The sequence below is a fragment of the Burkholderia sp. USMB20 genome, from assembly GCF_000949135.2.
GTDB lineage: Bacteria > Pseudomonadota > Gammaproteobacteria > Burkholderiales > Burkholderiaceae > Burkholderia.
In genome coordinates this window covers 1,152,278-1,208,194 of sequence record NZ_JTAN02000021.1, presented here as the reverse complement: position 1 = coordinate 1,208,194, position 55,917 = coordinate 1,152,278, and the positions used below count along the sequence as shown (strand labels likewise).

55 protein-coding genes, 1 tRNA gene, 3 pseudogenes and 1 riboswitch (2 of these 60 only partly in view) are annotated in these 55,917 nt (G+C 66.2%); of the genes and pseudogenes, 53 read left to right on the top strand and 6 right to left on the bottom strand.

Annotated features, from left to right (window positions below; translation table 11 throughout):
• The 9 genes from PL79_RS35840 to ugpQ all read left to right on the top strand — a co-directional run.
• Positions 1-779: the end of a type IV pilus secretin PilQ gene (locus tag PL79_RS35840; protein ID WP_044845983.1), read on the top strand. It extends 883 nt beyond the left edge of the window; only the last 779 of its 1,662 coding nucleotides appear in the window; its start codon lies beyond the left edge, outside the window; it ends in the stop codon at positions 777-779.
• A gap of 40 nt (positions 780-819) precedes the next feature.
• A complete protein-coding gene (locus tag PL79_RS35835; RefSeq protein ID WP_082088580.1) occupies positions 820-1,374 on the top strand; it encodes a shikimate kinase in 555 nt (184 codons plus the stop codon).
• Positions 1,371-2,450, top strand: coding sequence for a 3-dehydroquinate synthase (gene aroB / locus PL79_RS35830; RefSeq protein WP_044845981.1), 1,080 nt, complete (start codon positions 1,371-1,373; stop codon positions 2,448-2,450). Before PL79_RS35835 ends, aroB begins: the two co-directional genes overlap by 4 nt.
• A gap of 41 nt (positions 2,451-2,491) precedes the next feature.
• Positions 2,492-3,700 carry a deoxyguanosinetriphosphate triphosphohydrolase gene (locus PL79_RS35825; RefSeq protein WP_044845980.1) on the top strand — a complete coding sequence of 403 codons (1,209 nt, stop codon included), beginning with the start codon at positions 2,492-2,494 and terminating at the stop codon, positions 3,698-3,700.
• 90 nt (positions 3,701-3,790) lie between these two features.
• Complete coding sequence (ugpB, locus tag PL79_RS35820) at positions 3,791-5,125, top strand: sn-glycerol-3-phosphate ABC transporter substrate-binding protein UgpB (protein ID WP_044845979.1); 1,335 nt, start codon at positions 3,791-3,793, stop codon at positions 5,123-5,125.
• A 98-nt stretch (positions 5,126-5,223) separates the two neighbouring features.
• A complete protein-coding gene (gene ugpA, locus PL79_RS35815; RefSeq protein WP_044845978.1) occupies positions 5,224-6,108 on the top strand; it encodes a sn-glycerol-3-phosphate ABC transporter permease UgpA in 885 nt (294 codons plus the stop codon).
• On the top strand, positions 6,105-6,950 hold the full coding sequence (gene ugpE, locus PL79_RS35810) for a sn-glycerol-3-phosphate ABC transporter permease UgpE (RefSeq protein WP_044845977.1): 846 nt from the start codon (positions 6,105-6,107) through the stop codon (positions 6,948-6,950). The genes ugpA and ugpE overlap by 4 nt, the downstream gene beginning before the upstream one ends.
• A gap of 27 nt (positions 6,951-6,977) precedes the next feature.
• Positions 6,978-8,063 carry a sn-glycerol-3-phosphate import ATP-binding protein UgpC gene (locus PL79_RS35805; protein ID WP_044845976.1) on the top strand — a complete coding sequence of 362 codons (1,086 nt, stop codon included), beginning with the start codon at positions 6,978-6,980 and terminating at the stop codon, positions 8,061-8,063.
• 28 nt (positions 8,064-8,091) lie between these two features.
• A complete protein-coding gene (gene ugpQ / locus PL79_RS35800) occupies positions 8,092-8,856 on the top strand; it encodes a glycerophosphodiester phosphodiesterase (RefSeq protein WP_044846002.1) in 765 nt (254 codons plus the stop codon).
• Between the two features lie 163 nt (positions 8,857-9,019).
• Here ugpQ and PL79_RS35795 read toward each other — a convergent pair whose 3' ends face one another.
• Positions 9,020-9,745: an OmpW/AlkL family protein gene (locus tag PL79_RS35795; RefSeq protein WP_044845975.1), complete on the bottom strand. Its 726-nt coding sequence runs from the start codon at positions 9,743-9,745 to the stop codon at positions 9,020-9,022.
• A gap of 193 nt (positions 9,746-9,938) precedes the next feature.
• Here PL79_RS35795 and PL79_RS35790 point away from each other — a divergent pair, with 193 nt between their 5' ends.
• The 6 genes and pseudogenes from PL79_RS35790 to thpR all read left to right on the top strand — a co-directional run bounded on the left by PL79_RS35790 (position 9,939) and on the right by thpR (position 19,341).
• The gene (locus PL79_RS35790; RefSeq protein WP_006752972.1) at positions 9,939-10,652 is read left to right on the top strand and encodes a transposase; all 714 of its coding nucleotides are present in this window, start codon (positions 9,939-9,941) and stop codon (positions 10,650-10,652) included.
• A 288-nt stretch (positions 10,653-10,940) separates the two neighbouring features.
• Positions 10,941-15,644 carry a glutamate synthase-related protein gene (locus PL79_RS35780; RefSeq protein WP_044845974.1) on the top strand — a complete coding sequence of 1,568 codons (4,704 nt, stop codon included), beginning with the start codon at positions 10,941-10,943 and terminating at the stop codon, positions 15,642-15,644.
• A gap of 85 nt (positions 15,645-15,729) precedes the next feature.
• Positions 15,730-17,196, top strand: a complete 1,467-nt coding sequence (locus tag PL79_RS35775; RefSeq protein WP_044845973.1) for a glutamate synthase subunit beta — start codon at positions 15,730-15,732, stop codon at positions 17,194-17,196.
• A gap of 209 nt (positions 17,197-17,405) precedes the next feature.
• Positions 17,406-17,939, top strand: a complete 534-nt coding sequence (locus tag PL79_RS35770) for an RICIN domain-containing protein (protein ID WP_052664703.1) — start codon at positions 17,406-17,408, stop codon at positions 17,937-17,939.
• A gap of 554 nt (positions 17,940-18,493) precedes the next feature.
• Positions 18,494-18,679 (top strand): annotated as a pseudogene (locus PL79_RS35765) (alanine:cation symporter family protein); the annotation flags it as partial.
• 113 nt (positions 18,680-18,792) lie between these two features.
• Positions 18,793-19,341: an RNA 2',3'-cyclic phosphodiesterase gene (gene thpR / locus PL79_RS35760; RefSeq protein WP_044845971.1), complete on the top strand. Its 549-nt coding sequence runs from the start codon at positions 18,793-18,795 to the stop codon at positions 19,339-19,341.
• Between the two features lie 169 nt (positions 19,342-19,510).
• Here thpR and PL79_RS35755 read toward each other — a convergent pair whose 3' ends face one another.
• Entirely contained in the window at positions 19,511-21,280 is a 1,770-nt protein-coding gene (locus tag PL79_RS35755; protein WP_044845970.1) for an ABC transporter ATP-binding protein/permease, read from the bottom strand.
• A gap of 268 nt (positions 21,281-21,548) precedes the next feature.
• Positions 21,549-21,672, top strand: a riboswitch (TPP riboswitch).
• 234 nt (positions 21,673-21,906) lie between these two features.
• Between PL79_RS35755 and PL79_RS35750 the strand changes: the two genes are divergently transcribed.
• From PL79_RS35750 to tatC, 29 genes and pseudogenes are all read left to right on the top strand, one after another.
• Positions 21,907-23,043, top strand: a complete 1,137-nt coding sequence (locus tag PL79_RS35750) for an FAD-dependent oxidoreductase (protein ID WP_044845969.1) — start codon at positions 21,907-21,909, stop codon at positions 23,041-23,043.
• Between the two features lie 32 nt (positions 23,044-23,075).
• A complete protein-coding gene (thiS, locus tag PL79_RS35745; protein ID WP_014898319.1) occupies positions 23,076-23,273 on the top strand; it encodes a sulfur carrier protein ThiS in 198 nt (65 codons plus the stop codon).
• Between the two features lie 38 nt (positions 23,274-23,311).
• A complete protein-coding gene (locus tag PL79_RS35740) occupies positions 23,312-24,127 on the top strand; it encodes a thiazole synthase (RefSeq protein WP_044845968.1) in 816 nt (271 codons plus the stop codon).
• The gene (thiE, locus tag PL79_RS35735) at positions 24,124-25,248 is read left to right on the top strand and encodes a thiamine phosphate synthase (protein WP_044845967.1); all 1,125 of its coding nucleotides are present in this window, start codon (positions 24,124-24,126) and stop codon (positions 25,246-25,248) included. The genes PL79_RS35740 and thiE overlap by 4 nt, the downstream gene beginning before the upstream one ends.
• A gap of 84 nt (positions 25,249-25,332) precedes the next feature.
• Complete coding sequence (locus tag PL79_RS35730) at positions 25,333-26,154, top strand: ABC transporter ATP-binding protein (RefSeq protein WP_044845966.1); 822 nt, start codon at positions 25,333-25,335, stop codon at positions 26,152-26,154.
• Entirely contained in the window at positions 26,151-26,918 is a 768-nt protein-coding gene (gene mlaE, locus PL79_RS35725; protein WP_044845965.1) for a lipid asymmetry maintenance ABC transporter permease subunit MlaE, read from the top strand. Before PL79_RS35730 ends, mlaE begins: the two co-directional genes overlap by 4 nt.
• 24 nt (positions 26,919-26,942) lie before the next feature.
• Entirely contained in the window at positions 26,943-27,503 is a 561-nt protein-coding gene (gene mlaD, locus PL79_RS35720) for an outer membrane lipid asymmetry maintenance protein MlaD (RefSeq protein WP_044845964.1), read from the top strand.
• A 32-nt stretch (positions 27,504-27,535) separates the two neighbouring features.
• A pseudogene (locus PL79_RS35715) lies at positions 27,536-28,501 on the top strand (MlaA family lipoprotein).
• A gap of 110 nt (positions 28,502-28,611) precedes the next feature.
• Positions 28,612-29,241, top strand: a complete 630-nt coding sequence (locus PL79_RS35710; RefSeq protein ID WP_044846000.1) for an MlaC/ttg2D family ABC transporter substrate-binding protein — start codon at positions 28,612-28,614, stop codon at positions 29,239-29,241.
• A complete protein-coding gene (locus tag PL79_RS35705) occupies positions 29,238-29,513 on the top strand; it encodes an STAS domain-containing protein (RefSeq protein WP_044845962.1) in 276 nt (91 codons plus the stop codon). Before PL79_RS35710 ends, PL79_RS35705 begins: the two co-directional genes overlap by 4 nt.
• Before the next feature lie 192 nt (positions 29,514-29,705).
• On the top strand, positions 29,706-30,632 hold the full coding sequence (locus PL79_RS35700) for an ABC transporter ATP-binding protein (RefSeq protein WP_044845961.1): 927 nt from the start codon (positions 29,706-29,708) through the stop codon (positions 30,630-30,632).
• Positions 30,629-31,384, top strand: a complete 756-nt coding sequence (locus tag PL79_RS35695) for an ABC transporter permease (protein WP_044845960.1) — start codon at positions 30,629-30,631, stop codon at positions 31,382-31,384. Before PL79_RS35700 ends, PL79_RS35695 begins: the two co-directional genes overlap by 4 nt.
• A gap of 50 nt (positions 31,385-31,434) precedes the next feature.
• Positions 31,435-31,674, top strand: a complete 240-nt coding sequence (locus tag PL79_RS35690; RefSeq protein ID WP_006477131.1) for a BolA family protein — start codon at positions 31,435-31,437, stop codon at positions 31,672-31,674.
• A 14-nt stretch (positions 31,675-31,688) separates the two neighbouring features.
• Positions 31,689-33,038: a UDP-N-acetylglucosamine 1-carboxyvinyltransferase gene (murA, locus tag PL79_RS35685; RefSeq protein ID WP_044845959.1), complete on the top strand. Its 1,350-nt coding sequence runs from the start codon at positions 31,689-31,691 to the stop codon at positions 33,036-33,038.
• Complete coding sequence (hisG, locus tag PL79_RS35680) at positions 33,035-33,688, top strand: ATP phosphoribosyltransferase (RefSeq protein WP_006751807.1); 654 nt, start codon at positions 33,035-33,037, stop codon at positions 33,686-33,688. The genes murA and hisG overlap by 4 nt, the downstream gene beginning before the upstream one ends.
• Before the next feature lie 24 nt (positions 33,689-33,712).
• Entirely contained in the window at positions 33,713-35,029 is a 1,317-nt protein-coding gene (gene hisD, locus PL79_RS35675; protein ID WP_044845958.1) for a histidinol dehydrogenase, read from the top strand.
• A 122-nt stretch (positions 35,030-35,151) separates the two neighbouring features.
• A complete protein-coding gene (gene hisC, locus PL79_RS35670) occupies positions 35,152-36,225 on the top strand; it encodes a histidinol-phosphate transaminase (RefSeq protein WP_044845957.1) in 1,074 nt (357 codons plus the stop codon).
• 65 nt (positions 36,226-36,290) lie between these two features.
• Complete coding sequence (hisB, locus tag PL79_RS35665) at positions 36,291-36,878, top strand: imidazoleglycerol-phosphate dehydratase HisB (RefSeq protein ID WP_006751804.1); 588 nt, start codon at positions 36,291-36,293, stop codon at positions 36,876-36,878.
• Between the two features lie 62 nt (positions 36,879-36,940).
• Positions 36,941-37,557: pseudogene (locus tag PL79_RS35660) on the top strand (MarC family protein).
• Positions 37,554-38,195, top strand: coding sequence for an imidazole glycerol phosphate synthase subunit HisH (hisH, locus tag PL79_RS35655; RefSeq protein WP_044845955.1), 642 nt, complete (start codon positions 37,554-37,556; stop codon positions 38,193-38,195). Before PL79_RS35660 ends, hisH begins: the two are co-directional and overlap by 4 nt.
• 163 nt (positions 38,196-38,358) lie before the next feature.
• Entirely contained in the window at positions 38,359-39,114 is a 756-nt protein-coding gene (hisA, locus tag PL79_RS35650) for a 1-(5-phosphoribosyl)-5-[(5-phosphoribosylamino)methylideneamino]imidazole-4-carboxamide isomerase (RefSeq protein ID WP_034183653.1), read from the top strand.
• 104 nt (positions 39,115-39,218) lie between these two features.
• Positions 39,219-39,992, top strand: a complete 774-nt coding sequence (gene hisF / locus PL79_RS35645; protein WP_044845999.1) for an imidazole glycerol phosphate synthase subunit HisF — start codon at positions 39,219-39,221, stop codon at positions 39,990-39,992.
• The gene (gene hisI / locus PL79_RS35640; protein WP_044845954.1) at positions 39,992-40,408 is read left to right on the top strand and encodes a phosphoribosyl-AMP cyclohydrolase; all 417 of its coding nucleotides are present in this window, start codon (positions 39,992-39,994) and stop codon (positions 40,406-40,408) included. The genes hisF and hisI overlap by 1 nt, the downstream gene beginning before the upstream one ends.
• Positions 40,405-40,770 (top strand): phosphoribosyl-ATP diphosphatase, encoded by a 366-nt coding sequence (locus PL79_RS35635; RefSeq protein ID WP_044845953.1) that lies wholly within the window; start codon positions 40,405-40,407, stop codon positions 40,768-40,770. The genes hisI and PL79_RS35635 overlap by 4 nt, the downstream gene beginning before the upstream one ends.
• A gap of 71 nt (positions 40,771-40,841) precedes the next feature.
• Entirely contained in the window at positions 40,842-41,234 is a 393-nt protein-coding gene (locus tag PL79_RS35630; RefSeq protein ID WP_044845952.1) for a DUF4870 family protein, read from the top strand.
• A 29-nt stretch (positions 41,235-41,263) separates the two neighbouring features.
• Positions 41,264-41,629 carry a histidine triad nucleotide-binding protein gene (locus tag PL79_RS35625; protein WP_044845951.1) on the top strand — a complete coding sequence of 122 codons (366 nt, stop codon included), beginning with the start codon at positions 41,264-41,266 and terminating at the stop codon, positions 41,627-41,629.
• Positions 41,630-41,722: 93 nt separating this feature from the next.
• On the top strand, positions 41,723-41,953 hold the full coding sequence (tatA, locus tag PL79_RS35620; RefSeq protein ID WP_044845950.1) for a Sec-independent protein translocase subunit TatA: 231 nt from the start codon (positions 41,723-41,725) through the stop codon (positions 41,951-41,953).
• A gap of 26 nt (positions 41,954-41,979) precedes the next feature.
• Positions 41,980-42,510: a Sec-independent protein translocase protein TatB gene (tatB, locus tag PL79_RS35615; protein ID WP_044845949.1), complete on the top strand. Its 531-nt coding sequence runs from the start codon at positions 41,980-41,982 to the stop codon at positions 42,508-42,510.
• Between the two features lie 41 nt (positions 42,511-42,551).
• Positions 42,552-43,334, top strand: a complete 783-nt coding sequence (gene tatC, locus PL79_RS35610; RefSeq protein ID WP_044845948.1) for a twin-arginine translocase subunit TatC — start codon at positions 42,552-42,554, stop codon at positions 43,332-43,334.
• Positions 43,335-43,576: 242 nt separating this feature from the next.
• Here the strand turns inward: tatC and PL79_RS35605 are convergent, their stop codons facing one another.
• Positions 43,577-44,782 carry a Do family serine endopeptidase gene (locus PL79_RS35605; protein ID WP_044845947.1) on the bottom strand — a complete coding sequence of 402 codons (1,206 nt, stop codon included), beginning with the start codon at positions 44,780-44,782 and terminating at the stop codon, positions 43,577-43,579.
• Between the two features lie 21 nt (positions 44,783-44,803).
• Here PL79_RS35605 and PL79_RS35600 point away from each other — a divergent pair, with 21 nt between their 5' ends.
• From PL79_RS35600 to PL79_RS35570, 7 genes are all read left to right on the top strand, one after another.
• The gene (locus PL79_RS35600) at positions 44,804-45,550 is read left to right on the top strand and encodes a Nif3-like dinuclear metal center hexameric protein (protein ID WP_044845946.1); all 747 of its coding nucleotides are present in this window, start codon (positions 44,804-44,806) and stop codon (positions 45,548-45,550) included.
• 218 nt (positions 45,551-45,768) lie between these two features.
• Positions 45,769-46,389 carry a ubiquinol-cytochrome c reductase iron-sulfur subunit gene (petA, locus tag PL79_RS35595; protein ID WP_044845945.1) on the top strand — a complete coding sequence of 207 codons (621 nt, stop codon included), beginning with the start codon at positions 45,769-45,771 and terminating at the stop codon, positions 46,387-46,389.
• Positions 46,386-47,768 carry a cytochrome b gene (locus tag PL79_RS35590; protein WP_124487862.1) on the top strand — a complete coding sequence of 461 codons (1,383 nt, stop codon included), beginning with the start codon at positions 46,386-46,388 and terminating at the stop codon, positions 47,766-47,768. Before petA ends, PL79_RS35590 begins: the two co-directional genes overlap by 4 nt.
• 21 nt (positions 47,769-47,789) lie before the next feature.
• Positions 47,790-48,548 carry a cytochrome c1 gene (locus PL79_RS35585; protein ID WP_044845943.1) on the top strand — a complete coding sequence of 253 codons (759 nt, stop codon included), beginning with the start codon at positions 47,790-47,792 and terminating at the stop codon, positions 48,546-48,548.
• 94 nt (positions 48,549-48,642) lie between these two features.
• Entirely contained in the window at positions 48,643-49,254 is a 612-nt protein-coding gene (locus tag PL79_RS35580) for a glutathione S-transferase N-terminal domain-containing protein (protein WP_006400565.1), read from the top strand.
• A gap of 71 nt (positions 49,255-49,325) precedes the next feature.
• Positions 49,326-49,847: a ClpXP protease specificity-enhancing factor gene (locus PL79_RS35575; protein ID WP_044845942.1), complete on the top strand. Its 522-nt coding sequence runs from the start codon at positions 49,326-49,328 to the stop codon at positions 49,845-49,847.
• Positions 49,848-49,866: 19 nt separating this feature from the next.
• A tRNA-Thr gene (locus PL79_RS35570) sits at positions 49,867-49,942 on the top strand.
• A gap of 185 nt (positions 49,943-50,127) precedes the next feature.
• Here PL79_RS35570 and PL79_RS35565 read toward each other — a convergent pair.
• A complete protein-coding gene (locus PL79_RS35565) occupies positions 50,128-50,409 on the bottom strand; it encodes a helix-turn-helix domain-containing protein (protein WP_044845941.1) in 282 nt (93 codons plus the stop codon).
• A complete protein-coding gene (locus PL79_RS35560; protein ID WP_044845940.1) occupies positions 50,406-50,729 on the bottom strand; it encodes a type II toxin-antitoxin system RelE/ParE family toxin in 324 nt (107 codons plus the stop codon). Before PL79_RS35560 ends, PL79_RS35565 begins: the two co-directional genes overlap by 4 nt.
• A gap of 826 nt (positions 50,730-51,555) precedes the next feature.
• On the opposite strand from PL79_RS35560, the gene PL79_RS35555 reads away from it, so the two are divergent.
• Positions 51,556-51,759 carry a hypothetical protein gene (locus PL79_RS35555; protein WP_044845939.1) on the top strand — a complete coding sequence of 68 codons (204 nt, stop codon included), beginning with the start codon at positions 51,556-51,558 and terminating at the stop codon, positions 51,757-51,759.
• A gap of 79 nt (positions 51,760-51,838) precedes the next feature.
• Here the strand turns inward: PL79_RS35555 and PL79_RS35550 are convergent, their stop codons facing one another.
• Positions 51,839-52,639: a cystine ABC transporter substrate-binding protein gene (locus tag PL79_RS35550; protein ID WP_044845938.1), complete on the bottom strand. Its 801-nt coding sequence runs from the start codon at positions 52,637-52,639 to the stop codon at positions 51,839-51,841.
• Between the two features lie 361 nt (positions 52,640-53,000).
• On the opposite strand from PL79_RS35550, the gene PL79_RS35545 reads away from it, so the two are divergent.
• Positions 53,001-55,917: the 5' portion of a type VI secretion system Vgr family protein gene (locus PL79_RS35545; RefSeq protein ID WP_044845937.1), read on the top strand. It continues 263 nt past the right edge of the window; the window shows 2,917 of its 3,180 coding nt (coding positions 1-2,917); the start codon lies at positions 53,001-53,003; the stop codon falls past the right edge of the window.

The window sequence follows — 55,917 nt, the reverse complement described above, 5'->3', positions numbered from 1 at the left end:
AAGGCGAGCAGGGCTTCTCGCGCAACCTCGGCGCACGCGTCGCGCTGCGCGCGCAGGGACGGGCGCCCGCGGCCGACGGCGCGGCATTCGCGACGGACACGCGCAACGCGCTCGACCTGGCCGCACGACCGCTCGGCGGCTACGAGGCGGCGACGGCCGGCTTCACGTTGTTCGCCGCGCCGCTCAGCCGCGTGCTCGACGTTGAATTGAGCGCGCTCGAGGCGCAGGGGCGGGGCCAGATCGTTTCCAGCCCCCGCGTGGTGACGGCCGACCGCGTGAAGGCGATCGTCGAACAGGGCTCGGAGCTGCCGTACCAGGCCAAGGTCGGCAACGGCGTGAGCGGCGTGCAGTTCCGCCGCGCGACGCTGAAGCTCGAGGTCGAGCCGCAGATCACCCCCGACGGGCGCGTCGTGCTGGACCTGGACGTGACGAAGGACAGCATCGGCGAGCCGACGGCGGCCGGCCCGGCGATTCATACGAAGCACGTCCAGACACGCGTCGAGGTCGAGGACGGCGGAACGGTCGCGATCGGCGGGATTTACGAGCAGTTGAACCGGGACGATGTGACGCGGGTGCCGCTCTTGGGCAAAATACCGGTACTGGGCGCGCTTTTCCGGCACCGCGCACGGCGCGACCAGCGCAGCGAATTGGTCGTCTTCATCACGCCGACGGTCGTCGGCGCGCGTTGCGAAACGGCCGGCGCGGGCGACGCGGATGCGGGAAAAACGGGGCCTGAAGCCGGCGGCGCAGGCTCGACAAGGCAGCCGCTTTGCCAGTAAGCTGCGCCACACACCAGCAAGATTCAAGCAGAGGAAGCCGTTGCAAGCGCGGGACCCACATGCAAACGTATTTTTCGTCGGCCTTATGGGAGCGGGTAAGACCACCGTGGGCCGTGCGGTCGCGCGCCGGCTCGACAGGACGTTCTTCGACTCCGACCACGAAATCGAGGCCCGCACGGGTGCGCGCATTCCGGTGATCTTCGAGATGGAGGGCGAGGCCGGGTTTCGCGACCGCGAATCGCAGGTGATCGCCGATCTCACGCAGCGCGAGAACATCGTGCTCGCGACGGGCGGCGGCGCGGTGCTGCGGCCCGAGAATCGCGACTGCCTGAAAAGCAGCGGCATCGTCATCTATCTGCGCGCCAATCCGCACGATCTGTGGCTGCGCACCCGCAAGGACAAGAACCGCCCGCTGTTGCAGACCGACGATCCGAAGGCGCGTCTCGAAGCGCTCTACGAAGTGCGCGACCCGCTGTATCGCGAATGCGCGGACTTCATCATCGAGACCGGCCGCCCGTCGGTCAACGGCCTCGTCAACATGGTGCTGATGCAACTCGAACTGGCAGGCGTCATCGCCAAGCCGCTACAAGCATGATTACCGTCAACGTCGATCTGGGCGAGCGCGCCTACCCGATTCACATTGGTGCCGGCCTGATCGGCCGCACCGAGCTGTTCGCCCCTCACATCACCGGTTCGTCGGTCACGATCGTCACGAACACGACGGTCGATCCGCTCTACGGCGACGTGCTGCGCGCGGCGCTCGCGCCGCTCGGCAAGCGCGTGTCGACGGTCGTGCTGCCGGACGGCGAGGCCTACAAGAACTGGGAAACGCTGAACCTGATCTTCGACGGCCTGCTGACCGAGCGCGCCGACCGCAAGACGACGCTTGTCGCACTCGGCGGCGGCGTGATCGGCGACATGACCGGCTTCGCCGCCGCGTGCTACATGCGCGGCGTGCCGTTCATCCAGGTGCCGACGACGCTCCTGTCGCAAGTCGATTCGTCGGTCGGCGGCAAGACGGGCATCAACCACCCGCTCGGCAAGAACATGATCGGAGCGTTCTACCAGCCGCAGGCCGTGATCGCCGATATCGGCGCGCTGACCACGTTGCCCGATCGCGAGCTGGCGGCCGGCGTGGCCGAGGTCATCAAGACGGGCGCGATCGCCGATGCGGCATTCTTCGACTGGATCGAGGCGAACGTCGAGGCGCTGAACCGCCGCGAGCCGGCCGCGCTCGCGCATGCGGTGAAGCGCTCGTGCGAGATCAAGGCGAGCGTGGTCGCAGCCGACGAACGCGAAGGCGGGCTGCGTGCGATCCTGAATTTCGGCCATACGTTCGGCCATGCGATCGAGGCCGGGCTCGGTTATGGCGAGTGGCTGCACGGCGAAGCGGTCGGCTGCGGGATGGTGATGGCGGGCGACCTGTCGGTGCGGCTCGGCCTGCTCGACGAAGCGTCGCGGCAGCGGCTCGACGCGGTGATCGCCGCCGCACATCTGCCGGTGCGCGGGCCGGCACTCGGCGATGCGCGCTACATGGACCTGATGCGCGTCGACAAGAAGGCTGAAGCCGGAGCGATTAAGTTCATCCTGCTGAAGCGATTCGGCGATACGCTGATCACCCAGGCGCCCGACGAAGCCGTGTTCGCTACGCTGGCGCAGACGACCCGGTAACGGCGCCCCGGATGCCCCGGCGCCCCTGACATGGAGGAGACGTGAGCGAGACATCCAGCAGCAAACCGACCCGAGCCGGCCGCGCATCCGCTGCGGCGCTGGCCGAGCCGCCGACGCTGGCGGCGCTGGAAGCCCATCTCGCTCCGTATGCCGCCCACGCGTCGCAGTCGCGCGGCCGCCGCCATCAGGAAACCCCGCCGGCGGCGCGCACCGAATTCCAGCGCGACCGCGACCGCATCGTTCATTCGACCGCGTTCCGCCGGCTCGAATACAAGACGCAGGTCTTCGTCAATCACGAAGGCGACCTGTTTCGCACCCGCCTCACGCACAGCCTCGAAGTCGCGCAGATCGCGCGTTCGGTCGCGCGCAACCTGCGCCTGAACGAGGATCTCGTCGAAGCGATCTCGCTCGCGCACGATCTCGGCCATACGCCGTTCGGCCATGCCGGGCAGGATGCGCTGAATGCGTGCATGCGCGAGCACGGCGGCTTCGAGCACAACCTGCAGAGCCTGGCGGTGGTCGACGAGCTCGAGGAGCACTACGGCGCGTTCAACGGCCTGAACCTGTGCTTCGAGACGCGCGAAGGCATCCTCAAGCACTGTTCGCGCGAGAACGCCCGCAAGCTCGGCGCGCTCGGCGAGCGTTTCCTGCAAGGCCGCCAGCCGTCGCTGGAAGCGCAGCTCGCGAACATCGCGGACGAAATCGCGTACAACAACCACGACGTCGACGACGGCCTGCGCTCCGGCCTGATCACGATCGAGCAGCTCGCCGAAGTCGAGCTGTGGCAGCGCCACTACGACGCGGCGCTCGCCGAATTCCCGCATCTCGAAGGCCGCCGCCTCGTGCACGAGACGGTGCGCCGCATCATCAACACGCTGATCGTCGACCTGATCGACGAGACCACGCGCAATCTCGCGCGTGTCGCGCCCGCGTCGCTCGACGACGTGCGCGCCGCGCCGCCGCTCGTCGCGCACAGCGAGCCGATCGCCGCGCAGGCGGCGGCCCTCAAGCGTTTCCTGTTCAAGAACCTGTATCGCCACTACAAGGTGATGCGCATGGCGAACAAGGCGCAGCGCGTCGTCACCGGGCTGTTCGACGCGTTCATCGACGATCCGCGCCTGCTGCCGCCGCCGTACCAGTCGGACGACGAAGCGCAGCAGCCGCGCCTCGTCGCGCACTACATCGCCGGCATGACCGACCGCTTCGCGCTGAAGGAATACCAGCGCCTGTTCGTCATCAACGACAACTGACTGTCACAAACGATCACTAGACTTCGCCGGTTCAATGGCGACGGGAATGTTGCACACGCTGTTGGTAACGTTTTCACAGGAGAGAGATCGATGAAGAAGAAGCCCGCGGGGACAATGGTTCGCTCGATCGCGCTGGGCGGCGCGCTCATGTTCGGTGTGCAGCATGCGGCGTTCGCCGCGACGGAGATCCAGTTCTGGCATGCGATGGAGTCGGCGCTCGGTGAGCGCGTCAACGAGCTCGCCACGCAGTTCAACGCATCGCAGAGCGACTACAAGATCGTGCCGGTCTTCAAGGGCACGTACGACCAGGCACTCGCGGCGGGCATCGCCGCCTATCGCAGCGGCAACGCGCCGGCGATCCTCCAGGTCTATGAAGTCGGCACCGCGACGATGATGCAGGCGAAGAAGGCCGTCGTGCCGGTCTACGACGTGTTCAAGCAGGCCGGCGTGCCGCTCGACGAAAAGGCGTTCGTACCGACCATCGCGAGCTACTACAGCGACGCGAAGACGGGCCATCTCGTGTCGATGCCGTTCAACAGCTCGACGCCGGTGCTGTACTACAACAAGGACGCGTTCAAGAAGGCCGGGCTCGACCCGAACCAGCCGCCGAAGACGTGGGCCGACGTGCAGGCCGCCGCGGAGAAGCTGCGCAAATCCGGGATGACGTGCGGCTTCACGACCGGCTGGCAGGGCTGGATCCAGCTCGAGAACTACAGCGCGTGGCATGCGCTGCCGTTCGCGAGCCGCAACAACGGCTTCGACGGCGCCGACGCGGCGCTCGAATTCAACAAGCCGCAGCAGGTCGCGCACATCGCGTTCCTGCAACAGATGCAGAAGGACGGCACGTTCACGTACGCGGGCCGCAAGGACGAGGCATCGGCGAAGTTCTACAGCGGCGACTGCGGGATCCTGACGACGTCGTCGGGCGCGCTCGCGAACGTGCAGAAGTTCGCGAAGTTCAGCTACGGCACCGGCATGATGCCGTACGACGCGAACGTGAAGGGCGCGCCGCAGAACGCGATCATCGGCGGCGCGAGCCTGTGGGTGCTGGCCGGCAAGGATCCGGCGACCTACAAGGGCGTCGCGAAGTTCCTCGCATTCCTGGCCTCGCCGCCGATCGCCGCGAAGTGGCACCAGGAAACCGGCTACCTGCCGGTCACGACGGCCGCGTACGAACTCACGCGCCAGCAGGGCTTCTATGCGAAGAACCCGAGCGCGGAAACCGCGATCAAGCAGATGATGAACAAGCCGCCGCTGCCGTATACGAAGGGGCTGCGCCTCGGCAACATGCCGCAGATCCGCACGGTCGTCGACGAAGAGCTGGAGCAGGTCTGGGCGGAGAAGAAGTCGCCGAAGGAGGCGCTCGATTCGGCGGCGTCGCGCGGCGACGAGCTGCTGCGCCGCTTCGAGAAGTCGGGCGGCTGAGCCTGCATCGCGTTCGTGCCGCCGGCCGCCGCATCGCGTATGCGCGCGTGCGGGCCGGCGGCACGGTTCCCTTCCCGTTTCGCCTCCGGACACCCGCGATGCAATCCCGTTCCCGTTTCGGCGCGAGCCTGCTGCCGTACCTGCTGATCGCGCCGCAGCTCGCGATCACCGCCGTGTTCTTCCTGTGGCCGGCCGGCGTCGCGCTGTGGCAGTCGACGCAGATGCAGGACGCGTTCGGCACGTCGAGTGAATTCGTCGGTTTCGCGAACTTCACGCACCTGTTCGCCGACCCGCTGTACCTCGACTCGTTCCGCACGACGCTGGTGTTCAGCTCGCTCGTCACGGTCAGCGGGCTCGTCGTGTCGCTGCTGCTCGCCGCCTGCGCCGACCGCGTGATCCGCGGCGCGCGCGTATACCGCACGCTGCTGATCTGGCCGTATGCGGTCGCGCCGACGATCGCGGCCGTGCTGTGGGCGTTCCTGTTCAACCCGAGCATCGGCCTCGTCACCTATGCGCTCGCGAAGGGCGGCATCGTGTGGAATCACGCGCTGAACGGCGGCCAGGCGATGTTCCTCGTCGTGCTCGCGTCGGTATGGAAGCAGGTGAGCTACAACTTCCTGTTCTTCTACGCAGGACTGCAGGCGATTCCGCGCTCGCTGATCGAGGCGGCGGCGATCGACGGTGCCGGGCCGGTTCGGCGCTTCTTCCACATCGTGCTGCCGCTGCTGTCGCCGACGAGCTTCTTCCTGCTGGTCGTGAACCTCGTCTACGCGTTCTTCGACACCTTCCCGGTGATCGACGCGGCCACCGCCGGCGGCCCCGCGCAGAGCACGAAGACGCTGATCTACAAGATCTTCACGGAAGGCTTCCAGGGGCTCGACATCGGCAGCTCGGGTGCGCAGTCGGTCGTGCTGATGATCATCGTCGTCGGCCTGACGGTGATCCAGTTCCGCTTCGTCGAACGCAGGGTGCAATACGCATGATCGAAAATCGCAAGGGCTTCGACCTGTTCTGCCACGCGGTGCTGATCGCGGGCGTCGTGCTGATCGTGTTCCCCGTGTACGTCGCGTTCTGCGCGGCGACCATGAACGCGCAGGAAGTGTTCACGATCCCGCTGTCGCTGGTGCCGAGCACGCACCTGCTGGAGAACGTCGCCTATATCTGGGGGCACGGCAGCGGCGGCACGACGGCGCCGTTCGGCCGGCTGCTCGTCAACAGCTTCGTGATGGCGCTCGCGATCGCGGTCGGCAAGATCGCGGTGTCGATCCTGTCCGCGTACGCGATCGTCTACTTCCGCTTCCCGTTCCGCAACACGGCGTTCTGGCTGATCTTCATCACGCTGATGCTGCCGGTCGAGGTGCGGATCTTCCCGACCGTGCAGGTCGTGTCGACGCTCCACATGACGAACACCTACGCGGGGCTCTCGCTGCCGCTGATCGCATCGGCGACCGCGACGTTCCTGTTCCGCCAGTTCTTCATGACGTTGCCCGACGAGCTGATGGACGCCGCGCGCATCGACGGCGCGGGGCCGCTGCGCTTCTTCCGGGACGTCGTGCTGCCGCTGTCGAAGACGAGCATCGCGGCGCTGTTCGTGATCACGTTCATCTACGGCTGGAACCAGTATCTGTGGCCGATCCTGATCACGACGGAGGCGTCGCTGTCGACGGCGGTGGTGGGCATCAAGACGATGATCGCGAGCGGCGACGCCGCGACCGAATGGCAATACGTAATGGCGGCGACGCTGCTGGCGATGATCCCGCCGCTCGTCGTCGTGCTGGCGATGCAGCGCTGGTTCGTGCGCGGCCTCGTCGATTCCGAGAAATAACTGACGTAACCGGGAGAAGGACAAGGTATGGCTGCGCTGAGCTTGAAGGGCGTCAGGAAATCCTACGACGGCAAGCAGCACGTGCTGCATGGCATCGACGTGGAGATCGCCGACGGCGAATTCATCGTGCTGGTCGGCCCGTCGGGCTGCGGCAAGTCGACGCTGCTGCGGATGATCGCGGGGCTCGAGACGGTGACGGACGGCGAGATCGCGATCGGCGAGCGCGTGGTCAACGCGCTGGAGCCGAAGGATCGCGACATCGCGATGGTGTTCCAGAACTACGCGCTGTATCCGCACATGACGGTCGCGCAGAACATGGGCTACGGGCTGAAGATCCGCGGCATCGAGCGCGCGACGATCGACGCGCGGGTGGCTGCCGCCGCGAAGATCCTCGAGCTCGAGCCGCTGCTCGCGCGGCGGCCGCGCGAACTGTCGGGCGGCCAGCGGCAGCGCGTCGCGATGGGGCGCGCGATCGTGCGCGAGCCGTCGGTATTCCTGTTCGACGAGCCGCTGTCGAACCTCGACGCGAAGCTGCGCGTGCAGATGCGGCTCGAGATCCAGCGGCTGCATGCGCGGCTCGCGACCACGAGCGTGTACGTGACGCACGACCAGATCGAGGCGATGACGCTCGCGCAGCGCGTGATCGTGATGAACCGCGGTTATGCGGAGCAGATCGGCGCGCCGGTCGACGTGTACGAGAAGCCGGCGACGGTGTTCGTCGCGGGCTTCATCGGCTCGCCGGCGATGAACCTGATGCACGGCCGGCTGTCGGAGGATGGCGCGACGTTTACGGTCGCGGGCGGCGGCCCGGCGCTGCCGGTCGCCGGCGCGCCCGGCATCGGCACTGCGATCGCCACCGGGCGTGACTGGGTGCTCGGCGTGCGGCCGGAGTACATGACGCCGCAGCCGGGCGTCGCGCAGGCGACGCTGCCGGTCGACTCGTGCGAGCTGCTCGGCGCGGACAACCTCGCGCACGGCCGCTGGGGCAACCACGACGTCGCGGTGCGGCTGCCGCACGCGGATCGTCCCGCGCGCGGCACGGCGCTGGGTGCCGCGCTGCCCGCGCACCGGCTGCATTTCTTCGATCCCGAGACCGGCAAGCGGGCCGGCTGACCCTGACGAACCCGTTGCGAGGCGCATGATGACTTCCCGAACCGACTGGCCCTATCCGCGCGTCGTCGCCCATCGCGGCGGCGGCACGCTCGCACCGGAGAACACGCTCGCCGCGTTCGACGAGGGCGCGCGGCGCGGTCACCGGATGGTCGAGTTCGACGCGAAGCTGTCCGCCGACGACGTGACGTTCCTCCTGCACGACGACACGGTCGACCGCACGTCGAACGGCCGCGGCCCGGCGGCGGGCATGCGTTATGCGGCGCTGGCCGCGCTCGACGCCGGTGCCTGGTTCGACGCGCGTTTCGCGGGCGAGCGGATGCCGACGCTCGAGGCGGCGGCGGCGCGCTGCGTCGCGCACGGGCTGGCGGCGAACGTCGAGATCAAGCCGTGCCCGGGCCGCGAGCGCGACACGGGGCAGCGGGTCGCGGCCGATGCGGCCGCGTACTGGCATGGCGCGGCGGTGCCGCCGCTCTTGTCGTCGTTCTCGTTCGAGGCGTTGCAACAGGCGCGCGCGAGCGCACCGGCGCTGCCGCGCGGGATGCTGTACGAGGCGGTACCGGACGACTGGCACGCGCAGGTCGTCGATGCGCTCGGCTGCGTATCGTTGCACGCAAGCCACAAGGAGCTCGACGAACCGCTCGTGCGCGCGATCAAGACGGCGGGCCTGCGGATCCTGGTGTACACGGTCAACGACCTCGCCCGGGCGCGCGAACTCGCGCGCTGGGGCGTCGATGCGGTCTGCACGGACCGGATCGACCTGATCGCCGCCGATGCGCTGGACGACATCGCGTAGCGACCGGTCCCGCGCGATGCTGGTCGCGGGAAAACCCTGAGGCAAAAAAACGACGCCCCGGCGGGTTTCCGCCGGGGCGTTTTCCATCGTGGAGACGTTACGTCACGAAAAATCGGCTACAAATTGCAGCAGGATTAACCATTCCCCAAATATTCGACTACGCTTAGAAGCGGTAGCCGATGTTCAGGTACGTGACGATCGGGTTGAGCGAGATCTTCGCTTTCGACGTTTCGGTCAGGGTGCCGACCGGGGTCCGGCGGGCCGTCGTGAAGGTCGCGGTGACGCTGATCGGGATGTACGAGATCGACAGGCCGCCGAACCAGTGTTTCGTGAAGTTGTACGTGAAGCCGGCGTTGAACACAGGCGCCCACTGGTTGCTGGTCGTCGCGCTGGTCGGGCCGCCGAGCACGCCGTTCTCGAAGCTGCTGTTCGTGATCTTTGCGCCGGTGAACCACGTATATGTCGCGCCGACGCCGACATACGGACGGAACTTCGCGTTGGCGTCGTTGAAGTGGTAGCGCAGCAATACGGCGGGGCTCCACTGGTACGCACGGCCGAGTACGCCGAAGTTTTCGAACCGACCCTTGCCGGTAATGTCGAACTTCGGCGGTATCCCCATCACGAGCTCGGTGGAGATATGGTCGGTGACGAAGTAGCCCGCTGCGAGACCGAGCGTATCGGCGTCGTTGATGCCGGCGCCGGTGTTGGGAATCGATTGGTTGATGGGCGTGCCGCCGACGCCGTAGACGAACAGCGGGTCGCTGCTGTCCTGCGGCGAAAAGTGCAGCCAGCCGGTGCTGACGTAGAAATCACCTGCGGATTGTGCGTGTGCCGTACCGCCCGCAAATGCGAGCGCCACGGCCCCCGTAATGGCCAGTTTTCGTTTCATTGTGTCTCCTCCGATCAAAGGCGTGCTCATTATGACGACTGCGTTTAAAACCAAACAAGCTCGCAAGTTAGAGCTTTCTCCCTAGGATTCGCACGACCGTACGCTTCCGCGCCCCGCCAGGACAGGCATTCTACGCAGGTGCGCATTTTCGGACCTTCGGGTATTTCCTAACGCGTTCAAACGGACATTCAGCATGGCACGGTTAGCACGACTCTACGTTCCCGACCAGCCGCAGCACGTGATACTGCGCGGCCTGGATCAGCAACCCGCGTTTGTCGACGACCAGGACTACGAACTCTTCATCGATTGTCTGAAGGCCGCGGCACGCGATCACCATCTTTCGGTGCATGCCTACGTGCTGCTGCCGCGTCAGGTGCAGCTCCTCGTGACGCCGAGCGACGAGGCGAGCCTGCCGAAGGCGATGCAGGCGGTCGGCCGCCGCTACGTCGCGCATTTCAACCGGCGCTATTCGCGGCGCGGCACCCTGTGGGAAGGCCGCTATCGCGCGACCGTGATCGAAGGCGAGCGCTATTTCCTGCTCGCGAGCCGCGTGGTCGAGATGAGCCCGGTGCGCGCGCAGCTGGTCGCGACGCCCGACGCCTATCGCTGGTCGAGCTACCGGCACCACGTCGGGCTCACCGTCGACAGCCTGATCACCGACCATCCGCTCTACTGGGCGCTCGGCAACACGCCGTTCGACCGTCAGCGCGCGTACAAGGAGCTGTGCGAGCAGCCGCTCGACGAGCGGCAGGCCGATCAGCTCCAGCAGGCGACGCTGAAGGGCTGGGTGCTCGGCGGCGAGAACTACCGCGAGTGGGCGGCGCGCACGGCGAACCGCCGCGTGTCGCCGCTGCCGCGCGGACGCCCCAGAAAGGTGCGTGAAAACACGCCGCCGATCCAGCAGTAACGCGGGAAAGGCGGATCACGAGGCGGCGCTGCGGGCGCCGCTTCTTTTTGCACCAAAACGATACGGCCCCAATAAAACGGCACCAGATCCGAGCATTGGTTTAAATGGGGTTCGATCAAGCGGTTTTTGTTGCTATTCCTTTGATTCGTCGCGTATATTCCGAATTCCGGTGGCCCGGGTGAAGCTCGCCCAACCACTGTCGGCCGTGCCGTCTCCCGTCGGGAGCGGGATCGACGGCAACAAAAAATGGTTCAACGGCCCTCGAGGCCCCTTTACGACGGTGTCCCCATGAACGACCACCAGCAGCCGCTCGCCGCGGTGCCCGCCGCACAAGGTCTGTACGACCCGCAAAACGAACACGACGCCTGCGGCGTCGGCTTCGTCGCTCACATCAAGGGCAAGAAGAGCCACGAGATCATCCAGCAGGGTCTGAAGATCCTCGAGAACCTCGATCACCGCGGTGCGGTCGGTGCCGACCCGCTGATGGGCGACGGCGCCGGCATCCTGATCCAGATTCCGGACGCGTTCTATCGCGAGGAAATGTCGAAGCAGGGCGTGACGCTGCCGCCGGCCGGCGAATATGGGGTCGGCATGATCTTCCTGCCGAAGGAAAACGCATCGCGTCTCGCGTGCGAGCAGGAGCTCGAGCGGACGGTGCGGGCAGAAGGGCAGGTCGTGCTCGGCTGGCGCGACGTGCCGGTCGACCATACGATGCCGATCTCGCCGACGGTCAAGGCGAGCGAGCCGCTGATCCGCCAGATCTTCATCGGCCGCGGCAAGGACATCATGGTGACGGACGCGCTCGAGCGGAAGCTGTACGTGATCCGCAAGACCGCGAGCCACCGCATCCAGGCGCTGAAGCTCAAGCACGGCAAGGAATACTTCGTGCCGTCGATGTCGGCGCGCACGATCGTCTACAAGGGGCTGCTGCTCGCGGGCCAGGTCGGCGTGTACTACCGCGACCTGCAGGACGCGCGCGTCGTGTCGGCGCTCGCACTCGTGCACCAGCGCTTCTCGACCAACACGTTCCCGGCCTGGGAGCTGGCGCACCCGTACCGGATGATCGCGCACAACGGCGAGATCAACACCGTGAAGGGCAACGTGAACTGGCTGAACGCGCGTACCGGCGCGATCGCGTCGCACGTGCTCGGCGACGACCTGCCGAAGCTGTGGCCGCTGATCTACCCGGGCCAGTCGGACACCGCATCGTTCGACAACTGTCTCGAACTGCTGGTGATGGCCGGCTACCCGCTCGTGCACGCGGTGATGATGATGATCCCGGAAGCCTGGGAACAGCACACGCTGATGGACGAGAACCGCCGCGCGTTCTACGAATACCACGCCGCGATGATGGAGCCGTGGGACGGCCCCGCCGCGATCGCGTTCACGGACGGCCGCCAGATCGGCGCGACGCTCGACCGTAACGGCCTGCGCCCGGCGCGCTACATCGTGACCGACGACGACCTCGTCATCATGGCGTCGGAAGCCGGCACGCTGCAGATCCCCGAATCGAAGATCGTCAAGAAGTGGCGCCTGCAGCCGGGCAAGATGTTCCTGATCGACATGGAACACGGCCGCATCATCGACGACAAGGAGCTCAAGGACAACCTCGCGAACGCGAAGCCGTACAAGAGCTGGATCGACGCCGTGCGCATCAAGCTCGACGAGATCGAGCCGAAGGCCGAGGACGTCGCGGCCGGCCGCACGCAGGGTGCCGCGCTGCTCGACCGCCAGCAGGCGTTCGGCTATACGCAGGAAGACCTGAAGTTCCTGATGGCACCGATGGCGCAGCAGGGCGAAGAGGCCGTCGGTTCGATGGGCAACGACTCGCCGCTCGCGGTGATGTCGAACAAGAACAAGACGCTCTATCACTACTTCAAGCAGCTGTTCGCGCAGGTCACGAACCCGCCGATCGACCCGATCCGCGAGAACATGGTGATGTCGCTCGTGTCGTTCATCGGCCCGAAGCCGAACCTGCTCGACACGAACAACATCAACCCGCCGATGCGTCTCGAAGTGTCGCAGCCGGTGCTCGACTTCAAGGACATCGCGAAGATCCGCGCGATCGACCAGTACACGGGCGGCAAGTTCAGCGCGTACGAACTGAACATCTGCTACCCGGTCGCATGGGGCAAGGAAGGCATCGAGGCGCGCCTCGCGTCGCTGTGCGCTGAAGCCGTCGACGCGGTGAAGTCGGGCTACAACATGCTGATCGTGTCGGACCGCAAGACGGACGCCGAGCACGTCGCGATTCCGGCGCTGCTCGCCACGTCGGCGATCCACTCGCACCTCGTCCAGCAAGGGCTGCGCACGAGCACGGGCCTCGTCGTCGAGACGGGCTCCGCACGCGAGACGCACCACTTCGCGCTGCTCGCGGGCTACGGCGCGGAAGCCGTGCACCCGTACCTCGCGATGGAAACGCTCGCGAAGATGGCCGAAGGCCTGTCGGGCGACCTGTCGCCGGAGAAGGCCGTCTACAACTTCACGAAGGCGGTCGGCAAGGGCCTGCAGAAGGTGATGTCGAAGATGGGCATCTCGACGTACATGTCGTACACGGGCGCGCAGATCTTCGAAGCGCTCGGCCTGTCGAGCGACCTCGTCGAGAAGTACTTCAAGGGCACGGCCTCGAAGGTCGGCGGCATCGGCCTGTTCGAAGTCGCGGAAGAAGCGATCCGCCTGCACCGCGATGCGTTCGGCGACAACCCGGTCCTGCGCGACATGCTCGACGCGGGCGGCGAGTACGCGTATCGCGTGCGCGGCGAAGACCACATGTGGACGCCGGACTCGATCGCGAAGCTCCAGCACGCGACGCGCAGCAACTCGTACCAGACCTACAAGGAGTACGCGCACCTGATCAACGACCAGACCAAGCGTCACATGACGTTCCGCGGCCTGTTCGAGTTCAAGGTCGAGCCGACCAAGGCGATCCCGATCGAAAACGTCGAACCGGCGAAGGACATCGTGAAGCGCTTCGCGACGGGCGCGATGTCGCTCGGTTCGATCAGCACGGAAGCGCACGCGACGCTCGCGATCGCGATGAACCGGATCGGCGGCAAGTCGAACACCGGCGAAGGCGGCGAGGACGAGAAGCGCTACCGCAACGAACTGCGCGGCATTCCGATCAAGTCGGGCGAGACGCTGAAGTCGGTGATCGGCGACGAGATCGTCAGCGACATTCCGCTGAAGGATGGCGATTCGCTGCGCTCGAAGATCAAGCAGGTCGCGTCGGGCCGCTTCGGCGTCACCGCCGAGTACCTGGCATCGGCCGACCAGATCCAGATCAAGATGGCGCAGGGCGCGAAGCCGGGCGAAGGCGGCCAGCTGCCGGGCCACAAGGTGTCCGAATACATCGGCAAGCTGCGCTACTCGGTGCCGGGCGTCGGCCTGATCTCGCCGCCGCCGCACCATGACATCTACTCGATCGAGGATCTGGCGCAGCTGATCCACGACCTGAAGAACGTGAACCCGAGCTCGAGCATCTCGGTGAAGCTGGTGTCGGAAGTCGGCGTCGGCACGGTCGCGGCCGGTGTCGCGAAGGCGAAGGCCGACCACGTCGTGATCGCCGGCCATGACGGCGGCACGGGCGCGTCGCCGCTGTCGTCGGTCAAGCATGCGGGCACGCCGTGGGAACTCGGCCTCGCCGAAACGCAGCAGACGCTGGTGCTGAACCGCCTGCGCGGCCGCATCCGCGTGCAGGCCGACGGCCAGATGAAGACGGGCCGCGACGTCGTGATCGGCGCGCTGCTCGGCGCGGACGAATTCGGCTTCGCGACGGCACCGCTCGTCGTCGAAGGCTGCATCATGATGCGCAAGTGCCACCTGAACACGTGCCCGGTCGGCGTCGCGACGCAGGATCCGGTGCTGCGTGCGAAGTTCAAGGGCCAGCCCGAGCACGTCGTGAACTACTTCTTCTTCGTCGCCGAGGAAGTGCGCGAGATCATGGCGCAGCTCGGCGTCGCGAAGTTCGACGACCTGATCGGCCGTGCCGACCTGCTCGATACGCGCAAGGGCATCGAGCACTGGAAGGCGAAGGGCCTCGACTTCTCGCGCGTGTTCTACCAGCCGGAAGAGTGCGAGGACGTCGCGCCGCGTCACGTCGACGTGCAGGATCACGGCCTCGAGCGCGCGCTCGACCACGTGCTGATCGAGAAAGCGAAGGCCGCGATCGAGAACGGCGAGCATGTGTCGTTCATCCAGCCGGTGCGCAACGTGAACCGCACGGTCGGCGCGATGCTGTCGGGCGTGATCGCGAAGAAGCACGGCCACGAAGGCCTGGCCGACGACGCGGTGCACATCCAGCTGAAGGGCACGGCCGGCCAGAGCTTCGGCGCGTTCCTCGCGAAGGGCGTGACGCTCGACCTCGTCGGCGACGGCAACGACTACGTCGGCAAGGGCCTGTCGGGCGGCCGGATCATCATCCGTCCGACCAACGACTTCCGCGGCAAGTCCGAGGAAAACATCATCTGCGGCAACACGGTGATGTACGGCGCGATCGAAGGCGAATCGTTCTTCCGCGGCGTCGCGGGCGAACGCTTCTGCGTCCGTAACTCGGGCGCGACGGCGGTCGTCGAAGGCACGGGCGACCACGGTTGCGAATACATGACGGGCGGCACGGTCGTCGTGCTCGGCGAAACCGGGCGCAACTTCGCGGCCGGCATGTCGGGCGGTCTCGCGTACATCTACGATCCGGAAGGCACGTTCGCGGCGAAGTGCAACAAGTCGATGGTCGCGCTCGAGCCGGTGCTGCAGCAGGCCGAGCAGGAGCGCACGGTCGACCGCGCGCTCTGGCATGCGGGCACGACGGACGAAGCGCTGCTCAAGGGGCTCGTCGAGCGTCATTTCCAGTTCACGGGTTCGCCGCGCGCGAAGTCGCTGCTGGAAAACTGGGACGCGGCGCGCCGCCAGTTCGTGAAGGTGTTCCCGCACGAATACAAGCGCGCGCTGGGCGAGATCGGTGCGAAGAAGGCGGCGAAGGAAGTGCTGGCCGCCTGAGCGACGAACGACATAGCGAATGCCGCGCGCGCCTGACGGCCGCGCGCGGCTCCCCCACCCGATACACCGAACAGAAGAGCACCTTATGGGCAAGGCAACCGGTTTTCTGGAGTTCGAACGCCGCCACGAGGCGTACGAAGCACCGCTCACGCGCGTGAAGCACTACAAGGAATTCGTCGCGGCGCTGACCGACGCGGACGCGAAGGTCCAGGGCGCACGCTGCATGGACTGCGGCATCCCGTTCTGCAACAACGGCTGCCCGGTCAACAACATCATTCCGGACTTCAACGATCTCGTTTACCGCCAGGACTGGCAGCAGGCGATCGAAGTCCTGCATTCGACCAACAACTTCCCCGAGTTCACGGGCCGCATCTGCCCGGCGCCGTGCGAGGCAGCCTGCACGCTCGGGATCAACAACGATCCGGTCGGCATCAAGTCGATCGAGCACGCGATCATCGACAAGGCCTGGGCCGAAGGCTGGGTGAAGCCGCTGCCGGCCGAACACAAGACCGGCAAGAAAGTCGCGGTCGTCGGTTCGGGCCCCGCGGGCCTCGCCGCCGCGCAGCAGCTCGCGCGTGCCGGCCACGACGTGACGGTGTTCGAGAAGAACGATCGCGTCGGCGGCCTGCTGCGTTACGGGATCCCCGACTTCAAGCTCGAGAAGTGGCTGATCGATCGCCGCATGCGCCAGATGGAAGCGGAAGGCGTGACGTTCCGCACCAGCGTGTTCATCGGCAAGGATCCGCTGCCCGAGTCGATCGGCAGCCTCGCGAAGGAAACCATTTCGCCGGACACGCTGAAGGAAGAATTCGACGCGGTCGTGATCGCGGGCGGTTCGGAAACGCCGCGCGACCTGCCGGTGCCGGGCCGCGAACTCGCGGGCGTGCATTTCGCGATGGACTTCCTGCCGCAGCAGAACCGCGTGAACGCGGGCGACAAGCTCGCCGACCAGCTGCTCGCGAAGGGCAAGCACGTGATCGTGATCGGCGGTGGCGATACGGGTTCGGACTGCGTCGGCACGTCGAACCGTCACGGCGCGAAGCAGGTCACGCAGTTCGAGCTGCTGCCGCAGCCGCCGGAAGAGGAAAACAAGCCGCTCGTGTGGCCGTACTGGCCGATCAAGCTGCGCACGTCGTCGTCGCACGAGGAAGGCTGCGAGCGTGACTGGGCGGTCGCGACCAAGCGTCTCGAAGGCAAGAACGGCAAGGTCGAGAAGCTGATCGCGGTGCGCGTCGAGTGGAAGGACGGCAAGATGCAGGAAGTGCCGGGCTCCGAGTTCGAGATGAAGGCCGACCTGGTGCTGCTCGCGATGGGCTTCACGCAGCCGGCAGCCACCGTGCTCGAGGCATTCGGCGTCGCGAAGGATGCACGCGGCAACGCGCGCGCGGCGACCGAAGGCGATCGCTCGTACTACACGTCGGTCGACAAGGTGTTCGCGGCAGGCGACATGCGTCGCGGCCAGTCGCTCGTCGTCTGGGCGATCCGCGAAGGCCGCCAGTGCGCGCGCTCGGTCGACGCGTACCTGATGGGGCATTCGGAACTGCCGCGCTGAGCTGAAGCGCGCGAGCGGGTTTCGAGGAAAACCGGGCGTCCGAAAGGGCGCCCGGTTTTTTTATTGGGCCGAGCGCTGCCGGCAATCAATAAAGCAGCAATTAAATCGACAATTTATAAAAACAAAAATATCAAACGATATATTGAGGTAGAGATTGAATCGCGGTCTATCGCCGCCTATAGTGATTTTCGCCTGATTAATTCAGGTGCATGAAAAAGGTCTGGTTTTCATACTTTTTGGAGAAAATCATGGCGTATATATCGATGTCGTTTCAGTTTACGCAAGACCCCACGCGCGTCCTCGGTGTTGCCCAGAACAATACCAACGGCAGCGTGATCGGCCCCAATGCCCCGGTACAACTGCGCTACTTCACCGACCCGAATGTGCAGACCCTGTGGGACTACGATCCCACCCACGGTTGCATCATTCTGGATTTCAGCGATTCGAACGGCGGCGGCAAGCTGGCGGTCGACTTCGCAGACGGGAAGGTCGCGCCCGAGACGCCGCTGGTCCTGCGTCCGTTCACGGGGGCGCCGTCGCAGCGCTGGAGCATTTCGATTCGCCCGGGATATATTACGTCCCTCGCCAACACCGGCCTCGTGATCGACGACCATTACGATAGCCTGCAAGCGAACAACCTCGTCTGGGCATTCCCCTACAACGGGACCCACGCACAGCAATGGACGCCGGTTCATGCCTTCCAGGCAGTGGCCGAAAGAGCGCCGCAATCGCTACGAGCATAAGAACGGTTCGTTGTCGCCACGGGAAGGTGGTGCCCGTGGCGGCAAGGGGGGCGGCCCATTCCGTGCGCGAATGCCGTGACCTGGAAAACCGCTTCGGTTCGCCGCATTAATTTCTGCTTTGGCATGCTCGCGTTTTGAGAAATTTTCCATGGCTAATCGGATGGCATGAAAAGCCGGTTCAATGGCGGGTTCTGTTTTTCGTCGTGATTTCTATTTGGCGCTCCGCTATTGCGAACGTTTTCCGGTGCGAAAAGCCGCGAATCGCCCACCGCGCTATTTTCGGACTGGATCGCTACTTGGCGCCGCGCCAACCACTCCGCGTGACGAAGTGCGTGGCTTCGCGGCACACACGAGTTCCAGGCATGCATGCGCCGCTCGCTCCCCCCGTTGCGCGTCCCGCATCTTCCCGAAGCGTCGCCTAACCTGATCACATCGGGCGTTGATGTTTCGTTTCGCGATTTCGAAGCCTTTCGTTTTGTAATACCCATTGAGAACTGTCTTCGCCGCGTTCGCACGGCCGCCGCGTATGACGACCCCATTTACAACGACTCTGGATGGAGGCATTCGTGCATGGGTTGATCGACGCCGCCAACGGCGTGTTGTGGAATGACGTGCTGATCGCACTGCTGCCCGGCGCCGGCAACATGGCCGGCGTCGCGGTCGCGCTGACGGTCGGCGGGGCGGGCGCGATCTTCCGGATGTGGATGACGGCGCTCGTCGGGATGTCGTCGGCGTTCGTTCCCGAACTCGCTCACGTGCTGCCGGCCGACGTGTGGGGCGAGCACGGCCCGCTGCCGCAGCGAGCGGCGCCTGTCGAAGTGGTGGCCGAAGCACGCGTGGCGGTGCGCGAGTCATGAACGGCGACCGGCTCCGTGTGTTCGTCGCACTGATGCCCGATACGGCGTCGCGCGATGCGTTGCACGCGCTGCCGGTCACCCGCGGCGCGCGGCGCACGCTGCCCGCGCAACTGCACGTGACGCTCGCGTTCATCGGCGCGATCGAACGCGCGCGTTGCGACGCGCTGGCCGCACGCCTGCCGGCGCTCGCGGCCGCGCATGCTTTGCCGTTGCAGCCGGTCGAGCGGATTGCATGGTGGCCGAGCCTGCCGCGCGCGAGGCTGATCGTCGCGGAACTCGCGCCCGATCCCGCCTGTGCGGCGCTGAATGCCGAGTTGTCCTCGCTGCTGCGCGAGCTGGGCGTGCCGGCCGACCGCCGGCCGTTCCGGCCGCACGTCACGCTCGCGCGGCTGCCGCGCGACGCGGACGGGCAGCCCGCGCACGGCGGCGCGACCGGGCGGCCGGTTGCGCTGCGTTTCGTCGCGCTGACGCTATTTGAAAGCCGGTTGTCGCACGACGGCGTGTCGCATGTGCCGATCGTGTCGGTGCCGATCGTGCCGGCGTAGCGGGAAGGCGGGAAGACGGGAAGACGGGAAGACGGGAAGACGGGAAGACGGGAAGGCGGGAAGGCGGGAAGGCGGGAAGGCGGGAAGACGGGAAGACGGGAAGACGGGAAGACGGGAAGGACGCGGAAGAGAAGGCCGGCGCGGCATGCGCCGGCCTTCTGTTGTGCGGTTACGCGGCGACCTTGTCGCTGTCGTTCACGCGTTCGACGTTGATCGTGCCGACGTGGAACGCGGCCAGCGACTCGCGGTGCGCGATGCTGACGATCGCTGCCTTCGGCAGCCGTTCGGCGAACAGGTGGTAGAGCCGCGCTTCGTTGTCGGCGTCGAGCGCGCTCGTCGCTTCGTCGAGGAACAGGAAGTCCGGCTTGTGCAGCAGCACGCGCGCGCCGGCGAGACGCTGCTGTTCGCCCGGCGACAGCACGCGCGTCCAGTGGCCGGTCTCGCCGAGGCGCTCGACGTAGTCTTCGAGGCGGCACGCGCGCAGCGCGTCGCGGCACGCGTCGTCGGTGAACGTGTCGGGCGCGGCCGGATACGTGAGCGCTGCTTTCAGCGTGCCGATCGGCAGGTAACTCGTCTGCGGCACGAACATCATCCGCGCGCCGACCGGCGCGTCGATCGCGCCGTCGCCGAACGGCCAGAGGCCCGCGAGCGCGCGCATGAACGTGCTCTTGCCGGAACCCGACTTGCCGATCACGAGCCAGCGCGAGCCGGGTTCGATCGTCACGTTGCCGATGTTCGCGAGCGCGTTGCCGTTCGGCAGCGCGAGCTTCAGCGACGACGTCGACAGCTTCGCGGCATCGACGTAGTGCAGGTTGATGCCGCCGTGCTCGGTCGCGGGCGACAGGCTTTCCTTCAGGTGAGACGTGCCCATCACGCGCTTGAATTCACGCAGACGGTTGACGGTGGCGCGCCATTCGACGAGGGTCGAGTAACTGTTGATGAACCACGAAAACGAATCGCTGACGGTGCCGAACGCGGACGAGATCTGCATCAGCACGCCGAACGAGAACGCGCCGGCGAAATAGCGCGGCGCCGCGACGACGAGCGGGAAGATGATCGCGATCTGCCCGTAGAAGCTCAGCACGAACGTGAGGCGCTTCGTGTACTTCATCACGCGCCACCAGTTGTCGCGAATGCGCGTGAACAGGCTCTGCGCGTTGGCGGTCTCGGTTTTCTCGCCGTCGTAGAACGCGATCTGCTCGGCGTTCTCGCGCACGCGGATCAGCCCGAAGCGGAAGTCGGCCTCGACGCGCTGCTGCTGGTAGTTGATCGACACGAGCGGGTGACCGACCTTCTGGATGATCAGCGAGCCGACCACCGCGTACAGCGCGGCCGCCCACACCATGTAGCCGGGGATCGTGATCGGCGTTGCGCCGAGCGAGAGCGTCAGCGCGCCGGCGAGCGACCACAGGATCGTGATGAACGACACGAGCGTGACGACCGTCGACAGCAGGTCGAGCGACAGCGCGAGCGTCGTCGTCGCGAACGACTGGAGGTCGTCGGTGATCCGCTGGTCGGGGTTGTCGGCGAGGCGGTCGCGTTCGATCCGGTAGAACGCGCGATCGCCGAGCCACTGGCCGAGAAAGCGGTCGGTCAGCCACTGGCGCCAGCGGAACCCGAGCATCTGGCGCAGGTAGCGGCCGTACACCGCGAGGATGATGAAGCCGAACGCGAGCGCGGAGAACTGCATCAGCAGGTTCGGGAAGTCGTGGACGTCCTTCGACTGCAGCGCGTTGTAGAACTGCGCGTTCCACTTGTTCAGCTTGACGTTGATCCAGACCACGCAGAGGTTGATCGCGATGATCGTGACCAGCAGCCCCCACGCGACTTTCCATTCGGACGACACCCAGTAGGGCTTGATGAGGCTCCATGCGGATACCGGGCGCTCGTCCTGCGGCGCGTCGGAGGCGGAGCGGACGGGATCGATCGATTGGGTCATGTGCTTCCTGATGAGTAGCCGGCGCGCGGGCCGGGCGGAGCCGGACGCGCGCCGCGATACGGCATGCCGGGACGAGGTGCCGACTGACGGCGGGCGTCCGGATGGTGGCCCGCGCGTCTTAAACGGCACTTAAGGCCGGCGGTGACGCGGCAACCGGCCGCTCGCGCGGCCGGCCTGCGGGCATTGTGCCAGAGCGGCGCGGCGCGACGGCGAATTTGCCGCAAGGGGACAGTTTGCGGCGCTTTCCGCTTTTATGGTCTAATGGCCGACGACGAAACAGGGGTGCTTCGAGCGCGGCCGACGGACAGTTCCGGGCAACGCGGCGAGGCTGAGAAAGACCCTTCGCACCCGATCCGGGTAATACCGGCGAGGGAAGTTTCTGATCCCGCCGGGCCGCGCTGGCCGCCATCCCACATGGTCAGCGCCCGAGTCCCGCCCGGCCGGCCTTTGCTGCCGGTTTCGTCCTTTTGGGTACGCGCGTCGCGCGTTACGGAAGGAATGATGACCGCTCAATCTTCAGTCTTTTGCGCTGTTCCCGATCCGCTGTCGCGTGCGTCTGCACGGGACCGTGTGCGCGCGTCGACGTCCGTCGCATGCGCCCGCCTGGTTCGCGGGGAGGGGGCGCGATGAATCTCCATGCTTCCCGGCCGGATTTCGCGGTACTCGGCGGCGGCCTCGTCGGCCGCCTGATCGCGTGGCGGCTCGCGGGCGACGGGCATCGCGTCGCGCTGTACGAACGCGGCGGGCCGGACGGCGAGCAGTCGGCCGCGTGGGTCGCGGCCGCGATGCTCGCGCCGCTCGCCGAGGCGGCGAGTGCCGAGCTGCTGATCACCGAGCTCGGCGCCGCATCGCTCGCGCGCTGGCCGCAATGGCTCGCGGAACTGCCCGAACCGGTGTTCTTCCAGCAGCACGGCACGCTCGTCGTCTGGCATCACGCGGATCGTGCCGAGGCGCCGTTGTTCGAGCGGCGCGTGCGCGCGAACGCGCCGGCCGAGCTGTTCGACGGCGGCTTCGTCGCGCTGGCCGGTGCGCAGGTCGACGCGGCCGAGCCCGCGCTCGCGGGGCGCTTCGCGCGCGGCCTGATGCTGCCGCGCGAAGGGCAGCTCGACAACCGGCAGGCGCTGCGCGCGCTCGCGGCGGGCCTCGCGCAACGCGGCGTCGAGCTGCACTGGCACGCGACGATCGACGACGCGAACCGGCCCGACGCGCATTTCACGATCGATTGCCGCGGGCTCGGCGCGAAATCCGCGCTGCCCGCGCTGCGCGGCATCCGCGGCGAGGTCGCGCGCGTGCATGCGCCCGGCATCGGGCTCACGCGGCCCGTGCGGTTGCTGCATCCGCGCTATCCGCTGTACATCGCGCCGAAACAGGACGACCTGTACGTGATCGGCGCAACCGAGGTGGAGGGCGAGGACATGTCGCCCGTCAGCGTGCGCTCGGCGCTCGAACTGCTGAGCGCGGCGTTCTCCGTGCACCCGGCATTCGGCGAGGCACGCATCCTCGAACTCAACGCGCAGTGCCGCCCGACGCTGCCCGACCATCGCCCGGCGGTGATCTGGGACGGCGCGACGACGCTTGCCGTCAACGGCCTGTACCGGCACGGCTTCATGATCGCGCCGGAAGTCGCGCATGCGGCGGTCGCGTTCGCGCAGGCCGCGCTCGGCGGCACGTTCGCCGATGCCGACGCGTTCGCCGCGTGGCGCGATGCCGCGCGCTGGCCGACGCTCCTTCATCACCGCGACGACGCGCGCCAGCCGGCCTGACGCGCGCCGCCGACCGAATTCGATCAAGCCTCATGGATATCCAGATCAACCAACAGACGCTGACGCTGCCCGACGGCGCGACGGTGGCCGACGCACTCGCCGCGTACGGCGCGCGTCCGCCGTACGCGGTCGCGCTGAACGGAAATTTCGTCGCGCGCACGCAGCATGCGGCGCGCGCGCTCGCGACGGGCGACAAGCTCGACGTGGTGCACCCCGTCGCGGGCGGCTGAGCGCCGCCGGTTCGCCCCCGCTCTTCCAGGAAAACGACATGACGTCCCTCACTTCCGCCGACGCGCTGACGCTGTACGGCGAAACCTTCGCAAGCCGCGTGCTGCTCGGCACGTCGCGCTATCCGTCGCTGCAGTCGCTGTCCGACTCGATCGCCGCGTCGCGCCCCGGGATGGTGACGGTCGCGCTGCGCCGCCAGATGACCGGCGGCACCGCCGAGGCCGGTTTCTTCGACCTGCTCAAGCGTCACGCGGTGCCGTTGCTGCCGAACACGGCCGGCTGCCAGACCGTCGCCGAGGCGGTGACGACCGCGCACATGGCGCGCGAGGTGTTCGACACCGAATGGATCAAGCTCGAGCTGATCGGCGACGACTATACGCTGCAGCCCGACCCGGTCGGGCTGATCGAGGCGGCCGCGCAACTGGTCAAGGACGGCTTCAAGGTGCTGCCTTACTGCACCGAGGATCTCGTGATCGGCCGGCGCCTGCTCGACGTCGGTTGCGAGGCGCTGATGCCGTGGGGCGCGCCGATCGGCACCGGCAAGGGCGTCGTGAACCCGTACGGGCTGCGCGTGTTGCGCGAGCGGCTGCCGGACGTGCCGCTGATCGTCGACGCGGGGCTCGGGGTGCCGTCGCACGCGTGCCAGGTGATGGAGTGGGGTTTCGACGGCGTGCTGCTGAACACGGCCGTGTCGCAGGCCACGCACCCGGAGATCATGGCGCGCGCGTTCGCGCAGGGCGTCGAGGCCGGCCGTGCGGCCTACCTCGCCGGGCCGATGGATGCGCGCGAGACCGCGCATGCGAGCACGCCGGTCGTCGGGATGCCGTTCTGGCATCAGGACGGGGGCGGCGCATGAGCGCGCGCTTCGTCGATGCCTTCTGGCCGCCGGCCGACGAGCTGGCCGAAGCGGCCGAGCGGATTCGCGCGCGCCTCGGCGACTGGCCGGCCGGCACGACGCCGTGGCGGCTCTGCGTCGTGGCGCCCGACGTGCCGGCCGACGGCGACGTGCTGATCGTGTCGGCCGGTGACCGTGCCGCGCAGGCGCGCGCGTCGGCCGCATCGCGCCCCGCATCGCCGGATGCGGTCGCGATCGAATTCGACGAGCGCGGCGCCGTGCTGCATGCCGCGGGCGTGCGCCACGCGCTGGAAGCCGCGCATCCGCTCGCCGACGACTGGATCGCGGCGCTCGCCGCGTTCCTCGACTGCGGTTTCGCGCCGATCGACGCGCTGGTGCTCGCGCTGGCGTGGCGCGACGGCGACGAAACGCGCGATGCCGATGCGTGGCCGGTCGACGCGGCACGGTTTCCGCGTGTCGCCGGCCTGGCCGCCGCGCCGGAGCCGGCATTCCCGCCGTGCCCCGCGCAACTGGGCCTGTATCCGGTCGTCCCGGATGCCGAATGGGTCGAGCGCGTGCTGGATTGCGGCGCGCGGACCGTGCAGCTGCGCGTGAAAGGCGCGGAGCCGGACGCATTGCGCCGGGAAATCGCGCGCGCGGTCGCGGCAGGGCGCCGCTATCCCGATGCGCGCGTGTTCATCAACGATCACTGGCAGATCGCAGTAGAAGAGGGTGCGTACGGCGTACATCTGGGCCAGGAGGATCTGGAAACGGCCGATCTGGCCGCGATCGCGCGCGCCGGCCTGCGGCTCGGGCTGTCGAGCCACGGTTATTACGAGATGTTGCGGGCCTTGCACGAGCGCCCGAGCTATCTGGCGCTCGGTCCCGTCTACGCGACCGCGACCAAGGCAGTCGCGGCGCCGCCGCAGGGCCTGGCGAGGATTGCCCGCTATGCGCGCTTCGCGGGGGCGCGGGCGCCGCTCGTCGCGATCGGCGGCGTGGGGCTCAACGCGTTGCCGGACGTGCTGGCGACGGGCGTCGGCAGCGTCGCGGTCGTCAGTGCGGTAACGGGCGCGATCGATTATCGGGCGGCGATTGTTGCGTTGCAGCAATGCTTTGCCCGACAATTTGACAATCATTGACCGCAGGGCCCGGAACGGCGTCACGACATCATTCCAATGCAGGCCCTATAATTCGGCGTTCTGCGTAAAAGGACTGTCAGCTCCGTGAGCCCCACTCCTACCGAGACCCTGCTGGAACTTCGCGACGTCGACTTTGGCTACGGCGACCGCCTCGTCCTGTCGAACCTGAACATGCGCTTCGGGCGCGGCCAGGTCGTCGCCGTCATGGGCGGGTCGGGTTGCGGCAAGACGACCGTGCTGCGCCTGATCGGCGGGCTGGTGCGCGCACGCCGCGGCCAGGTGCTGTTCGACGGCGCCGACGTCGGCGCGCAGACGCGCGACGGCCTGTACGCGCTGCGCCGCAAGATGGGCATGCTGTTCCAGTTCGGCGCGCTGTTTACCGACATGTCCGTGTTCGAGAACGTCGCGTTCGCGCTGCGCGAACACACCGACCTGCCCGACGACCTGATCCGCGATCTGGTGCTGATGAAGCTCAACGCGGTCGGCCTGCGCGGCGCGCGCGACCTGATGCCGTCCGAGGTGTCGGGCGGGATGGCGCGCCGCATCGCGCTGGCGCGCGCGATCGCGCTCGACCCGCAGCTCATCATGTACGACGAACCGTTCGCGGGCCTCGATCCGATCTCGCTCGGCATCACCGCGAACCTGATCCGCACGCTGAACGAGGCGCTCGGCGCGACGTCGATCCTCGTCACGCACGACGTGCCGGAATCGTTCGCGATCGCCGACTACGTGTATTTTCTGGCCAACGGCGGCGTGCTCGCGCAGGGTACGCCCGACGAGCTGCGCGCATCGACCGACCCGAGCGTGCGCCAGTTCATCGACGGCGCGCCGGACGGCCCGTTCAAATTTCATTACACGAGCCCGCCGCTGGCAGCGGATTTCGGGCTCGGCGGAGGGCGCGCATGATCAGCGCGATCGGACGTTACGTCATCGGCGGCCTCGTGCGCGCGGGCTACGGCACGCGGCTGTTCGTGCGCCTCGTGCTGGAATTCTTCCCGCTGTTGCGCCGGCCGCGACTGGTCACGAAGCAGATCCACTTCCTCGGCAACTATTCGTTCGTGATCATCGCCGTGTCGGGCCTGTTCGTCGGCTTCGTGCTCGGCCTGCAGGGCTACTACACGCTGAATCGCTACGGGTCCGAGCAGGCGCTCGGCCTGCTGGTCGCGCTGTCGCTCGTGCGCGAGCTCGGCCCGGTCGTGACCGCGCTGCTGTTCGCGGGCCGCGCGGGCACGTCGCTGACGGCCGAGATCGGCCTGATGAAGGCCGGCGAGCAGCTCACCGCGCTCGAGATGATGGCCGTCGACCCGGTCAAGACGGTGATCGCGCCGCGCTTGTGGGCCGGCATCATCGCGATGCCGCTGCTCGCCGCGATCTTCAACGCGGTCGGCGTGCTCGGCGGCTATTTCGTCGGGGTCGTGCTGATCGGCGTCGATCCGGGCGCGTTCTGGTCGCAGATGCAGGGCGGGGTCCAGGTGTGGGCCGACGTCGGCAACGGCGTGATCAAGAGCATCGTGTTCGGGTTCGCCGTGACCTTCATTGCGCTGTTTCAAGGGTATGAAGCGAAGCCCACGCCCGAGGGCGTGTCGCGCGCGACGACCAAGACGGTCGTGTTCGCGTCGCTCGCCGTACTCGGCCTCGATTTCCTGCTGACCGCGCTGATGTTCAGCTAAGCCTCAGCCAAGCCAAATTTTGGGATGACGATGAAAAAGACTGCTCTCGACTTCTGGGTCGGCCTGTTCGTGGTGGTGGGCTTCCTTGCGGTGCTGTTCCTGGCGCTCAAGGTCGGCAACATGAGCTCGCTGTCGTTTCAGCCGACCTACTCGGTGCGGATGAAATTCGACAACATCGGCGGGCTGAAGCCGCGCGCGGCCGTGAAAAGCGCGGGCGTCGTGGTCGGCCGCGTGAAGGCGATCGGCTTCGATCCCAACACCTACCAGGCGCTGGTGACGATCGATATCGACGGCCAGTATCCGTTCCCGAAGGATTCGTCCGCGAAGATCCTGACGTCGGGCCTGCTCGGCGAGCAGTACATCGGCCTCGATCCGGGCGGCGACACCGAAATGCTGAAGGCGGGCGATACGATCACGATGACGCAGTCGGCGATCGTGCTCGAGAACCTGATCGGCCAGTTCCTGTACAGCAAGGCAGCCGACGCGGGTGGCGCGAAGCCGGCATCCGGCGCCTCGGCCGCACCGGCGGCGCCCGCACCGGTCGCGGTGCCGGCCTCCGCGGTGTCCGGTTCGGCCGCCCAATAACCACACGAGAGAAAGACCAGAGGGTAATGACCATGCAGACGATCCGCATCAGGCACGCCGCGCTCGCGGTGGCGGCAGTCGCCGCGTTGAGCGGTTGCGCGACCGTGCAGACGCCGACCAAGGGCGATCCGCTCGAAGGCTTCAACCGGTCGATGTACAAGTTCAACGACACGGTCGACACGTACGCGCTGAAACCGGTCGCGAAGGGCTACCAGTATGTGGTGCCGCAGCCGGTGCGCGACAGCGTGACGAACTTCTTCTCGAACATCGGCGACGTCTACATCGCGGCGAACAACATCGTGCAGCTGCGGATCGCGGACGGTGTCGGCGACATCATGCGCGTCGTGATCAACACGGTGTTCGGCGTCGGCGGCCTGTTCGACGTCGCGACGATCGCGAAACTGCCGAAGCACACGGCCGACTTCGGGATCACGATGGGTCGCTACGGCATGCCGTCGGGTCCGTATCTCGTGCTGCCGCTGCTCGGCCCGAGCACGCTGCGCGACACGGCCGGCCTCGGCGTCGACTACGTCGGCAACCCGCTCACCTACGTGAAGCCGGACGGCCTGAGCTGGGGCCTGTTCGGCGTGAACCTCGTCAATACGCGTGCGAACCTGCTCGGCGCGGGCGACGTGCTGGATGCCGCGGCGCTCGACAAGTATTCGTTCGTGCGCAACGCGTACCTGCAACGCCGCCAGATGCTGATCGACAACGCGCGCGGCGAGGCCTCGACGACCTCGGAGCAACGATGCGCTGCCGAAGTACGACCTGCCGGACGACGGCGCGGCGCCGGCGGCAGCCGGTGCGGCCGGGACGGCGGCGCCGCGGCAGTCGGTGGCGCGACGGCGCCGGCCGGCGCATCGGGCGCGGCCGTTGCCGCACCGGCGTCGGGCGCCGCCCAGGCGCCGAACCCGGCCAGCGCGACGACCGTGCCGCCGATGCAGGTGGCGCCGCCGTCGCCGGGCGGATTCCGCTTCCCGAGCATCCGGCTGCACTGACGCGCTTACATTCGTTACAGCCGGAAACGATTCAGTCGGTAGCGCACGCGAACCTTCGCGTAATCTACCGGCTCCAACCTTCGCATCGACTCTTCATGCAGGTCTCCATGATGAAAAAACTGTTCCTGATTCCCGTTTTCGCGGCGCTGTTCTCGTTCGGCAGCGCAGCTCACGCGCAAGTCGACCAGTCGAACCCGCAGGCGCTGATCAAGACGGCGACGCAGCAGGTGCTCGACGAGGTCAAGCAGCAGACGATCAAGCAGGGCGACACCAACCGCATCATTACGATCGTCAACAAGGACATCCTGCCGTACACCGATTTCCGCCGCACCACGCAGCTCGCGATGGGCCGCAACTGGCGCACGGCGTCGGCCGAGCAGCAGCAACAGGTTCAGGAGCAGTTCAAGCTGCTGCTGATCCGCACGTATTCGGGCGCGCTTGCGCAGCTGAAGCCGGACCAGCAGATCCAGTACCCGCCGTTCCGTGCCGATCCGGCCGACACCGACGTCGTCGTGAAGACGGTCGCGATGAACAACGGCCAGCCGGTCCAGATCGATTACCGCCTGTACAAGACGGCCAACGGCTGGAAGGTGTATGACCTGAACGTGCTGGGCGCATGGCTGATCCAGACGTACCAGCAGCAGTTCAACGAGAAGATCCAGCAAAGCGGCGTGGACGGCCTGATCAAGTTCCTGACGCAGCGCAACCAGGAACTTGCCGCCGGCAAGCAGGCGTCGTGAGCGGCTTCGCGGCCGGCTCCTCGCTGACCGTCGCGAGCGCGAAGTCCGCGCTCGCGGACGGTCTCGCGCGCATCGACGCGGGCGAAACCGCCGTCGATTGCGCTGCGCTGACGCAATTCGACTCGTCCGCGCTCGCCGTGCTGCTCGCATGGCAACGTGCCGCCAAAGCGCGCGGCGCGACCCTCGACATCCTCAATCTCCCTTCGAAGCTCGCCAGCCTCGCGCGCGCCTACGGCGTCGACGCGCTCATCGACGGCACCGGGCGACATTGACCCTGTCCGACCGAAGCCTGCCGCGCCAGCCGGCGCGCGCACGCTTCAGGCCGCGCGCCTTAGGCGCCGGCTCCACCAGCCGGTTTGCCCTATAATCAAGCGTTTTGCGGGGCAGCCAATCGGCGTCCGGCCCCCATTTTCTTTCGCAGCAAGCACAGAATAGGCGTCGCGGCCCCTGCGCCGCGCACAGTCATGTCAGCCATAGAAATCCGTCACGTCAAGAAGCGCTACAAATCGCTTCAGGCGCTCAAGGGCGTCAGCCTGTCGGTCGAGGAGGGCGAGTTTTTCGGTCTGCTCGGCCCGAACGGCGCAGGCAAGACCACGCTCATCAGTATCCTCGCCGGGCTCGCCCGGGCCGATGAAGGCAGTATCTCGGTGCGCGGCCACGACGTCGTCAAGGACTTCCGCGGTGCACGCCGCGCGCTCGGCGTCGTGCCGCAGGAACTCGTGTTCGACCCGTTCTTCACCGTCCGCGAGACGCTGCGGATCCAGTCCGGCTATTTCGGGCTGCGCCGCAACGACGACTGGATCGACGAAGTGATGGCCAATCTCGACCTCACCGAGAAGGCCGACGCGAACATGCGCGCGCTGTCGGGCGGCATGAAGCGCCGCGTGCTGGTCGCACAGGCGCTCGTGCACCGGCCGCCCGTGATCGTGCTCGACGAGCCGACGGCCGGCGTCGACGTCGAGCTGCGCCAGACGCTGTGGAAATTCATCTCGCGGCTGAACCGCGAAGGCCACACGATCGTCCTGACCACGCATTACCTCGAGGAAGCCGAGTCGCTGTGCGACCGCATCGCGATGCTGCGTCGCGGGGAAGTCGTCGCGCTCGACCGCACCGACGCGCTGCTGCGCCGCTTCGCGGGCTTGCAGCTGTACCTGCGGCTGGCAACGGGCGCGCTGCCCGCCGAGCTGCGCGGGCTGGAGACCGATCCGGCCGCACGCGCGCCGGGCGAGCATTTGCTGCGTCTCGCGAGCTACGACGATGTCGAGCGGATTCTCGCGCAGTGTCGCGCGGCGGGCTGCACGTTCGACGAGATCGAGGTCCGCAAGGCCGACCTCGAGGATGTGTTCGTCCAGGTGATGAACGGAGCAGAAGTCGTCGAGGGATTGGCATGAGCGGTTTTCAAACGCTGTTCTACAAGGAACTCCTGCGTTTCTGGAAGGTGTCGTTCCAGACGGTGTGCGCACCGATCGTGACGGCGCTGCTGTACCTGACGATCTTCGGCCACGCGCTGTCGGGCCGCGTCGAGGTGTATCCGGGCGTCGAGTACGTGAGCTTCCTGGTCCCCGGCCTCGTGATGATGAGCGTGCTGCAGAACGCATTCGCGAACAGCTCGTCGTCGCTGATCCAGTCGAAGATCACCGGCAACCTCGTGTTCGTGCTGCTGCCGCCGCTGTCCTACAAGGACATCTTCGGCGCGTACGTGCTCGCGTCCGTCGTGCGCGGGCTCTCGGTCGGCGCGGGCGTGTTCGTCGTGACGATCTGGTTTATCCCGATGCATTTCGCGGCGCCGCTGTTCATCATCGCGTTCGCGCTGCTGGGCTCGGCGATCCTCGGCACGCTCGGGCTGATCGCCGGGATCTGGGCCGAGAAGTTCGACCAGCTCGCCGCGTTCCAGAACTTCCTGATCATGCCGCTGACGTTCCTGTCCGGCGTGTTCTATTCGACGCATTCGCTGCCGCCCGTGTGGCGCGAGATCTCGCGTCTCAACCCGTTTTTCTACATGATCGACGGCTTCCGTTTCGGGTTTTTCGGCGCGTCCGACATCAACCCGCTCGCGAGCCTCGCGATCGTCACCGGTTTCTTCGTGCTGCTCGCGATGTTCGCGATGCGGCTGCTCGCGACCGGCTACAAACTGCGCCATTGATATCGACGGCGGCGGCCGCCACGGGCGGCGCGCGCCGACAGGAGCCCCTCATGTTGCCGACTCCCGAACAGGTCAAGCAATACATCGCCGGCGGTCTCGCCTGCACTCATCTGGAAGTCGAAGGCGACGGCCAGCATTTCTTCGCGACGATCGTGTCGGCGGCCTTCGAAGGCAAGCGGCCGATCCAGCGGCACCAGCTCGTCTATGCGGCGCTCGGCGATCGCATGAAGCAGGAAATCCACGCGCTCAGCATGAAGACGCTGACGCCCGCCGAATGGCAGAACGCATAAACCGGAACCACTGAGTGCAAGTCACCGTCAACGAGCGCGACGCCGTCCAGAGCGTCGCCACGGCACACCCGGCCGCCAACGGGGAATCGCAGGGACATGGGATGGACAAGCTGGTGATCGAAGGCGGTCGCCGGTTGTCGGGCGAGATCGTCGTGTCGGGCGCGAAGAACGCCGCGCTGCCGATCCTGTGCGCGGGGCTGCTCAGCGCCGAGCCGGTCGAACTCGACAACGTGCCGAACCTGAAGGACGTGCGCACCACGCTGAAGGTGCTGAACCAGATGGGCGTGAAGAGCGCAACGGACGGCTGCCGCGTGCAGCTCGACGCATCGCGCGTCGACAACCTCGTCGCGCCGTACGAGCTCGTCAAGACGATGCGCGCGTCGATCCTCGTGCTCGGGCCGCTGCTCGCGCGCTTCGGCGAGGCCAAGGTGTCGCTGCCGGGCGGCTGCGCGATCGGCGCGCGGCCGGTCGACCAGCACATCAAGGGCCTGCAGGCGATGGGCGCCGAGATCAGCATCGAGCACGGCTTCATCGAGGCACGCGCGAAGCGCCTGAAGGGCGCGCGCATCGTGACCGACATGATCACGGTGACGGGGACGGAAAACCTGCTGATGGCCGCGACGCTGGCCGACGGCGAGACGGTGATCGAGAACGCGGCGCGCGAGCCGGAAGTGAGCGATCTCGCACACTTGCTGGTCGCGATGGGCGCGAAAATCGACGGCATCGGCACCGACCGCCTCGTGATCCAGGGCGTCGAGCGGCTGCACGGCGCACGCCATTCGGTGATTCCCGACCGCATCGAGGCCGGCACGTTCCTGTGCGCGGTCGCGGCGGCGGGCGGCGACGTGATGCTGACGGGCGTGCGCCCGCACATCCTCGACGCGGTGATCGACAAGCTGCGCGAGGCCGGCGTGTCGATCGAGGAAGGCGACAGCTGGCTGCGCGTGAAGATGGACCGCCGCCCGCAGGCGGTGACGATCCGCACGTCGGAATACCCGGCGTTCCCGACCGACATGCAGGCGCAGTTCATGGCCCTCAATTCGGTCGCGACGGGTACCGCGCAGGTCGTCGAGACCATCTTCGAGAACCGCTTCATGCACGTGCAGGAGCTGAACCGGCTCGGCGCGAACATCACGATCGACGGCAACACGGCGCTCGTGACGGGCGTCGACAAGCTGTCCGGCGCGAACGTGATGGCGACCGACCTGCGCGCGTCGGCGAGCCTCGTGATCGCCGGGCTGCGCGCCGAAGGCGAAACGCTCGTTGACCGCATCTATCACCTGGACCGCGGCTACGACCGCATGGAAACCAAACTGACCGCCGTCGGCGCGAACGTGCGCCGCCTCTCCGGGAGCCAAGCATGACCGCGCCGCTGACCCTCGCCCTGTCGAAGGGCCGGATTTTCGAGGAAACCCTGCCGCTGCTGGCGGCCGCCGGCGTGCAGGTGGCCGAGGATCCGGAAACGTCGCGCAAGCTGATCCTGCCGACGACCGATCCGAACCTGCGCGTGATCATCGTGCGCGCGAGCGACGTGCCGACCTATGTCGAATACGGCGCGGCCGACTTCGGCGTGGCCGGCAAGGACGTGCTGGTCGAGCACGGCGGCTCGGGCCTCTACCAGCCGATCGATCTGAACATTGCACGCTGCCGGATGTCGGTGGCCGTGCCGGCCGGTTTCGACTACGCGAACGCGGTGCGCCAGGGCGCGCGCCTGCGGGTCGCGACCAAGTACGTCGAAACGGCACGCGAACACTTCGCCGCGAAGGGCGTGCACGTCGACCTGATCAAGCTGTACGGCTCGATGGAGCTGGCGCCGCTGGTCGGGCTGGCCGACGCGATCGTCGACCTCGTCAGCTCGGGCGGCACGCTGAAGGCGAACAATCTGGTCGAGGTCGAGGAGATCATGGCGATCTCGTCGCGCCTCGTCGTGAACCAGGCTGCGCTGAAGTTGAAGCGCGCGGCGCTCAAGCCGATTCTCGACGCGTTCGAACGCGCGTCGCAGAATGGCAATTGAGCGCATCACCGTAACGGAACTTCCATGGCTATCACCATCCGCAAACTCGATTCGACCAGCGACGGCTTCGACGCCGCGCTGCGTGCGGTGCTCGCGTTCGAGGCGAGCGAGGACGAAGCGATCGAGCAGTCGGTCGCGCAGATTCTCGCCGACGTGAAGTCGCGCGGCGACGCCGCGGTGCTCGAGTACACGAACCGCTTCGACCGGCTGGACGCCAGCAGCGTCGCCGCGCTCGAACTGCCGCAGGACGCGCTGCAGACGGCGCTCGACGGCCTCGCGCCGAAGGCGCGCGCGGCGCTGGAAGCCGCCGCCGCACGCGTGCGGGCGTACCACGAGAAACAGAAGATCGAGTGCGGCACCCATAGCTGGCAGTACACGGAAAGCGACGGCACGGTGCTCGGCCAGAAGGTCACGCCGCTCGACCGCGTCGGCCTGTACGTGCCGGGCGGCAAGGCCGCCTATCCGTCGTCGGTGCTGATGAACGCGATTCCCGCGCGGGTCGCGGGCGTCGGCGAGATCGTGATGGTCGTGCCGACCCCGGACGGCGTGAAGAACGACCTCGTGCTCGCCGCGGCGCTGCTCGGCGGCGTCGATCGCGTGTTCACGATCGGCGGCGCGCAGGCGGTCGGCGCGCTCGCGTACGGCACGGCCACGGTGCCGGCGGTCGACAAGATCTGCGGGCCGGGCAACGCGTACGTCGCGTCGGCCAAGCGCCGCGTGTTCGGCACGGTCGGCATCGACATGATCGCCGGACCGTCGGAAATCCTCGTGCTGTGCGACGGCACGACCGATCCGAGCTGGGTCGCGATGGACCTGTTCTCGCAGGCCGAACACGACGAACTCGCGCAGTCGATCCTGCTGTGCCCGGACGCCGCGTTCCTCGAGCGCGTCGAGAAGGCGATCGACGAGCTGCTGCCGACGATGCCGCGCCAGGACGTGATCCGCGCGTCGCTCGAAGGCCGCGGCGCGCTGATCAAGGTGCGCGACATGGCCGAAGCGTGCCGGATCGCGAACGACATCGCGCCCGAGCACCTCGAGATTTCCGCGCTGGAGCCGCAGCAATGGGGCCAGCAGATCCGCCACGCCGGCGCGATCTTCCTCGGCCGCTACACGAGCGAAAGCCTCGGCGACTACTGCGCCGGCCCGAACCACGTGCTGCCGACCTCGCGCACCGCGCGCTTCTCGTCGCCGCTCGGCGTGTACGACTTCATCAAGCGCTCGAGCCTGATCGAAGTCAGCGCCGAAGGTGCGCAGACGCTGGGCGAGATTGCTTCCGAACTCGCATACGGCGAAGGGCTGCAGGCGCACGCGCGCAGCGCCGAGCTCCGGATGAAGGGGTGACCCGCGCGCCGGAGCCGATGCCGACGCATCGACTCCGGACGACGAGGAGACCGAGCGCAGGGCGGCAGCCGCCGCCCTGCCGACCAATTTGACGCCGGCGCGACGCACGCCGGCTTGAGACCATGACGACGCCACAAGACATCATCCGCCGCGACGTGCTCGCAATGACGAGCTACCCGGTGCCCGACGCGAGCGGGTTCGTGAAGCTGGATGCGATGGAGAACCCGTATTCGCTGCCGGCGCCGCTCGCGGCGGCGCTCGGCGAGCGCCTCGCGCAGGTCGCGCTGAACCGCTACCCGGCGCCGCGCCCGGGCGCGCTGCTCGACAAGCTGCGCCGTGCGATGGGCGTGCCGGCCGCGTGCGACGTGCTGCTCGGCAACGGTTCGGACGAAATCATCAGCATGATGTCGGTGGCATGCGCGAAGCCGGGCGCGAAGGTGCTCGCGCCGGTGCCGGGCTTCGTGATGTACGAACTGTCCGCGAAGTTCGCGCAGCTCGAATTCGTCGGCGTGCCGCTCAAGGCCGATCTGACGCTCGACGCCGACGCGATGATCGCGGCGATCGCCGAGCACCGGCCCGCGATCGTCTATCTCGCGTACCCGAACAACCCGACCGGCACGCTGTACGACGAAGCCGACGTCGAGCGGATCATCGCGGCCGCGCGGCACAGCCTGATCGTGATCGACGAGGCGTACCAGCCGTTCGCGGAGCGCTCGTGGCTGCCGCGCGCCGCCGAGTTCGACAACGTCGTCGTGATGCGCACGGTGTCGAAGCTCGGCCTCGCGGGAATCCGCCTCGGCTATCTCGCCGGGCTGCCGACCTGGCTGACCGAGTTCGACAAGGTGCGCCCGCCGTACAACATCAACGTGCTGACCCAGGCGACCGCCGATTTCCTGCTCGACCACCTCGACGTGCTCGACGCGCAGGCGGCCGAACTGCGTGCGGAACGCACGCGCCTCGCGCAGGCCGTGGCCGCGCTGCCGGGCGCGACGGTGTTCCCGAGCGCCGGCAATTTCCTGCTGGTGCGCGTGCCGGACGCGGCGGCCGTGTTCGATGCGTTGCTCACCGAGCGGGTGCTGGTCAAAAACGTGAGTAAAATGCATCCGTTGCTGGCCGAATGCGTGCGGCTGACCGTCGGTTCTCCCGACGAAAACGCGCGCCTGCTGGCTGCCTTGAAACTCGCGCTGCCCGGTTGACCCCAGGGCGCGGCGGCGCGCGACGATCAATCCCCATTTACATCAGACTCAATCAAGGAATTGCCATGCGTGTGGCGGAAGTCGTTCGCAATACCAGCGAAACGCAGATCCGTGTGAAGCTCGATCTCGACGGTACGGGCCGGCAGAAGCTGGCCACCGGCGTGCCGTTTCTCGACCATATGCTCGACCAGATCGCGCGACATGGTCTGATCGATCTCGAGGTCGAAGCGCATGGCGATACGCATATCGACGACCACCATACGGTCGAGGACGTCGGCATCACGCTCGGCCAGGCCGTCGCGAAGGCGATCGGCGACAAGAAGGGCATCCGCCGCTACGGCCATTCGTACGTGCCGCTCGACGAGGCGCTGTCGCGCGTCGTGATCGACTTCTCGGGCCGGCCGGGTCTCGAATTCCACGTGCCGTTCACGCGCGCGCGGATCGGCACGTTCGACGTCGACCTGTCGATCGAATTCTTCCGCGGGTTCGTGAACCACGCGGGCGTCACGCTGCACATCGACAACCTGCGCGGGATCAACGCGCACCACCAGCTCGAAACGGTGTTCAAGGCCTTCGGCCGGGCGCTGCGTGCGGCGGTGGAACTCGACGAGCGCGCGGCGGGGCAGATTCCGTCGACGAAGGGCAGCCTCTAACTTTCGAACGGACAGGACGCCACGGATAACCTCACGGCTTCGGCGCGGCGCGCCGGCTTGCGATGGATCTGCTCAAATCGTTCATTTCCCTGCTCGCGCTGATCAATCCGGTCGGCGCGGTGCCGTTCTTCCTGAGCCTGACGGCGCAGCAGACGGACGACGAGCGGCGCCGCACGATCCGGATCGCGTCGGTGTCGGTGTTCTGCGTGATGACGGTGACGACGCTGCTCGGGCAGCAGATCATCGACTTCTTCGGCATATCGGTCGGCTCGCTCGAAGTGGGCGGCGGGATCATCATGCTGCTGATGGCGATCAGCATGCTGAACGCTCAGGCCGGCAACACCCGCTCGACGCCGGAGGAGCGCCACGAAGCCGAGCAGAAGGACAACATCGCGGTCGTGCCGCTGGCGATTCCGCTGCTGACGGGCCCCGGCTCGATCAGCACGGTGATCATCTATGCGGCGAACTCGCATCACTGGTATGAGCGAGCCGGGCTCGTCGCGATCGGCGCGGCGCTGGCTCTGCTGTGTTTCTTCGCGATGCGGCTTGCCGAGCCGATCGCGAACTGGATCGGCCGACGGCATCAACATCGCACGCGGCTGATGGTTTGATGCTGTCGGCGCTGGCGGTGGAATTCATCGTCAATGGACTGAGGGCGCTACTGCCTGCACTGAGATGAAAACTTCGATTGCGATTGTGGATTATGGGATGGGCAACCTGCGCTCGGTCGCGCAGGCGCTCAAGAAGGCCGAACCGGCCGCCGACGTGGCGATCGTCGACACGCCGGCCGCGATTCGCGCGGCCGACCGCGTCGTGCTGCCCGGCCAGGGCGCGATGCCCGACTGCATGCGCTGCCTCGGCGAATCGGGGCTGCAGGAAGCGGTGATCGAGGCGTCGCGCACGAAGCCGCTGCTCGGCGTGTGCGTCGGCGAGCAGATGCTGTTCGACTGGAGCGCGGAAGGCGACACGAAGGGCCTGGGCCTGCTGCCCGGCAAGGTCGTGCGCTTCGAGCTCGACGGCCGGCTGCAGGACGACGGCTCGCGCTTCAAGGTGCCGCAGATGGGCTGGAACCGCGTGCGCCAGTCGCAGCCGCACCCGCTGTGGGACGGCGTGCCCGACGACGCGTATTTCTACTTCGTTCACAGCTATTACGTGAGCCCGGACAACCCGGCGCACACGGTCGGCGAAACGGCCTACGGCGCGCCGTTTACGTCAGCGGTCGCGCGGGACAATCTCTTCGCGACCCAATTCCACCCCGAGAAAAGCGCGGAAGTCGGGTTGCGTCTGTATCGCAACTTCGTACACTGGAAGCCGTGAACGTGGTGCGCGAGCCACAGTTGACAGGGCGCAAACGCCTGTCGTGCGGGGCTCGCACGCTTAAGCACCGAAAGAGTTGTACTAAACTAGCGAGACGGCGCGGCACCGGTTTGGCCGGTGCGCGCCGGATTCTTTTCATTTTCCACGACGACACCCGATTGCTATGTTGCTGATTCCGGCCATCGATCTCAAAGACGGTCAGTGTGTGCGCCTCAAACAGGGCGATATGGACCAGGCCACGATTTTCTCCGAGGACCCGGCGGCGATGGCCCGCAAGTGGGTCGATCTCGGCGCCCGGCGGCTGCATCTGGTCGACCTGAACGGCGCATTCGCCGGCAAGCCGAAGAATCTCGAGGCGATCGAAGCGATCCTCGACGAAGTCGGCGACGAAATCCCCGTTCAGCTCGGCGGCGGCATCCGCAGCCTCGAGACGATCGAGAAGTATCTCGACGCGGGCCTGTCCTACGTGATCATCGGCACCGCGGCCGTGAAGGATCCGGGCTTCCTGCAGGACGCGTGTACCGCGTTCGCGGGCAACATCATCGTCGGCCTGGACGCGAAGGACGGCAAGGTCGCGACCGACGGCTGGAGCAAGCTCACGGGCCATGAGGTGATCGATCTCGCGCAGAAGTTCGAGGACTACGGCGTCGAGTCGATCGTCTACACGGACATCGGCCGCGACGGGATGCTGCAGGGCATCAACATCGAGGCGACCGTGAAGCTCGCGCAGGCGGTCGGCATTCCGGTGATCGCCAGCGGCGGCCTGTCGAACCTCACGGACATCGAGAACCTGTGCGAAGTGGAAGAGCACGGCGTCGAAGGCGTGATCTGCGGCCGTGCGATCTACTCCGGCGATCTCGATTTCGCGGCCGCGCAAAAGCGCGCGGACGAACTGAACGGCGAACTCGACAACGCGTAACCGCGGTGTCCCGTTCGCCGGGGCTGCCCGCAGGCGGCCCCGACCGGAAGCCTCGCGCGAGGCTTCCGTAACCGGCCGTTCCACCGCGGCCTATGGCGTACATCATGGCTCTAGCTAAACGCATCATCCCCTGCCTGGACGTGACTGCCGGGCGTGTCGTCAAGGGCGTCAATTTCGTCGAGCTGCGCGATGCCGGCGACCCCGTCGAAATCGCCCGCCGCTACGACGACCAGGGCGCCGACGAACTGACGTTCCTCGACATCACCGCGACCTCCGACCAGCGCGACCTGATCCTGCCGATCATCGAAGCCGTTGCGTCGCAGGTGTTCATTCCGCTGACCGTCGGCGGCGGCGTGCGCGCCGTCGAGGACGTGCGGCGCCTGTTGAACGCCGGCGCGGACAAGGTCAGCATGAATTCGTCGGCGGTCGCGAACCCGCAGCTCGTGCGCGACGCGGCCGACAAGTACGGCTCGCAGTGCATCGTCGTCGCGATCGACGCGAAGCGCGTGTCGGCCGACGGCGAGGCGCCGCGCTGGGAAGTCTTCACGCACGGCGGCCGCAAGGGCACGGGCCTGGATGCGATCGAATGGGCGCGCAAGATGGCCGAACTCGGCGCGGGCGAGATCCTGCTCACGAGCATGGACCGCGACGGCACGAAGTCGGGCTTCGACCTCGCGCTCACGCGCGGCGTGTCGGACGCGGTGCCGGTGCCGGTGATCGCATCGGGCGGTGTCGGCTGCCTGCAGGATCTCGCGGACGGCATCAAGGACGGCCGCGCGGACGCGGTGCTGGCCGCCAGCATCTTCCACTACGGCGAGCACACGGTCGGCGAGGCGAAGCGCTTCATGGCCGAGCAGGGCATCGCGGTGAGGCTGTGATGAATACGGAAACGAAATCCCTGCCCGCGTGGCTCGACAAGGTCCGCTGGGACGACAACGGCCTCGTGCCGGTGATCGCGCAGGAAGCGTCGACGAACGACGTGCTGATGTTCGCGTGGATGAACCGCGAGGCACTGGCGAAGACGATCGAGACGCAGCGCGCGGTCTACTATTCGCGCTCGCGCAAGCGCCTGTGGTTCAAGGGCGAGGAGTCGGGCCACGTGCAGCACGTGCACGAGGTGCGGCTCGATTGCGACGAGGACGTCGTGCTGCTGAAGGTCGAGCAGGTGTCGGGCATCGCCTGCCACACCGGCCGGCATTCGTGCTTCTTCCAGAAATTCGAAGGTACGGTGGACAGCGGCGACTGGGTCGCGGTCGATCCGGTGCTGAAAGACCCCGAACACATCTACAAATGACGCAATCGACCGAAGACACGCTGCTGCGCCTCGCGGCCGTGATCGATAGCCGCAAGGGCGGCGACCCCGAACAATCGTACGTATCGCGCCTGTTCCACAAGGGCGACGACGCGGTGCTGAAGAAGATCGGCGAAGAGGCGACCGAAGTCGTGCTGGCCGCGAAGGACGTGCGCCAGGGCGGCGCGCCGACAGCGCTGGTCGGCGAGGTGGCCGATTTGTGGTTCCACTGCCTCGTGATGCTGTCGCATTTCGACCTGAGCCCGGCCGACGTGATCGCCGAACTCGAGCGCCGCGAAGGGTTGTCGGGCATCGAGGAAAAGGCGCTGCGCAAGCGCCGCGAGCGCGAGGAAAACGGCGGTTGACGGCTCGCGGCCTGCCGCGCCGGCGACAGTGCGGTAAGCTGTAAGAATTGTCATCCAACGGGGGTAGCATCATGACCGATACGCCGAGCCAGCTTCCGACGCCGTCGGTGCCGGGTGCAGCGGACGCCGAGCGGCTGAACGGTTTGCGCACGTTGACGCACGTGCTGTACGGCCTCTACGCGATTCATTGGCTGACGGGCGGCGTCACCGGCCTCATCGCGATCATCATCAACTACGTGAAGCGCGGTGACGTGGCCGGCACGCCGTACGCCGACCATTTCGAGTGGCAGATCCGCACGTTCTGGCGCGCGCTGATCGCTTACGTGATCGGCTTCGCGCTGATGTTCGTGGGCGTGGGATTCGTCATCATGTTTGTCACGTGGATTTGGACGCTGTACCGTATCATCAAAGGTTGGCTGTACCTAAACGACAACAAGACGCTCGATTCGCAGGCCTGGTTCTGACCGGCGCGCGGGCGTTTCGCAGGAGCAACATGAGTCACGATCCGAATTGCCTGTTCTGCAAGATCGCGGCGGGCGAGATCCCGAGCACGAAGGTGCACGAGGACGACGAATTCGTCGCGTTCCGCGACATCCGCCCCGCGGCCGAGACGCATGTGCTCGTGATTCCGCGCCGGCACGTGCCGACGCTGTCGGCGGCGAGCGAGGCCGACGCGCCGATGCTTGGCCGGCTGATGCTGCTGGTCGCGCGTCTGGCCGACCAGCTCGGCGTCGCGTACACGGGTGGCGAAACCGGTTTTCGCACGGTGATCAACACGGGGCCCGGCGGCGGGCAGGAGGTTTACCACCTGCACGCGCACATTCTGGCCGGCCCGCGCCCCTGGCTGCGGATGGGTTGACGTCGCGGGGCGTTTCCCCGCATCGATAGTCGAAGCCGGCGTGCCGCCGGCGATTTGCGCCGCGACGCGGCGTGGTTGAGGAGAGGTTTCATCATGGGTGGATTGAGCATTTGGCACTGGCTGATCGTGCTGCTGATCGTCGCGCTGGTTTTCGGTACGAAGAAGTTGCGCAACATCGGCAACGACCTCGGCAGCGCCGTGAAGGGTTTCAAGGACGGCATGAAGGACGGCGAGACGCCGGCGGACGCGCAGCAGCTGCCGCGCAACGGCTCGGTCGACGTCAACGCGAAGGAAACGACGCGTTCCGACTCGAACAAGGCGTAACGCCGGCACGCTGACAGGCATTCGCGATGCTGGATCTCGGTCTTTCGAAGATGGCGCTGATCGGCGTCGTCGCGCTCGTGGTGCTCGGCCCCGAGCGCCTGCCGCGCGTCGCGCGTACGGCCGGCGCACTGTTCGGCCGCGCGCAGCGGTACATCAACGACGTGAAGGCCGAGGTCTCGCGCGAAATCGAACTCGACGCGTTGCGGACGATGAAGACCGATTTCGAGACGGCCGCGCGCAATGTCGAGACGACGATTCACGACAACCTGCGCGAGCACGAGAAGGAGCTGAACGACACGTGGAACTCCGCGGTCGGCGGCCTTAACGAAGGCTCGGTCGATGCCGGCACGTACGGCTCCGACACGCCCGCGGCGCCGTCGTGGCGCGGCAGCACGGCCGCGCTCGCGCCGAAGCGTCGCAACTGGCGTGTGAAACAGGCGGCGACGCCTGTCTGGTACAAGCGCGCGACGACCCGCCGCACGCACGTGCAGTCGGGCGCCGCGCGTGTCGCGCGCCACCAGCCGGCCAGCCTGCGCCGGCCGACGCGCTTCTTCTGAGCCGAGCGCATGCTCGCTCGTCAATCCTACCGAGGGCCGGTGTGAGCGACCCCCAGCAGAACCCGGGCGACGCCCCGGAAGAAACCTTCATTTCCCATCTCGTCGAGCTTCGCGATCGCATCATTCGCGCGGGGCTGGCCGTGATCGTCGTGTTCCTCGGGCTCGTGTACTGGGCGCCCGACATCTTCCGGCTGCTCGCGCGGCCGCTGATGGAAAACCTGCCGAAGGGCGGCAGGATGATCGTGACCGATGTCACCGGCTCGTTCTTCGTGCCGATGAAGGTCACGATGCTCGTCGCGCTCGTGATCGCGCTGCCGATCGTGCTGTACCAGATCTGGGCGTTCGTCGCGCCGGGGCTGTACCAGCACGAGAAGAAGCTCGTCGCGCCGCTCGTCGGCAGCAGCTATGTGCTGTTCCTGTGCGGGATGGCGTTCGCGTACTTCCTCGTGTTCCCGACGATCTTCCGCGTGATGGCGCACTACAACGCACCGCTCGGCGCGGAGATGTCGACCGATATCGACAACTACCTGAGCTTCGTGCTCGGGATGTTCATCGCGTTCGGCGTCACGTTCGAGGTGCCGATCGTCGTCGTGCTGCTCGTCCGGATGGGCGTGCTGACGTTGAAGAAGCTGAAGGAGATGCGGCCGTACGTGATCGTCGGCGCGTTCGTCGTCGCGGCGGTCGTCACGCCGCCGGACGTATTCTCGCAGTTGATGCTCGCGTTGCCGCTCGTCGTGCTGTTCGAGATCGGGCTGCTGGCCGCGCGATTCTTCGTACCGAAGCCGACGGAAGAACCCGAGGCGGAGAACGGCGCCGCGAGTTGATGCGGGACCGGTGCGCGGCGGCCGGCATGATCGCGGTCGTCGATACGGCCCCTCGACAGCGTTGAAGCCGCGCGCGCCGACCGGATGGCGCAGATCGCGAGGGCGCCCGCAGCTTCTTCACCGTGAAGAAGGCATGCCGGAGCAACGCCGCCGGACCAAAGCAACAGGGCAGCCGATCAGGCTGCCCTTTTTTGTTTCCGTCCTTGGCCGGCAAGCGGCGCCGGTACGCCGCCCGCCGGAGGTCATTCGCTGTCGCTGTCCTGTTCGTCGAGCGCCTGCTTCGGCGGCGGCGGGCGCTTGCCGATCACGACCTTCACGTCGAACTCCTTGCCCTTGCGTACGACATGCACCTTGGTCGGCGTGCCCGGCTTGATCTGCGCGACGGTGTTCAGCAGTTTCGTCGTGTCGGTGATGTCGTCGCCGTTCACGCTCACGAGGATGTCGCCCGGCTTGATGCCGGCCTTGTCGGCCGGCCCGCCCTGCAGCACGCCCGCGACGATCGCGCCCGACTTCTGCTGGAGCCCGAACGATTCGGCGATTTCCGGCGTGACGTCCTGCGGCTCGACGCCGATCCAGCCGCGCGTGACCGAGCCCGTCGTGATGATGCTTTCGAGCACGGTGCGCGCGGTCGACACGGGGATCGCGAAGCCGATGCCGAGCGAGCCGCCCGAGCGCGAGTAGATCGCCGTGTTGATGCCGAGCAGGTTGCCGTTCACGTCGACCAGCGCGCCGCCCGAGTTGCCCGGGTTGATCGGCGCGTCGGTCTGGATGAAGTTCTCGAACGTGTTGATGCCGAGGTGATTGCGGCCGAGCGCGCTGATGATCCCCATCGTGACCGTCTGGCCGACGCCGAACGGGTTGCCGATCGCGAGCACGACGTCGCCGACCCGCGACTGGTCGGAACGGCCGAGCGTGATCGTCGGCAGGTTCGTCATGTTGATCTTCAGCACGGCGAGGTCGGTTTCCGGGTCGCTGCCGATCACCTTCGCGGTGCCCGTGCGGCCGTCGGCGAGCGCGACTTCGATCTGGTCGGCGCCGTCCACGACGTGCTGGTTCGTTAGAATGTAACCTTCAGGGCTCACGATAACGCCCGAGCCCAGGTTGGCGGCCGGCTCGTCGTGCTGCTTGCGCGCATTGCGGTCGCCGAAGAAGTAGCGGAACAGCGGATCCTTCGCGCGCGGATCGGGCGGCAGCGAGCCGTCCTTGCTGGAGAAGACGTTGACGACGGCGGGCATCGCCTTTTGCGCGGCCTCGGCGTACGACGTGGTCGCGGGGGCGCCGCCGATGCCCGGTGCGACTTCGCGCAGCGCGACGATCGGCGTGGCGAGCTGCTTGCCGAGCTGTCCTTGCCGTTGCAGCCATTGCGGCTTGAGCGTCACGACGATGAACATCAGCGCGAGCAGTACGGTCACCGCCTGCGCGAAGAACAGCCAGAAGCGTCTAAGCATCTGAAAGGATTAGAGGTTTATATGGATCGGATCGAACTTGAATTGTACTTGAACAATACCCTTGAAATCGCGCGCTTCAAGGACTATTGCCCGAACGGCCTCCAGGTCGAGGGGCGCCGCAAGATCGAGAAGATCGCCACCGGCGTGACGGCGTCGGTCGCGTTCCTCGAAGCCGCGCTCGAATGGGGCGCGGATGCGGTGCTCGTCCATCACGGCTATTTCTGGCGCAACGAGGCGCCGCAGATTACCGGCCGCAAGTACCAGCGGCTGAAGCTGCTGCTCGCGAACGACCTGAACCTGTTCGCATTCCACCTGCCGCTCGACGCGCACCCCGAGTTCGGCAACAACGCGCAGCTCGGCGAGAAGCTCGGGCTGCTCGGCGAGCAGCGTTTCGGCGATGGCGACCTCGGCTGGATGGCCACGCTGCCGATGCCCGTCTCGCTCGAGCACTTCGTCGCGAAGGTCGAGCGCACGCTCGGCCGCACGCCGCTCGTGCTCGGCGATCCGGAGATGCAGTTGCGCCGCATCGCATGGTGTACGGGCGCCGCGCAAAGCTATTTCGACGCGGCGATCGACGCGGGCGCCGACGTGTTCCTGACCGGCGAGGTGTCGGAATCCGTCACGCATGCGTCGGCCGAAAGCGGCGTCGCGTTCGTTGCGGCAGGGCACCACGCGACCGAGCGCTACGGAATCCAGGCGCTCGGCGCCCACTTGTCCGAAGAATTCGATCTCGAACACCTTTTTATCGATATTCATAATCCGGTCTGAACGCCGGATTTGCGGCGGTGCATCGAAATTTCGCAATGTAGCGTATGCTTAAAAGCAAAATGATTTAATCGCTCCGATAGTGGGGGAAAACCCTTAACTATCAATTACTTCGAAGGGATTTTCGTCTCCGGGCCTTGTAAATGGCGACTCCATTCGCGCAAACTAGCGGCGGAATGAAAAGTCGTGACGGAAAATCCAACTCAGAAGTGGGGCGTGTGATGCGAGACAAGGAAGAGAAACGCGTCGACAGCGGCCGCCGTACCTGGCTGATTGCGACATCCGTAGCAGGTGGCGTGGGAGGCGTAGCCACCGTCATACCTTTCGCGGCGTCGCTTGCGCCGTCCGCGAAAGCGAAAGCGGCCGGAGCCCCGGTCGAGGTCGACATCAGCGGCCTGAAGCCCGGCGAGATGGTCACGGTGCCGTGGCGCGGCAAACCCGTCTGGATCCTGAATCGCACCGATTCGATGCTGGCCGACGTCGTCAAGGCCGACAAGGAAGTGGCCGATCCGACCTCGAAATCCCCGTATTCGATGCCGTTGCCCGCGTATTGCGCGAACGAATATCGCTCGCGGGCCGATCGCAAGAACATTCTCGTCGTGATGGCCGTGTGTACGCACCTCGGCTGCACGCCTAGCCAACGCTTCACGCCGGGTCCGCAGCCGAACCTGCCGGACGACTGGCCGGGCGGCTTCCTGTGCCCGTGCCACGGTTCGACCTACGACCTCGCCGGCCGCGTGTTCAGGAACAAGCCGGCGCCCCAGAATCTCGACATCCCGCCCTACATGTTCACGTCGGCGACGACCCTCGTGATCGGCAAGGACGAGAAAGGAGAAGCGTGATGGCCGACAACAAGGAAGTCTCCACGACAGGTCTCACCGGCTGGGTCGACCAGCGCTTCCCGCTCACGTCCACCTGGAAGAAGCACGTTTCCGAGTACTACGCGCCGAAGAACTTCAACTTCTGGTACTTCTTCGGCTCACTCGCGCTGCTGGTGCTCGTCAACCAGATCGTCACGGGCATCTTCCTGACGATGAACTACAAGCCCGATTCGACGCTCGCGTTCGCGTCGGTCGAGTACATCATGCGCGAGGTGCCGTGGGGCTGGCTGATCCGCTACATGCACTCGACCGGTGCGTCGATGTTCTTCGTCGTCGTGTACCTGCACATGTTCCGCGGGCTGATGTACGGGTCGTACCGCAAGCCGCGCGAACTCGTGTGGATCTTCGGCTGCGCGATCTTCCTGTGCCTGATGGCCGAGGCGTTCTTCGGCTACCTGCTGCCGTGGGGCCAGATGTCGTTCTGGGGCGCGCAGGTGATCGTGAACCTGTTTTCTGCGATCCCGTTCGTCGGCCCGGACCTGTCGTTGTGGATCCGCGGCGACTACGTCGTGTCCGACGTCACGCTGAATCGCTTCTTCGCGTTCCACGTGATCGCGATTCCGCTCGTGCTGGTCGGCCTCGTGATCGCGCACCTCGTCGCGCTCCACGAAGTGGGGTCGAACAACCCTGACGGCATCGAGATCAAGGCGAAGAAGGACGCGGACGGCATTCCGCTCGACGGCATCCCGTTCCACCCGTACTACTCGGTGCACGATTTCTTCGGCGTCTGTGTGTTCCTGATGGTGTTCGCGCTGATCGTGTTCTTCTCGCCGGAGATGGGCGGCTACTTCCTCGAGTCGAACAACTTCGTCCCGGCGAATCCGCTGCAGACGCCGCCGGAAATCGCGCCGGTGTGGTACTTCACCGCGTTCTACGCGATGCTGCGCGCGACCACCGACCCGTTCAAGATCGTGCTGATGATCGTGATCGCGCTGCTCGGCGTGCTCGCGCTGATCCGTGCGCGCGGCAAGTGGAAGGTCGGGCTGCCGGTGCTGGCCGCGGCGATCGTCGTGTTCATGTTCTTGACGGAATCGAAGTTCTGGGGCGTCGTCGTGATGGGCTCGGCGGTGATCACGCTGTTCTTCCTGCCGTGGCTCGACCGCAGCCCGGTGAAGTCGATCCGCTACCGGCCGCTGTTCCACAAGGTGTTCCTCGGGATCTTCGTCGCGGCGTTCCTGATCCTCGCGTTCCTCGGCACGCGGCCGCCATCGCCGGTCTCGACGCTGATCGCGCAGGGCTGTGCGCTGATCTACTTCGCGTTCTTCCTCGGCATGCCCGTCTGGACGCCGCTTGGCACGTTCAAGCAGCCGCCGGAGCGGGTGCGCTTCAAGCCCCATTAACGAGAGCGAGGAGAGAACGACATGAAGAAACTGCTTTCGACGCTCGCGCTGATCGGGGCGACGGCCGTCGCGCTGCTGGCGGCGCCGGCCGTGCGCGCGGAGGGTAATTTTCCGCTCGACCGGGCGCCCGATAACACGGAAAATCTCGTTTCGCTTCAGCACGGCGCGCAATTGTTTGTAAACTATTGCCTGAACTGCCACAGCGCGAACCTGATGCGCTACAACCGTCTGACGGATCTGGGCATATCCCAGAAGGAGATCGAAACGAATCTCCTGTTCGCGACCGACAAGGTCGGGAACACGATGTCCGTCGCGATGCGGCCCGAAGACGCGAAGAACTGGCTCGGCACGACGCCGCCCGACCTGTCGGTCGAGGAACGGGCGCGCGGTCGCGACTGGCTGTACACGTATCTGCGGAGTTTCTACCGCGACGATACGCGGCCGAGCGGCTGGAACAACGCGGTGTTCGAGAACGTCGGCATGCCCCATGTATTGTGGCAACTGCAGGGGCAGCGCACTGCCAAATTCGAAGACAAGACGGACGAGGAGACGGGCGAGAAGGTCCACACGCTCGTCGGCTTCCAGCAGGTCACGCCGGGGACGTTGTCGGCGCCGGACTATGATGCTGCGGTGGCCGACCTGGTGGCCTATATGACATGGATGTCCGAGCCGGCCCAGCAGACCCGCAAACGCCTCGGCGTGTGGGTGCTGGTCTTTCTCGGTGTCCTGACTTTCCTGGCCTGGCGGCTCAATGCCGCGTACTGGAAAGATATCAAGTAAACACGCCTGACCGGCGTGGGGCCGGCGCAAGGCGGAACCCGTGAAAGGGGTTGCGCCGCGTGCCGGCCCTCGGCTTTTTTGAGGAAACGCAAATATGATGGTTCTGTATTCCGGCACAACTTGCCCGTTCTCCCAGCGTTGCCGGCTGGTGCTGTTCGAGAAGGGGATGGATTTCGAGATCCGTGACGTCGACCTGTTCAACAAGCCGGAAGACATCTCGGTGATGAACCCGTACGGTCAGGTGCCGATTCTGGTCGAACGCGACCTGATCCTGTACGAATCGAACATCATCAACGAATACATCGACGAGCGCTTCCCGCACCCGCAGCTGATGCCGGCCGACCCGGTGCAGCGCGCCCGTGCACGCCTGTTCCTGCTCAACTTCGAGAAGGAGCTGTTCGTTCACGTCAGCACGCTCGAGAACGAGAAGGGCAAGGCAGCGGAGAAGAACCACGAGAAGGCACGCCTCGCGATCCGCGATCGCCTGACGCAACTCGCGCCGATCTTCGTGAAGAACAAGTACATGCTCGGCGAGGAGTTCTCGATGCTCGACGTCGCGATCGCGCCGCTGCTGTGGCGTCTGGATCACTACGGCATCGAACTGTCGAAGAACGCCGCGCCGCTGATGAAGTATGCCGAGCGGATCTTCAGCCGTCCGGCCTATATCGAAGCACTGACGCCGTCCGAAAAGGTCATGCGTCGTTGATGATGCAATGAGGGCAAGACGGAGCGGGCGGCGCGGCGTGCCGCGTGCCCGCTCCGGGTTCGAGGATTGTGATGCAAGAGATTTCAACGAAGCCTTATCTGCTGCGCGCGCTGTACGAGTGGTGCACCGATAACGGTTACACGCCGCATATCGCGGTGAGGGTCGACAACTCGACGCGCGTGCCGCGTCAGTTCGTGCGTGACGGCGAGATCGTGCTCAACATCAGCTTCGAGGCGACGAGCCAGCTGCAGATGGGTAACGAGTGGATCGAGTTCACCGCCCGGTTCTCCGGGAAGGCGCACAAGATCGAGATTCCGGTGGCCAACGTGCTCGCGATCTACGCGCGCGAGAACGGCCAGGGGATGGCGTTCCAGGTCGATGCGGTGGCGGGCGAGGGCGCGGATTCGGGCGCGTTCGAGGACGATGCCGAGCAGGCCGATGAGGTGCGGCGCGACGAGTCGCCTGTCGTGCTGGCGCCGGTTGCCGATCAAGGTGCGAACGAAGAACCGTCCGAAGGCGCCGACGAACCGCCGAAAACCGACGGGGATGGCTCGAAAGGCGGCAGCAGACCTCGCCTCAAGATCGTGAAATGAGGTAGAATCTCGCGCTTATGCCGGCTTAGCTCATCTGGTAGAGCAGTTGATTTGTAATCATCAGGTGGCGGGTTCGAGTCCTGCAGCCGGCACCATATCCGAAAAGGGGTTACGGAGTTTTCCGTAACCCCTTTTTTCGTTCGTGGCGACCACCGGCGTGCACACTGCACATCCGGGCAATGGTTCCCGACTGTGCTTTATCGCCAATCCGCGGGGACGGGCGTCGGCCCGCGGATTCCGTCGCCCGCGCGACGCCCCGGGCCTTCGCGCGGCAATCGAACTACTTCATCGCTTCCAGACGTACCACGGCGCGACTTCCCGTCGCCTTCGCATAGCGCGCCAGCGTGCGCAGCGACGGCATCGTGCGACCGCTCTCCATCCGCGCGATGGTCGATTGAGTGGTCTGCATCCGCTCGGCGACCTGTTCTTGCGTCAATCCGGCGCGCACGCGTGCGGCGACAAGTTCGCGGGCAACGGCGAACTCCGGTGCCTGCGCGTCATACTCGGCCTGCGTGGCCGGGTCGGCCAACAGGCGCTTCTTCAACGTTGCAAGGCTGGTCATTGCTCAATCCTCCTTATCCGGGCGCACGCCATTTCGATAGCGCGACGCGGTGTTCTCTGCGTCTTCTTCACGAACATGTGCAGCACGATCAGGCGTTGCTTCGTCCGCGCGACGTAGATCGCCCGCGCGATGCCATCACGCCCGGTCATGCGGATTTCCCAAAGCTTTCCCGTCAGCGCGCGCACATGGGGCATCCCGACGCGTTGCGGGCCGAACTCCGCCAGCATCTCCGCGATATGGAGGAAGCGGGCGCGCATATCGGGAGGCAATGCCAGCAATTCGGCCGTTGCCTCGGGTATCAACTCAACATGCCAGGTCATCAGTTTATCGCTTTTTTGATATATCGGGTGAGTGAGTGGCCCACTGCATGCAATCCACGGGGATTGCATCGACGCCCATCCCTTGATGTGCGGATATTCGCAACAGTGAGGGCGGCGGTGGCGGCTATGCAGTGCTCATGAAGCGCATTCGCCGTCGACACGACCTTTCACAATCTCGGTGAAGATTTGCGGAGAGAAAAATACTTTGGTGTCCGTTCAATGTAGGCGGTTTCAATTGCTTTGAGTGCAAATTGGCCGTTCGGTATAGAAACCCTGACCAAACGGCAGACGAGGTGAGGCGAAGATTCCTGGGGCGGGGGGCGCTGCGAGAGACGGTTCGATTTCGAGCGACGAACGCTGCGTATCGCGTCAGCGGAATCGTGCCGATATTGGTTGGAGTGCTAGAAGTTTGAAGGGGAGAATTTTGAGGCGCATGGGCAATGGAGGCTAACGTCTCGACCGCATGGCACGTCAATCCAGCTCGGCCACAGGCATCGCCATCGAGGCTGAAGATGCCTGCGCTCCCGCCCCGATCCGCACGACGTGCGCTGCGCTGGCAATCCGAGCGCGCATCGCACATCGTTGCGCCCCCCTTTCCCTGTCACGCCCGCGTCACGCTGCGCCCCTAACGTTGCACGTTCCCGCCGCGGCGCCACCGTCGCGATCCGGGCGTGCGTGACCCGCACGCGACGCCGTGCCCGCGTTGCGCAACGGTCAACCGGGGTCTCGCTCCCGGCAGCGCATCGACTATGCCTCGCACCATTCCATTCGAAAACACGATCGACGCCGTTCGAACCGGATCGCGGACGATCAGGAGACAAGGACCATGTTGAGTCCGCATGAATTCTCGATGCTGCTGCGCATAGCCCGCGCACCGGACAGCGTCGACCTGGCGAACCCCGCGTTCGCCGTGCTCGTCGAAAAGCGGCTCGTCGACGATACGCAGGTACGCGTGAACGAGGTGGCTGCGCGCCCGGCGCTGACGCCGATCGGCCAGATGCTGCTCGCGCGCTTCGACGAAGCGGCCTGAGCGAAGAGAGCGGGAGAGAAGAGGCGTCACGCCTTCGCCGCAGCGAGTGACGTGACGCAATGCAAGCGCGGCGAACCGCTTACTGCGCGACCGGCACCGTCACGTCGCTGCCGAACCAGTGCATCGAGATCTTCTTCAACGTGCCTTCCTTGCGCAGCGACTCCAGCGCATCGTTGATCGCCTTCTCGAACTTCGGATTGCCCTTGCGGAACGGGATCGCCATCTCCTGCTTGCCGCCGTTCAGCACCGCGCCCGAGCGCAGCGGCAGGTTCGACGTCTTGATCATGTACGGCAGCATCAGGCGGTCGTCGAGCGTCGCCTCGATCCGGCCTGCCGCGAGATCACGCAGCTTTTCCGGTGCGCCAGGATACGTCTGCACCTCGATGCCCGGCACGCTGCGCGCCATCTGGTCGTAGTTGGTGCCGAGCGTCACGCCGAGCTTCTTGCCCTTGAAGTCCTCGAGCGACTTGAAGTTGCGCGTGTCGTCCTTGCGCTGGATCAGCTGCGCGGCCGAGTACGTGTACGGCTCGCTGAAGTCGAGCGCTTCCTTGCGCTGCGGCGTGATCGTGACCTGGTTGACGATCACGTCGAACTTGCCGGCCTGCAGCCCCGCGATGATCCCGCTCCATTCGGTCGGGACGAACTGCGTCTTCACGCCGAGCTTGCCGGCAACCGCATTCGCGACGTCGACGTCGAAGCCCTCGAGCTGACCCGACGTGCCGCGCGAGTTGAACGGCGGATACGTGCCTTCGAGGCCGACGCGCAGCACACCGGCTTTCTTCACCGAGTCGAGCAGGTCTTCCGCGTGCGCGGCGACGGCCGTGAAACCGAGGGCCGACGCGAGCAGCAGGCCAGATAGCAGGAACTTCGAACGTTTCATCGTGGATCTCCAGTGTTCAGTGTGGTGATGGCGCACCGGGCATCGATCGTGCCCGGGCCGGGCCGAATGACGGGCACGTAGACACTACTCGCAACCGGGCGGCGCCGGAAGTCGAATTGGCCCTGATTGCAATCGATTTCAGCGGGCGGCGGGGTGGCAGCGCTGTGTGACGACGTGGCACGTGAGCGCTGGACGAGCGTTAGAAAGGTTTGCCGTGGACGTTCGGACCAACGATTAAAAAATACTCTTTTAAATCAGGTCATTTTCCGAGTCGGCTAGTAATTTGTCTGTAAAATCGCGCGAGCGAAAATCGCATCACGCGCCATCCGAGGGCGCGTCAAAAGAAGAAAAGGCCGTTGCCATGAACATGCAGAACACTGTTGCCGCATTGCGCGGCGGGTTGCTTCAGCAGGACCGGCTGCTGAAGCTCGATACGCCATTGGGCGCCAACGTGCTGACCGTGCAGCGGGCCGTCGGCCGGTCGCGCATCGGGCGCGCATACGAATTCACGCTCGATGTGCTGTCGATCGACAGCGATCTGGAACTTAAAAAGCTGATCGCGCAGCCGGTCACGTTGTGGATCCAGCAGGGCGATCGCAGCTACCGGCCGATCAACGGGTACGTGCACACGGCGCGCCGCCTCGGCGCCGACGGCGGGCTCACGACCTATCAGCTCACGTTCGCCGATTTCTCCCATTTCCTGAAGTTTCGCCGAGACCAGCGGCTCTGGAACGACACGACCGTCGACCAGATCATCAGCGACGTGCTGAACCAGCATCCGCAGGCGCAGGGGCATTTCCGCTTCGCGCTGTCGAAACCGCTGCCGAGCCGTTCATACACGCGTCAGCACGACACCGACTGGCATTTCGTGCATCGGCTGATGGAGAGCGAAGGCCTCTACAGCACATGGCAGCAGGCCGACGACGGCAAGTCGCATACGCTCGTGATCACCGACAACCTGCAGGCGTTCGCGCCGCTGTCGCCGGAGACCGCGCGCTTCTATCGGGGCGGCGCGGCGAGCGAAGCCGACGCGTTCACGCAATGGTCGGGCTCGCGCACGCTGCAGAGCGTGACCCGGACGACGCGCACGTTCGACTACAAGAATCCGTCGCAACCGTCGAACCCGAAGGGCACGACGCTGCCGACGATGGGCGGCCAGGGCGAATTGCCCGACCAGCTCGAAGTCTACGAGTACACCGGTGCGTACACGTATCTGGACCAGACGCGCGGCGACCATCTGACGAAGCTGCGGATGGAGGAATGGGAGTCGCAAGCGAAGCGCTTCCACGGCGCGGGCGGCGTGCGCGCGATCGATGCCGGCCGTCGTTTTACGCTGGCGGATCATCCCGAACACGATCGCGATCCGGCCGACCAGCGCGAGTTCGCGGCGATCGGCGTCGAATGGTGGATCGAGAACAACCTGCCCGTCGCGAGCAGCAGCGCGGACTTTCCGTACAGCCTGCGCGACGCGTTGACGCAAGCGCAGGAGGGCTACGGTGCCGACGCCGCGTTCCGCGTGCCGCACGACGACGGCTCGGTCGGCTTCTATCTCGTCGAGGTCGAAGCGCAGCGCGTGAGCGTGCCGTATCGCAGCCCGTTCGAGCACGAGAAGCCGAAGATGCATCTCGAGACGGCCATCGTCGTCGGGCCGCAGGGCGAGGAAGTCTATACGGACGAGCTGAACCGGATTCGTGTGCAGTTCGTATGGGATCGTCTGAACCCCGGCAACGAGAACGCGTCGTGCTGGGTGCGCGTCGTGCAGTCGGATACCGGCGGCGGTTACGGTGGCGTGCACGTGCCGCGCATCGGCGAGGAAGTGCTGATCGACTACGTGGGTGGCGATTGCGACCGGCCTTTGGCAGTCGGGCGCGTGTACAACGGCGCGAACCAGCCGCAGTGGCATAGCGACGGGATTCTGTCCGGGTATCGATCGAAAGAGTATTCGGGCAGCGGCTACAACCATCTCGTGATGGACGACGCGACCGGGCAGAACCGCGTGCAGCTGATGAGTAGCAGCGCGAACAGCCTGCTGCATCTGGGCTACCTGATCGACCAGAACGGCAATTCGCGCGGGTCGTATCTGGGCAGTGGCTTCGATCTGCGTTCGGATGCGTATGGCGCGGTGCGGGCGAGTCAGGGCCTGTACGTGACCACGCACCCGAAGGCGCCGAACAGCCAGCCGCTCGACGTGAAGGAAGCGCAGCAGCAACTGGTGACGGGCGAAAGCCTGGTCGAGGCGATGTCGGGCGTGAGCGAGCAGCATCAGGCGGAAAGCCTCAAGGAAGCCCACGACACGATGCGCGCGTTCACCGACGCGACGCAGGACAGCGCGTCGGGCAACGCGTCCGGCGGACGCACGGCAGGCGGCGGCACGGGCAGCGCGAATGCGTTCAAGGAGCCGGTGATGCTGTTCGGCAGTCCGTCCGGGATCGGGATGTCGACGCAGCAGTCGCTGCACGTGGTCGCGAACGATCACGTGAACGTCGCGAGCGGACAGAGTGTGCACGTCGCCGCGGGCAAGTCGCTGATCGGCAGCATCGGGCAGAAGCTGAGCCTGTTCGTTCAGAACGCGGGGATGAAGCTGTTCGCCGGCAAGGGCAAGGTCGAGATCCAGGCGCAGTCGGACAACGTCGAGGTGACCGCGCAGAAGGCGGTGAAGGTTGTGTCCGCAACCGACCGGATCGAGATCGCGGCCGACCAGGGGATTCTGCTGACGAGTGGCGGCGGGTACATCCGCATCAAGGACGGCAACATCGAGATTCATACGCCGGGTGCGGTCGATGTGAAGGGCGCGTCGCATACGTTCGCGGGGCCGGCGAGCATGGGTTATCCGCTGCCGAGCCCGCGGCCGGACCAGCCGGGGCAGTTGGAGCTGTTTCACAAGTACGTGAACGGCGAGGCGGTGAAGGGCGGCCTGTTCACGGTGAGAGACGTGAACGGCGCCGTGCTGAAGAAAGGGGCGCTCGACAACAGCGGCTATACGGCGGTGAGCGGTTTGCCGCCGGGTGCGGTGCGTGTCGAGTTCGGGAAGGATCCGCGCGAGTCGGCTCAACCCGCAAATTACTTCAAGCAGGCGCAGTGGCCGGTCGAGCCCGTCGAGCCGTCGCCGCAGGCGGCGCAAGCCGCGGCGACGGAGCAGCTCGCGAGCCAGTTGAAGGGGATGGCGCCTGCGGCGACGACGGCTGCGATGGGGCTTGCGAGCGGAGGTGGAGCCGGTGCTGCGTTGGGCGGACTGGCGAGTTCCGCATTGCCGGCTGCCGCAAGTGCGCTGGGTGGGG

What these genes read in the sequence shown, in the direction of transcription:
- aroB (WP_044845981.1), top strand. Translation starts at nt 1,371, where the DNA reads ATGATTACCGTCAACGTCGATCTGGGCGAGCGCGCCTACCCGATTCAC.
- ugpB (WP_044845979.1), top strand. Translation starts at nt 3,791, where the DNA reads ATGAAGAAGAAGCCCGCGGGGACAATGGTTCGCTCGATCGCGCTGGGC.
- ugpA (WP_044845978.1), top strand. Translation starts at nt 5,224, where the DNA reads ATGCAATCCCGTTCCCGTTTCGGCGCGAGCCTGCTGCCGTACCTGCTG.
- ugpE (WP_044845977.1), top strand. Translation starts at nt 6,105, where the DNA reads ATGATCGAAAATCGCAAGGGCTTCGACCTGTTCTGCCACGCGGTGCTG.
- PL79_RS35805 (WP_044845976.1), top strand. Translation starts at nt 6,978, where the DNA reads ATGGCTGCGCTGAGCTTGAAGGGCGTCAGGAAATCCTACGACGGCAAG.
- ugpQ (WP_044846002.1), top strand. Translation starts at nt 8,092, where the DNA reads ATGACTTCCCGAACCGACTGGCCCTATCCGCGCGTCGTCGCCCATCGC.
- PL79_RS35795 (WP_044845975.1), bottom strand. Translation starts at nt 9,745, where the DNA reads ATGAAACGAAAACTGGCCATTACGGGGGCCGTGGCGCTCGCATTTGCG.
- PL79_RS35790 (WP_006752972.1), top strand. Translation starts at nt 9,939, where the DNA reads ATGGCACGGTTAGCACGACTCTACGTTCCCGACCAGCCGCAGCACGTG.
- PL79_RS35780 (WP_044845974.1), top strand. Translation starts at nt 10,941, where the DNA reads ATGAACGACCACCAGCAGCCGCTCGCCGCGGTGCCCGCCGCACAAGGT.
- PL79_RS35775 (WP_044845973.1), top strand. Translation starts at nt 15,730, where the DNA reads ATGGGCAAGGCAACCGGTTTTCTGGAGTTCGAACGCCGCCACGAGGCG.
- PL79_RS35770 (WP_052664703.1), top strand. Translation starts at nt 17,406, where the DNA reads ATGAAAAAGGTCTGGTTTTCATACTTTTTGGAGAAAATCATGGCGTAT.
- thpR (WP_044845971.1), top strand. Translation starts at nt 18,793, where the DNA reads ATGAACGGCGACCGGCTCCGTGTGTTCGTCGCACTGATGCCCGATACG.
- PL79_RS35755 (WP_044845970.1), bottom strand. Translation starts at nt 21,280, where the DNA reads ATGACCCAATCGATCGATCCCGTCCGCTCCGCCTCCGACGCGCCGCAG.
- PL79_RS35750 (WP_044845969.1), top strand. Translation starts at nt 21,907, where the DNA reads ATGAATCTCCATGCTTCCCGGCCGGATTTCGCGGTACTCGGCGGCGGC.
- thiS (WP_014898319.1), top strand. Translation starts at nt 23,076, where the DNA reads ATGGATATCCAGATCAACCAACAGACGCTGACGCTGCCCGACGGCGCG.
- PL79_RS35740 (WP_044845968.1), top strand. Translation starts at nt 23,312, where the DNA reads ATGACGTCCCTCACTTCCGCCGACGCGCTGACGCTGTACGGCGAAACC.
- thiE (WP_044845967.1), top strand. Translation starts at nt 24,124, where the DNA reads ATGAGCGCGCGCTTCGTCGATGCCTTCTGGCCGCCGGCCGACGAGCTG.
- mlaE (WP_044845965.1), top strand. Translation starts at nt 26,151, where the DNA reads ATGATCAGCGCGATCGGACGTTACGTCATCGGCGGCCTCGTGCGCGCG.
- mlaD (WP_044845964.1), top strand. Translation starts at nt 26,943, where the DNA reads ATGACGATGAAAAAGACTGCTCTCGACTTCTGGGTCGGCCTGTTCGTG.
- PL79_RS35710 (WP_044846000.1), top strand. Translation starts at nt 28,612, where the DNA reads ATGAAAAAACTGTTCCTGATTCCCGTTTTCGCGGCGCTGTTCTCGTTC.
- PL79_RS35700 (WP_044845961.1), top strand. Translation starts at nt 29,706, where the DNA reads ATGTCAGCCATAGAAATCCGTCACGTCAAGAAGCGCTACAAATCGCTT.
- PL79_RS35695 (WP_044845960.1), top strand. Translation starts at nt 30,629, where the DNA reads ATGAGCGGTTTTCAAACGCTGTTCTACAAGGAACTCCTGCGTTTCTGG.
- PL79_RS35690 (WP_006477131.1), top strand. Translation starts at nt 31,435, where the DNA reads ATGTTGCCGACTCCCGAACAGGTCAAGCAATACATCGCCGGCGGTCTC.
- hisG (WP_006751807.1), top strand. Translation starts at nt 33,035, where the DNA reads ATGACCGCGCCGCTGACCCTCGCCCTGTCGAAGGGCCGGATTTTCGAG.
- hisD (WP_044845958.1), top strand. Translation starts at nt 33,713, where the DNA reads ATGGCTATCACCATCCGCAAACTCGATTCGACCAGCGACGGCTTCGAC.
- hisC (WP_044845957.1), top strand. Translation starts at nt 35,152, where the DNA reads ATGACGACGCCACAAGACATCATCCGCCGCGACGTGCTCGCAATGACG.
- hisB (WP_006751804.1), top strand. Translation starts at nt 36,291, where the DNA reads ATGCGTGTGGCGGAAGTCGTTCGCAATACCAGCGAAACGCAGATCCGT.
- hisH (WP_044845955.1), top strand. Translation starts at nt 37,554, where the DNA reads ATGAAAACTTCGATTGCGATTGTGGATTATGGGATGGGCAACCTGCGC.
- hisA (WP_034183653.1), top strand. Translation starts at nt 38,359, where the DNA reads ATGTTGCTGATTCCGGCCATCGATCTCAAAGACGGTCAGTGTGTGCGC.
- hisF (WP_044845999.1), top strand. Translation starts at nt 39,219, where the DNA reads ATGGCTCTAGCTAAACGCATCATCCCCTGCCTGGACGTGACTGCCGGG.
- hisI (WP_044845954.1), top strand. Translation starts at nt 39,992, where the DNA reads ATGAATACGGAAACGAAATCCCTGCCCGCGTGGCTCGACAAGGTCCGC.
- PL79_RS35635 (WP_044845953.1), top strand. Translation starts at nt 40,405, where the DNA reads ATGACGCAATCGACCGAAGACACGCTGCTGCGCCTCGCGGCCGTGATC.
- PL79_RS35630 (WP_044845952.1), top strand. Translation starts at nt 40,842, where the DNA reads ATGACCGATACGCCGAGCCAGCTTCCGACGCCGTCGGTGCCGGGTGCA.
- PL79_RS35625 (WP_044845951.1), top strand. Translation starts at nt 41,264, where the DNA reads ATGAGTCACGATCCGAATTGCCTGTTCTGCAAGATCGCGGCGGGCGAG.
- tatA (WP_044845950.1), top strand. Translation starts at nt 41,723, where the DNA reads ATGGGTGGATTGAGCATTTGGCACTGGCTGATCGTGCTGCTGATCGTC.
- tatB (WP_044845949.1), top strand. Translation starts at nt 41,980, where the DNA reads ATGCTGGATCTCGGTCTTTCGAAGATGGCGCTGATCGGCGTCGTCGCG.
- PL79_RS35605 (WP_044845947.1), bottom strand. Translation starts at nt 44,782, where the DNA reads ATGCTTAGACGCTTCTGGCTGTTCTTCGCGCAGGCGGTGACCGTACTG.
- PL79_RS35600 (WP_044845946.1), top strand. Translation starts at nt 44,804, where the DNA reads ATGGATCGGATCGAACTTGAATTGTACTTGAACAATACCCTTGAAATC.
- petA (WP_044845945.1), top strand. Translation starts at nt 45,769, where the DNA reads ATGCGAGACAAGGAAGAGAAACGCGTCGACAGCGGCCGCCGTACCTGG.
- PL79_RS35585 (WP_044845943.1), top strand. Translation starts at nt 47,790, where the DNA reads ATGAAGAAACTGCTTTCGACGCTCGCGCTGATCGGGGCGACGGCCGTC.
- PL79_RS35580 (WP_006400565.1), top strand. Translation starts at nt 48,643, where the DNA reads ATGATGGTTCTGTATTCCGGCACAACTTGCCCGTTCTCCCAGCGTTGC.
- PL79_RS35575 (WP_044845942.1), top strand. Translation starts at nt 49,326, where the DNA reads ATGCAAGAGATTTCAACGAAGCCTTATCTGCTGCGCGCGCTGTACGAG.
- PL79_RS35565 (WP_044845941.1), bottom strand. Translation starts at nt 50,409, where the DNA reads ATGACCAGCCTTGCAACGTTGAAGAAGCGCCTGTTGGCCGACCCGGCC.
- PL79_RS35560 (WP_044845940.1), bottom strand. Translation starts at nt 50,729, where the DNA reads ATGACCTGGCATGTTGAGTTGATACCCGAGGCAACGGCCGAATTGCTG.
- PL79_RS35555 (WP_044845939.1), top strand. Translation starts at nt 51,556, where the DNA reads ATGTTGAGTCCGCATGAATTCTCGATGCTGCTGCGCATAGCCCGCGCA.
- PL79_RS35550 (WP_044845938.1), bottom strand. Translation starts at nt 52,639, where the DNA reads ATGAAACGTTCGAAGTTCCTGCTATCTGGCCTGCTGCTCGCGTCGGCC.